The 57,671-nt window shown below is 61.7% G+C and carries 44 protein-coding genes and 1 tRNA gene (2 of these 45 only partly in view); 30 read left to right on the top strand and 15 right to left on the bottom strand.

Going from position 1 to position 57,671, the window contains the following annotated elements; genetic code table 11:
- The 4 genes in view from ACWBU6_RS02420 to ACWBU6_RS02435 are tightly spaced (at most 37 nt apart) and all read left to right on the top strand, a layout consistent with a single transcriptional unit that may run on beyond the window.
- Positions 1-241 carry the 3' portion of an amino acid deaminase gene (locus ACWBU6_RS02420; RefSeq protein ID WP_452647289.1) on the top strand. Its footprint begins 1,058 nt before the window's first position, so only the last 241 of its 1,299 coding nucleotides appear in the window; the start codon falls outside the window, past its left edge; the stop codon is at positions 239-241.
- A 37-nt stretch (positions 242-278) separates the two neighbouring features.
- On the top strand, positions 279-1,238 hold the full coding sequence (gene pip, locus ACWBU6_RS02425; RefSeq protein ID WP_452647290.1) for a prolyl aminopeptidase: 960 nt from the start codon (positions 279-281) through the stop codon (positions 1,236-1,238).
- Positions 1,238-1,690, top strand: a complete 453-nt coding sequence (locus ACWBU6_RS02430; RefSeq protein WP_452647291.1) for a DUF2721 domain-containing protein — start codon at positions 1,238-1,240, stop codon at positions 1,688-1,690. Before pip ends, ACWBU6_RS02430 begins: the two co-directional genes overlap by 1 nt.
- Positions 1,691-1,698: 8 nt before the next feature.
- Positions 1,699-2,151, top strand: coding sequence for a hypothetical protein (locus ACWBU6_RS02435; RefSeq protein ID WP_452647292.1), 453 nt, complete (start codon positions 1,699-1,701; stop codon positions 2,149-2,151).
- A 9-nt stretch (positions 2,152-2,160) separates the two neighbouring features.
- Here the strand turns inward: ACWBU6_RS02435 and ACWBU6_RS02440 are convergent, their stop codons facing one another.
- On the bottom strand, positions 2,161-2,790 hold the full coding sequence (locus tag ACWBU6_RS02440; RefSeq protein ID WP_452647293.1) for an SRPBCC family protein: 630 nt from the start codon (positions 2,788-2,790) through the stop codon (positions 2,161-2,163).
- A gap of 94 nt (positions 2,791-2,884) precedes the next feature.
- On the opposite strand from ACWBU6_RS02440, the gene ACWBU6_RS02445 reads away from it, so the two are divergent.
- A complete protein-coding gene (locus tag ACWBU6_RS02445) occupies positions 2,885-4,918 on the top strand; it encodes an oxidoreductase (RefSeq protein ID WP_452647294.1) in 2,034 nt (677 codons plus the stop codon).
- A 15-nt stretch (positions 4,919-4,933) separates the two neighbouring features.
- Here the strand turns inward: ACWBU6_RS02445 and ybaL are convergent, their stop codons facing one another.
- Complete coding sequence (gene ybaL, locus ACWBU6_RS02450) at positions 4,934-6,649, bottom strand: YbaL family putative K(+) efflux transporter (RefSeq protein WP_452647295.1); 1,716 nt, start codon at positions 6,647-6,649, stop codon at positions 4,934-4,936.
- 117 nt (positions 6,650-6,766) lie between these two features.
- Between ybaL and ACWBU6_RS02455 the strand changes: the two genes are divergently transcribed.
- On the top strand, positions 6,767-9,877 hold the full coding sequence (locus ACWBU6_RS02455) for a COG1470 family protein (protein WP_452647296.1): 3,111 nt from the start codon (positions 6,767-6,769) through the stop codon (positions 9,875-9,877).
- 91 nt (positions 9,878-9,968) lie between these two features.
- Here the strand turns inward: ACWBU6_RS02455 and ACWBU6_RS02460 are convergent, their stop codons facing one another.
- The 3 genes from ACWBU6_RS02460 to ACWBU6_RS02470 form a co-directional block, all read right to left on the bottom strand.
- Complete coding sequence (locus ACWBU6_RS02460) at positions 9,969-11,156, bottom strand: IS4 family transposase (protein WP_452644803.1); 1,188 nt, start codon at positions 11,154-11,156, stop codon at positions 9,969-9,971.
- 155 nt (positions 11,157-11,311) lie between these two features.
- Positions 11,312-12,433 carry a beta-ketoacyl-ACP synthase III gene (locus ACWBU6_RS02465; protein WP_452647297.1) on the bottom strand — a complete coding sequence of 374 codons (1,122 nt, stop codon included), beginning with the start codon at positions 12,431-12,433 and terminating at the stop codon, positions 11,312-11,314.
- Between the two features lie 112 nt (positions 12,434-12,545).
- A complete protein-coding gene (locus ACWBU6_RS02470; protein WP_452647298.1) occupies positions 12,546-13,976 on the bottom strand; it encodes a S41 family peptidase in 1,431 nt (476 codons plus the stop codon).
- 287 nt (positions 13,977-14,263) lie between these two features.
- Here ACWBU6_RS02470 and ACWBU6_RS02475 point away from each other — a divergent pair, with 287 nt between their 5' ends.
- The 5 genes from ACWBU6_RS02475 to ACWBU6_RS02495 all read left to right on the top strand — a co-directional run bounded on the left by ACWBU6_RS02475 (position 14,264) and on the right by ACWBU6_RS02495 (position 23,395).
- Positions 14,264-14,815: a hypothetical protein gene (locus tag ACWBU6_RS02475; RefSeq protein ID WP_452647299.1), complete on the top strand. Its 552-nt coding sequence runs from the start codon at positions 14,264-14,266 to the stop codon at positions 14,813-14,815.
- 105 nt (positions 14,816-14,920) lie between these two features.
- The gene (locus tag ACWBU6_RS02480) at positions 14,921-17,098 is read left to right on the top strand and encodes a TonB-dependent receptor plug domain-containing protein (protein WP_452647300.1); all 2,178 of its coding nucleotides are present in this window, start codon (positions 14,921-14,923) and stop codon (positions 17,096-17,098) included.
- A 52-nt stretch (positions 17,099-17,150) separates the two neighbouring features.
- Positions 17,151-19,157 (top strand): M13 family metallopeptidase, encoded by a 2,007-nt coding sequence (locus ACWBU6_RS02485; protein ID WP_452649516.1) that lies wholly within the window; start codon positions 17,151-17,153, stop codon positions 19,155-19,157.
- A gap of 117 nt (positions 19,158-19,274) precedes the next feature.
- Entirely contained in the window at positions 19,275-21,302 is a 2,028-nt protein-coding gene (locus ACWBU6_RS02490; RefSeq protein WP_452647301.1) for a M13 family metallopeptidase, read from the top strand.
- 83 nt (positions 21,303-21,385) lie between these two features.
- Positions 21,386-23,395 carry a M13 family metallopeptidase gene (locus tag ACWBU6_RS02495; protein WP_452647302.1) on the top strand — a complete coding sequence of 670 codons (2,010 nt, stop codon included), beginning with the start codon at positions 21,386-21,388 and terminating at the stop codon, positions 23,393-23,395.
- Between the two features lie 117 nt (positions 23,396-23,512).
- On the opposite strand, the gene ACWBU6_RS02500 is transcribed toward ACWBU6_RS02495, so the two are convergent.
- Positions 23,513-24,055, bottom strand: a complete 543-nt coding sequence (locus ACWBU6_RS02500; RefSeq protein WP_452647303.1) for a c-type cytochrome — start codon at positions 24,053-24,055, stop codon at positions 23,513-23,515.
- 153 nt (positions 24,056-24,208) lie between these two features.
- On the opposite strand from ACWBU6_RS02500, the gene ACWBU6_RS02505 reads away from it, so the two are divergent.
- Positions 24,209-24,284: transfer RNA gene (locus ACWBU6_RS02505), tRNA-Arg, on the top strand.
- A 223-nt stretch (positions 24,285-24,507) separates the two neighbouring features.
- Here the strand turns inward: ACWBU6_RS02505 and ACWBU6_RS02510 are convergent.
- Together ACWBU6_RS02510 and ACWBU6_RS02515 are read right to left on the bottom strand one after the other, a co-directional pair.
- Entirely contained in the window at positions 24,508-24,954 is a 447-nt protein-coding gene (locus ACWBU6_RS02510; protein WP_452647304.1) for a hypothetical protein, read from the bottom strand.
- A 53-nt stretch (positions 24,955-25,007) separates the two neighbouring features.
- Positions 25,008-25,658: a hypothetical protein gene (locus ACWBU6_RS02515; RefSeq protein WP_452647305.1), complete on the bottom strand. Its 651-nt coding sequence runs from the start codon at positions 25,656-25,658 to the stop codon at positions 25,008-25,010.
- A gap of 642 nt (positions 25,659-26,300) precedes the next feature.
- On the opposite strand from ACWBU6_RS02515, the gene ACWBU6_RS02520 reads away from it, so the two are divergent.
- The 7 genes from ACWBU6_RS02520 (at position 26,301) to ACWBU6_RS02550 (ending at position 34,827) form a co-directional block, all read left to right on the top strand.
- Positions 26,301-27,407 (top strand): AAA family ATPase, encoded by a 1,107-nt coding sequence (locus ACWBU6_RS02520; RefSeq protein ID WP_452647306.1) that lies wholly within the window; start codon positions 26,301-26,303, stop codon positions 27,405-27,407.
- 14 nt (positions 27,408-27,421) lie between these two features.
- On the top strand, positions 27,422-29,665 hold the full coding sequence (locus ACWBU6_RS02525) for a S8 family peptidase (protein ID WP_452647307.1): 2,244 nt from the start codon (positions 27,422-27,424) through the stop codon (positions 29,663-29,665).
- Positions 29,666-29,994: 329 nt separating this feature from the next.
- The gene (gene istA / locus ACWBU6_RS02530) at positions 29,995-31,506 is read left to right on the top strand and encodes an IS21 family transposase (RefSeq protein WP_452644063.1); all 1,512 of its coding nucleotides are present in this window, start codon (positions 29,995-29,997) and stop codon (positions 31,504-31,506) included.
- Positions 31,499-32,293: an IS21-like element helper ATPase IstB gene (istB, locus tag ACWBU6_RS02535; RefSeq protein ID WP_452644064.1), complete on the top strand. Its 795-nt coding sequence runs from the start codon at positions 31,499-31,501 to the stop codon at positions 32,291-32,293. The genes istA and istB overlap by 8 nt, the downstream gene beginning before the upstream one ends.
- 216 nt (positions 32,294-32,509) lie before the next feature.
- A complete protein-coding gene (locus ACWBU6_RS02540) occupies positions 32,510-33,028 on the top strand; it encodes a PAAR domain-containing protein (RefSeq protein ID WP_452647308.1) in 519 nt (172 codons plus the stop codon).
- Positions 33,025-33,732 carry a VRR-NUC domain-containing protein gene (locus ACWBU6_RS02545; RefSeq protein WP_452647309.1) on the top strand — a complete coding sequence of 236 codons (708 nt, stop codon included), beginning with the start codon at positions 33,025-33,027 and terminating at the stop codon, positions 33,730-33,732. Before ACWBU6_RS02540 ends, ACWBU6_RS02545 begins: the two co-directional genes overlap by 4 nt.
- 9 nt (positions 33,733-33,741) lie before the next feature.
- Positions 33,742-34,827, top strand: coding sequence for a type VI immunity family protein (locus ACWBU6_RS02550; protein ID WP_452647310.1), 1,086 nt, complete (start codon positions 33,742-33,744; stop codon positions 34,825-34,827).
- Positions 34,828-34,963: 136 nt separating this feature from the next.
- Here ACWBU6_RS02550 and ACWBU6_RS02555 read toward each other — a convergent pair whose 3' ends face one another.
- Both ACWBU6_RS02555 and ACWBU6_RS02560 read right to left on the bottom strand, forming a co-directional pair.
- Positions 34,964-35,476, bottom strand: a complete 513-nt coding sequence (locus ACWBU6_RS02555; protein WP_452647311.1) for a cold-shock protein — start codon at positions 35,474-35,476, stop codon at positions 34,964-34,966.
- A 167-nt stretch (positions 35,477-35,643) separates the two neighbouring features.
- A complete protein-coding gene (locus ACWBU6_RS02560) occupies positions 35,644-35,973 on the bottom strand; it encodes a hypothetical protein (protein ID WP_452647312.1) in 330 nt (109 codons plus the stop codon).
- Between the two features lie 667 nt (positions 35,974-36,640).
- On the opposite strand from ACWBU6_RS02560, the gene ACWBU6_RS02565 reads away from it, so the two are divergent.
- Together ACWBU6_RS02565 and ACWBU6_RS02570 are read left to right on the top strand one after the other, a co-directional pair.
- The gene (locus ACWBU6_RS02565) at positions 36,641-37,630 is read left to right on the top strand and encodes an acyltransferase family protein (protein ID WP_452647313.1); all 990 of its coding nucleotides are present in this window, start codon (positions 36,641-36,643) and stop codon (positions 37,628-37,630) included.
- 69 nt (positions 37,631-37,699) lie between these two features.
- Entirely contained in the window at positions 37,700-38,683 is a 984-nt protein-coding gene (locus ACWBU6_RS02570; RefSeq protein WP_452647314.1) for an acyltransferase family protein, read from the top strand.
- Here the strand turns inward: ACWBU6_RS02570 and ACWBU6_RS02575 are convergent.
- Both ACWBU6_RS02575 and ACWBU6_RS02580 read right to left on the bottom strand, forming a co-directional pair.
- On the bottom strand, positions 38,680-39,603 hold the full coding sequence (locus tag ACWBU6_RS02575) for an AAC(3) family N-acetyltransferase (protein WP_452647315.1): 924 nt from the start codon (positions 39,601-39,603) through the stop codon (positions 38,680-38,682). The two genes, ACWBU6_RS02570 and ACWBU6_RS02575, sit on opposite strands and share 4 nt — an antisense overlap.
- Positions 39,596-40,789 carry a hypothetical protein gene (locus ACWBU6_RS02580; protein WP_452647316.1) on the bottom strand — a complete coding sequence of 398 codons (1,194 nt, stop codon included), beginning with the start codon at positions 40,787-40,789 and terminating at the stop codon, positions 39,596-39,598. Before ACWBU6_RS02580 ends, ACWBU6_RS02575 begins: the two co-directional genes overlap by 8 nt.
- Positions 40,790-40,986: 197 nt before the next feature.
- On the opposite strand from ACWBU6_RS02580, the gene ACWBU6_RS02585 reads away from it, so the two are divergent.
- The 9 genes from ACWBU6_RS02585 to prsR all read left to right on the top strand — a co-directional run bounded on the left by ACWBU6_RS02585 (position 40,987) and on the right by prsR (position 53,888).
- Positions 40,987-41,886, top strand: a complete 900-nt coding sequence (locus ACWBU6_RS02585; RefSeq protein ID WP_452647317.1) for a TIGR02466 family protein — start codon at positions 40,987-40,989, stop codon at positions 41,884-41,886.
- Between the two features lie 10 nt (positions 41,887-41,896).
- A complete protein-coding gene (locus ACWBU6_RS02590; RefSeq protein WP_452647318.1) occupies positions 41,897-43,015 on the top strand; it encodes an acyltransferase family protein in 1,119 nt (372 codons plus the stop codon).
- On the top strand, positions 43,012-44,454 hold the full coding sequence (locus ACWBU6_RS02595; RefSeq protein WP_452647319.1) for a lipopolysaccharide biosynthesis protein: 1,443 nt from the start codon (positions 43,012-43,014) through the stop codon (positions 44,452-44,454). The genes ACWBU6_RS02590 and ACWBU6_RS02595 overlap by 4 nt, the downstream gene beginning before the upstream one ends.
- A 195-nt stretch (positions 44,455-44,649) precedes the next feature.
- Complete coding sequence (locus ACWBU6_RS02600; RefSeq protein ID WP_452647320.1) at positions 44,650-46,290, top strand: methyl-accepting chemotaxis protein; 1,641 nt, start codon at positions 44,650-44,652, stop codon at positions 46,288-46,290.
- A 326-nt stretch (positions 46,291-46,616) separates the two neighbouring features.
- A complete protein-coding gene (locus ACWBU6_RS02605; RefSeq protein ID WP_452647321.1) occupies positions 46,617-47,906 on the top strand; it encodes a nucleotide sugar dehydrogenase in 1,290 nt (429 codons plus the stop codon).
- Between the two features lie 33 nt (positions 47,907-47,939).
- Positions 47,940-48,977, top strand: a complete 1,038-nt coding sequence (locus ACWBU6_RS02610; RefSeq protein WP_452647322.1) for an SDR family oxidoreductase — start codon at positions 47,940-47,942, stop codon at positions 48,975-48,977.
- 73 nt (positions 48,978-49,050) lie between these two features.
- Positions 49,051-50,454 carry a TIGR03013 family XrtA/PEP-CTERM system glycosyltransferase gene (locus ACWBU6_RS02615; RefSeq protein WP_452647323.1) on the top strand — a complete coding sequence of 468 codons (1,404 nt, stop codon included), beginning with the start codon at positions 49,051-49,053 and terminating at the stop codon, positions 50,452-50,454.
- A 15-nt stretch (positions 50,455-50,469) separates the two neighbouring features.
- Positions 50,470-52,506, top strand: coding sequence for an XrtA/PEP-CTERM system histidine kinase PrsK (gene prsK / locus ACWBU6_RS02620; RefSeq protein ID WP_452647324.1), 2,037 nt, complete (start codon positions 50,470-50,472; stop codon positions 52,504-52,506).
- Between the two features lie 17 nt (positions 52,507-52,523).
- Entirely contained in the window at positions 52,524-53,888 is a 1,365-nt protein-coding gene (gene prsR, locus ACWBU6_RS02625) for a PEP-CTERM-box response regulator transcription factor (protein ID WP_452647325.1), read from the top strand.
- A gap of 21 nt (positions 53,889-53,909) precedes the next feature.
- Here the strand turns inward: prsR and ACWBU6_RS02630 are convergent, their stop codons facing one another.
- The 3 genes in view from ACWBU6_RS02630 to ACWBU6_RS02640 are tightly spaced (each overlapping or abutting the next) and all read right to left on the bottom strand, a layout consistent with a single transcriptional unit that may run on beyond the window.
- Positions 53,910-56,333: a hypothetical protein gene (locus ACWBU6_RS02630; protein WP_452647326.1), complete on the bottom strand. Its 2,424-nt coding sequence runs from the start codon at positions 56,331-56,333 to the stop codon at positions 53,910-53,912.
- A complete protein-coding gene (locus ACWBU6_RS02635) occupies positions 56,330-57,100 on the bottom strand; it encodes a tetratricopeptide repeat protein (protein WP_452647327.1) in 771 nt (256 codons plus the stop codon). The genes ACWBU6_RS02630 and ACWBU6_RS02635 overlap by 4 nt, the downstream gene beginning before the upstream one ends.
- Positions 57,097-57,671: the end of a glycosyltransferase gene (locus ACWBU6_RS02640; protein ID WP_452647328.1), read on the bottom strand. It continues 712 nt past the right edge of the window; the window shows 575 of its 1,287 coding nt (coding positions 713-1,287); the start codon falls outside the window, past its right edge; it ends in the stop codon at positions 57,097-57,099. The genes ACWBU6_RS02635 and ACWBU6_RS02640 overlap by 4 nt, the downstream gene beginning before the upstream one ends.

A 57,671-nucleotide genomic window follows, 5' to 3' on the forward strand; every position in this document is an offset into this window, starting at 1 on the left:
CGCGCATCGGCCAAGCGGCGGGGGCCAGCGGCTGGAACTGCCTGAGGGCGCCGTGATCGACAAGATGAATGACCAGCACGCCTACCTGCGCTGGCCGGAGGGCGTCGAAGCCGGCCTGCAAGTGGGCGACCTGGTCGGCTGCGGCATCTCCCACCCCTGCACCACCTTCGACAAATGGCCCCTGATGCTGGTTGTGGATGACACGTACAACGTCCTGCAAGCCATCAATACCTTCTTCTGAGCGGTTACAATCTTGGCTTCACGCACAGAGGATAGCCATGCCCGACGCCCTGCCACACCTGTTCCCGCCAATCCAGCCCCGCAACAGCGGCATGCTGGCTGTCGATGACATCCATACAATTTATTGGGAAGAGGTGGGCAACCCGAACGGTATCCCGGTCGTCTTCTTCCATGGCGGCCCGGGCGCCGGCATGTCGCCGCAGCACCGCCGCTTCTTTAATCCAGAGCACTACCGGGTCATCCTGTTCGACCAGCGCGGCGCCGGCAAGTCGACCCCGCTGGGCGAAGTGCGCAACAACACCACCCAGCTCCTGATCCAGGACATCGAGCGCCTGCGCATCCTGTTCGACATCGAAAAATGGCTGGTCTTTGGCGGCTCCTGGGGTTCCACCCTGGCGCTTGCGTACGGCCAGGCCCACCCGGAACGCTGCTTGGGCTTCGTCCTGCGCGGCATCTTCCTCTGCACACAGAAGGAGATCGACTGGTTCCTGCAAGGCTCCGAATGGTTCCACCCGGAGGTGTACGATGAGTTCATCGCCCCCATCCCGGCCGAGGAACGCGGCAACCTGCTGCAAGCCTACGTCAAGCGCATCATGGACCCGAACCCGGATGTGCACTGGCCTGCCGTGCGCGCCTGGAGCAAGTTCGAAGGCCGTCGCGTTTTCCTCCTGCCGCAGCCGGACGAACCGCCATCGGACACCCTTGACCTGGGTGTCGGCCGCATGGAATCGCACTATATGGCGAACCTGGGCTTCTTCAGCGACGGCCAGCTCCTGGCCAACGTTCCGCGCATCGCCCACCTGCCGGCCGTGATCGTCCAGGGCCGTTATGACGTGATCTGCCCGCCGGTTTCGGCCTGGCGACTGCAGCAGGCCTGGGGCGCCAACGCAGTGATGAAGATGATTCCTGATGCCGGCCATGGCGCCATGGAGCAGGGCGTCAGCCGCGCCCTGGTCAACGCCACCGAACAATTCCGCCAGCAAGGACGCTTTGCATAATGAATCTCCAACTCGGCGACATCGCCCACATCATCCAGCTCGCGATTGCCCCGGTGTTCATGCTGTCGACGGTCTGCACCAACCTGCTGGTGCTGCTGAACCGCCTGGCGCGCATCATCGACCGTTCGCGCGTGCTCGAAGAGCGGCTGGACGTCGCCTATAACGACACCTACATCAATGAGCTGGACGTGCTATACCGGCGATCGCACCTGATCAATGTTGCGATCGCGCTGAGCACCGCTTGCGGCCTGTTTGTTTGCCTGGTAGTGGCCCTGCTATTTGTGGGGGACGCCACCAACGTAGCGCTGGACAAATACATCGCCGGCCTGTTCATCGCAGCGATGATCTGCCTGATCGGCAATTTCGGCTACCTGCTGCGCGAAATCTTCATCGCCTCGACATTTATGCGTGCCCACCGCCACGTGCGGCACATCGAAAGAAATTCACACTAAGAATCATCATGCACGACTACAAACGCCCACCTACGCTGCACCGCTACGGCCCGCGCAGCGAACTTGAACAAGCCCTGAAAGAGGGCCAGTTCGTGCTGCGCCCTGTGGGCAGCTTCCTGACCCTGAGCTTCTCGCAAGCCTGGAACCGCGACCTGTTCGACCATTTCGGCGCCGACAGCTGCCTGGTAATCCACAACACCGAGGAATTCGGTGAACGTATCCACCGCGCCGTACAGCGTACCCTGCCGAATTGGGCCGGCATCGATGGCGCCGTCGAGTACGGCGGCCGCGCCGCCCTGGGCGCCGCGTTTACCAAGACGCGTGAAGATGCGATGGAGAAAGAATGGCAATTCGCCTGGCGCTCCATGCAGACGGCGTCCACCATGAATCCGGTGGTGATCCGCATCGGCAGCCTTGAGAATTTTGCGGAAGTACGCGACCGCGACCACTACACGGCTTAAGGCCGCAGCTTAAGGAACGCTGGGCACTCCGCCCAGGCCGCGTGCCAGTTCGGACTGCTTAGGCAGCGCCGGCTGGCGCTCCAGGTGGGCCAGCACCGCATTCATCATGCGCTCGATATCGCCGCGGATGATGTTGGTGCCCAAAAGTCCCGGCACGTAGAAATTCGGCATCAGGCGCCCGCTGTAGACCACGCGGGTGCCGCCGGTTTCCGGAATGGGAATCAATTCCCAGCGCGCTTCGTAATGTTTCATGTCCCCGGAGACCAGGGCGATGTCGATCGACGACATCGGCTGCTCCGTTGCCCGTACGACAAGATGGATGGAACGCGACATGAACAGGAAGCGGGCCGTGCCAAATTGTTCAATGATGACTTCATTGCCATTCCGCGAAAGCACCCGGCACGACGCCATGTCGGGCACGAATTCCTCCATGCGGTCGTAAGTGGTGAGGGTGCGCCAGACTGTTGGCAGCGAAGCATGAACAGTGCCGCTGGCATTCACTTCGTAGAGTTGTTGCGCGTCTGTCTTCACCCGGCTGACGGACACTTCCAGCTTCGGAACTTCCAAACGGGCCGCCTGTCCCGCGCCAAAGGCAGGCGCGGTAAAACCGAGGAACAGTACTAATAACAGTCGCTTCATGCTACCAGCGTAAGGTAACTGGTGGCAGAATACAAGCGCCGCGCGCTTCCATCGTTAGACGGCGCACAGAACCCCCGCCAGACCGCCATAGACCATGAATTTCCCTCACCTCCTCTCGCCCCTCGACCTGGGTTTTACCACCTTGCGCAACCGCGTCATCATGGGTTCCATGCACACCGGGCTGGAAGACCGCTTCTTCAATTATGACAAGCTGGCCGCCTTCTACCGCGAACGCGCCAGGGGTGGCGTGGGCATGATCGTCACCGGCGGCATCTCGCCGAACCGCCAAGGCTGGCTGCTGCCTTTCGGCGGCACTATGAACTTCTTCGGTGACGTGTTCAACCACCGCAAGCTGACCGGCGCCGTGCACGAAGAGGGCGGCAAGATCCTGATGCAGATCCTGCACGCGGGACGCTATGGCTACCAGCCGTTTGCCGTGTCCGCCTCCGACAAGAAATCCCCGATCTCGCCCTTCAAGCCGAAGGCGTTGACGGAAAGCGGCATCGAATCGACCATCAAGGCCTACGTGCGCGCCGCCAGGCTGGCGCAAAAGGCCGGCTACGACGGCGTCGAGGTGATGGGCAGCGAAGGCTACCTGCTGAACCAGTTCCTGTGCGCCCGCACCAACCTGCGCACCGACCGCTGGGGCGGCAGCATCGAAAACCGCATGCGCCTGCCGGTGGAAATCGTACGCCGCATGCGCGAAGCCGTCGGCCGCGACTTCATCATCATGTACCGCCATTCGCTGCTGGACCTGGTGGACGGCGGCAATACCTGGGAAGAGGTGGTGACTGTCGCCAAGGCCTTGCAGCAGGCCGGCGTCACCATCCTGAACACCGGCATCGGCTGGCATGAAGCCCGCGTGCCGACCATCGTCACCTCGGTGCCGCGCGCCGCCTTTGCCGAAGTGGCAGGGCGCCTGCGCAAGGAGGTGACCATTCCCGTCGTGGCTTCGAACCGTATCAACATGCCGGCGGAAGCGGAAGACATCATCCGCCGCGGCGATGCCGACATGGTGTCGATGGCGCGCCCCTTCCTCGCTGACGCCGAGTTCGTCAACAAGGCGGCAGCCGGACGCGCCGACGAAATCAATACTTGCATCGGATGCAACCAGGCCTGCCTCGACCATACTTTCCAGAACAAGCGCGCAAGCTGCCTGGTCAACCCGCGCGCCTGCCACGAAACGGAGCTGGTGTACAAACCCGCTGCAGCCCGCCGCAAGGTGGCGGTGGTGGGTGCCGGCCCCGCAGGCCTGTCGGCAGCGACCGTAGCGGCGGAATGCGGCCACGATGTCACCCTGTTCGACTCCAGCGACCGCATTGGCGGCCAGTTCAATATCGCCAGGCAGATTCCGGGCAAGGAAGAATTCAACGAGACCCTGCGCTACTTTGGCCGCAAGATCGAGTTGACCGGCGTCAAACTGCAACTGAACCACCGCGTCACGCGCGAAGAACTGCTGGCGGGCGGCTATGACGACGTGATCGTCGCCACCGGCATCCGCGTGCGCAAGCCGAAGATCGACGGCATCGACCACCCGAAAGTGCTGTCCTACCTTGATGTGCTGCGCGACAAGAAGCCGGTCGGCAAGCGCGTGGCCATCATTGGCGCGGGCGGCATCGGCTTCGACGTCGGCGAATACCTGCTGCACAACCCGGAACACTCGCTGCCGCTGGCAAAAGAACACTGGACGGCCGAATGGGGCGTCGACCTGCACGCCAAGACCGGCGGCGGCCTGGTTCCCGCTAAGGCGGCGGAACCGGTGCGCCAGCTTTACCTGCTGCAGCGCAAAACCAGCAAGCTGGGCGCCGGCCTGGGCAAGACCTCGGGCTGGGTGCACCGTGCGGTGCTGGCGCGCAATGGCGTAGTGATGATTCCCGGCGTGCAGTACAAGCTGATCGACGACCATGGCCTGCACATCCAGGTTGGCGAAGAAGAACGCCTGCTGGCAGTGGATAACGTGGTGATCTGCGCCGGCCAGGAGAGCCTGACCGAACTGATGCCGCCGGAAGGCGAAGCCGCCGCAGCAGGCACCCCACGCTTCCACAAAATCGGCGGCGCCGCACTGGCGGCCGAACTCGACGCCAAGCGCGCCATCAAAGAAGGCGCTGAACTGGCCGCGCGCCTGTAAATGGCAACCTTGGGGTCAGACCCCAAGGTTGCCAATTTCCTTGCCGATGTGGGCGGCCATGGACTTGGCCAGCTCCTGCTCGCCGATGAAGATGACGCCGGCGCGTTCGCTGCGCAGCAGGGCCGCCTCTTCCTCGCTGTGCGTGCGCACGGCAATCCTGATATCCGGATTCAGCGCGCGCGCTGTCTCGATCATGGCGCGCACGTGGAAGGTATCCGGCGTTGCCACCACCAGCATGCGCGCCTTGTGGATATGGGCCTGGATCAGCACTGAGGGCTCGCCGGCATTGCCCGCCACGGCGGCGATGCCATCTTGGCGCAACTTGTCGACCAGCTCGCGGTTCTGCTCCGCCACCACATAATTAATTCCCTGCGCCGCCAGGGCCTCCGCAATATTGCGCCCCACTCGGCCATAGCCCACCAGCACCACCTGGCCCTCCAGCTTGGATTGCGCGGTTGTCGTCGGCAACTCCGCCAGCGGGTCGGCGCTGCGGGCGTATTGCGCCGCCAGCGCCTTGTTCTTGCCCATCATGCGCTCCAGCGGGGCGGCCAGCATGAACATCAGCGGGTTGAGCGCGATCGACAGGATGGCGCCCGCCAGGATCAGGCTCTGGCCCTCATGCGGCAGCAGACCGAGCGAAATGCCCAGTGCCGCCAGGATGAAGGAAAACTCGCCGATCTGTGCCAGGCTGGCCGACACCATAAGCGCGGTACTGGCAGGGTAGCGCAGCAGCACCACCAGCACGAAAGCGGCAATCGATTTGCCGAACAGGATGATCGCCACAACAGCCAGCACGCGCAACGGCTGTTCGACCAGGATCGCCGGCTCGAACAGCATGCCGACCGAGACGAAGAACAGCACCGCGAAGGCATCACGTAGAGGCAGTGACTCATGCGCAGCGCGGTGGCTCAGCTCCGACTCGCGCAGCACCATGCCGGCGAAGAAGGCGCCCAGCGCGAAGGAGATGCCGAACAATATGGTCGCGGCATATGCAATGCCGACTGCGGCGGCGATCACGCACAGCGTGAACAGCTCGCGCGAATTGGTGCGCGCCACCTGCCACAGGATCCAGGGGAACAGCTTGCGGCCCACCAGAAGCATGAAGCCGACGAATAGCGCCACTTGGCCCAGTGTGACGGCCAGTGCCTTGAGTATGCCGCCTTCGGCCGCGCCGCGGCCGTGGGCAGCATCGCCTGCATTACCGCCCAAGGCGCCTGCCAATGCAGGCAACAATACCAGCACAAGGACAGTCACCAGGTCTTCGACCACCAGCCACCCGACAGCGATGCGGCCATTGAAGGAATCCAGCGTGCCGCGCTCCTCCAGCGCCCGCAGCAGCACCACCGTGCTCGCCACCGACAGTGCCAGGCCGAACACCAGGCCGCCGCCTAGGCTCCAGCCCCACCAATGCGCCAGCGCCATGCCCATGCCGGTCGCCGCCGCGATCTGCAGGATGGCGCCGGGCAGGGCCACCTTGCGTACTTCCCACAGGTCATCCAGTGAGAAATGCAGGCCGACGCCGAACATCATCAGCATCACGCCGATTTCAGCCAGTTGGCCGGCGATGGCGCTGTCGGCGACAAAGCCAGGGGTAGCAGGGCCAATCAGGATGCCGGCTGCGAGATAGCCGACAAGTGCGGGGAGTTTGAGGCGAACGGCGATGAAGCCGAACACGAGGCCGAAGCCAAGGGCTGCGGCGATAGTGGTAATCAGGCTGACGTCATGGGGCATGCGGGCTCTCCTTTCCCAAGGAGTATAACTGCGTGCCCTGAATCCGATTCGACCTGACCTGCGTATGTAGTCCTGTCGCCAGCGCGCGACCTTGTTCACTGTCAAAGGAGAAGGATCATGGCTATCGATATCAATGCAGTCGCAGGCGAACCGGCGGCAGAAGCCGGGCGCATCATTATCAACCTGCCGCCCACCGTGCTGGTGACGGCGCCCAATGGCGGCGAAGTATTCCAGCCTGGCCAACCGGTGTTGATCCGCTGGGACAGTTTCGACGCCGACGGCAGCGTACTGCGGCACGATGTGCGCTTTTCAGCCGATGGCGGCCTGACCTTCAGCAATATCGTGACCGGCCTGTTCGGTGAAGTCCAGAGCTATAGCTGGACTGTGCCGGCGGCCCCCACCGGCCAGGGCCGCATCGAAGTAGTTGCCTACGATGAGCTTGGGCGTAGCGGACGCGACCGCAGCAACGCCAACTTCACCATTGGCGGCAGCGCCGGTGCCAGCATTTCCTCGCTGCAGCCTGCCACCTTGCGTGCGGGCGAAGCGACGCAGCTTACCGTGGCCGGAAGCGGCCTGGCGCTCGACGCGACGGCCTACCAGGTAGTGACGTCCGCCGGCTTCAGCGTGCCCGGCGTGCTGGTGCTGGGCGCTTCCGGTTCCAGCACCAGTGTGTCCTTGTTGGTCGACGTAGCGGCCGGTACGGTAGCCGGCAACTATCAGCTGCGCATGCAAAGTCCGGGTGGGCCCGTGATGGCGCCGCTGGCGATCAGTGCGCAGGCAGCACAGCCAGCGCTGGCGGTCACGCCGGCCAACCAAAGCGTAACCGCAGGCGGAAACGCCAGTTTCCAGGTCAATATTTCGCCACCCGTGAGCGGCAGCGTCAGCCTGGCCGTCGGTGGCCTTCCCGCGGGCGCCACTGCCACATTCACGCCGAATCCGACTGGCAGCAATGCCGCCACGCTGAACATCGCGACCGCGCTCGACACCACGCAAGGGACGCGCCAGTTGACCGTCAGTGCCAGTGCGCCAGGGGGGCAAATCGCCCCGGCAACCATCGGCCTCACCGTGCAAGCGGGCGTAGTGCCAAGCTGCACGCTGGCGGCCGATCCGGCCGCCGTGACTGTGCCGCGCGGCCAGTCCGCCAGCAGCAATATCACTGTGGTGCGCAGCAACTTCGGCGCAGCGGTGCAGCTGGCGCTGAGCGGCTTGCCGCCCGGCGTCAGCGCCACCTTCAGCCCCAACCCGGTCCTGGGCAACAGCACCACGCTCACCTTGCAGGCCGCAGCCGACGCCCAGGCTGGCATGGCCGCGCTGCGGGTGGACGGCTTTGCCACCGGCATCAGCATTGCCGGCATCAACCTGTCCCTGACTGTCGCGGCGGGGAGCGCGCAGCCGGTACCGGGCATTCCCATCCCGGCGGGCCAGACGCTGCTGGCGACGCGGTTCGCGACACGGCGCAATCCGGCCACCGGCCAGCTGCAGCAGCAAGCGGGCGTGCTGACCCAAGGCATCACGGCCAATGGCATGCGCTTCAGCCTGTTACGCACCTTCGTTGAGGGCAGCGATGCCCCGGTCCTGCAAATCCAGCGCATGGGCGCGAACCGGTATACGGACTTCCGCTTCGTCGACTTCGCCGGCAACGGTGATGCCTACCTGGCCTGCGCCTCGGAGAAGAGCCAGGACGACGATAGCGCCGACCTGGTCTCGCAAGTGCAGATCCGGGAACCGCAGCAAGGGGCGGTCGTGCAGGGCGTGGTCCTGGCCACCACCGTACGGCCGTTCGGCTCGACCCAGGTCAGCACCATCAACCCCGACTTTGGCGGCATGGCGACGCTGCGCATCGGCAGCCAGGAGTACATGGCCGTGATCCCGCAAAACAGTTTCGCCACTATCGGCCAGGTGGTCACCTCGACCACGCTATACTTTTTCCGCTTTGCAAACGGCAGCGTGCAGCGGGCCGACTTCACCCTCGGCGAACAGCCGGGCGGCGCTACAGTGCAGCGCGCAATGCTGGCGGCCGGCACGCTGGGGGGCACCGGTGCCAAGAGTTTCCTCGTGTTCTCCAAAAACCTGCTGCTGGTCATGGATCCGGTGAGCGGCCAGCGGGTCGCGCAACGCACGGTGGATGTGGACTTGAATAATCCCGATGCCACCGACGTGCCCAACCCACCTGGCAACACCGTGCAATCCACGCCAGGCGGACGCCGCTATGGCCAGTTCCGCCTGGCCGACATCCGCGGAGGCGCCGGGCAGGAGATCCTGATCGCAGCGCACAGCCTGCCCAAGCCGAACAACAGCTTCCCGGAGGGACTGCACGGCATGTACACCACGCTGCCCACTATCCAGCCCGGCTCCGCCGGCTTCATCCAGCCGATCTGGGGACCGTTTGGGGCCGCCGGCAACAGCGAACGGCGCTACCGCTTCTTCCGCGACGCGACCAAGAAACCGGACGACCGCTCGCCCGAACTGAAACGCCTGACGTTCGCGAATGGCGCGCTGCTGCTGGGAGGCACCCCGCCGGCCGGCATTGAAGACCTGGGCGACGGCCCGGTATCGATGGTGGTGAGCGATGCGCCGCCGACAGCGGTGCCGGCCGCCACGCCCGCCATCCAGCTGCTCGACGCGGTGACCGGCGCCAACAAACTGAATGCCCCCTTTGCCGGCGCGGTGGCCCTGGATGTGCTGAAATCCGCGAACGGCCCGGCTCGCATCATTGCCTGGGGCGGGCTGGCGGCGCAGCAACCGTACGCCAATGGAAGGCTGCAAGTCTTGCGTTATGACCAGTTCGCCCGCGCCCTGCTGCCCATGACGCTCGCCAATGGCGTTCCGGGCGAGTTTGAACAGGGCCGCCAGCCGGTGCTGCTCAGCTTCCGGACACTGGACCGCCTGCCGGAAGACCTGGGTGTCTCCAGCGACCGCTTGGCGCTGTTCATGGCCACGCCGCGGATTGGCGCAACACGCACCTTCCTCGCCAGCCGCAATGGCGAGCCGGGAGTACTGGATGCGTACGATATCGACACCCTGGAACGGGTACCGGCCGGCAGCCGGCTGGAGTTGGGGCAGGGTAGCCAGTTGCTGGCCATAGTCGACGGCCTGCCGCTGGTGGCCAACGAAGACATCCTGCCCGGTTCTGCTTTTGTGGTGCAGGAAACCGCAGCCGACGGCAGCCAGGTAATCCGCTTCAAGCGCGTTACCCCGGACGGCCGCCTGGTCGCCGCCCGCCTGTAGGAAGCAAATGAAAAGTCGGGGTCAGCTCCGGCAATCGGACATTGCGCGCAGCGCAATGTCCGATTGCCGGAGCTGACCCTGACCCTTCCCCTCATATTTTGCAGACACGCACCATCGATATCAGTTCGATAAGTGCGTGTTTGATATCTGTCAGGTGGATCGAAGGCGGTTGGGCCTCATTAATCCAATGCATCGCCAATGACAGAATTGACAGAGTGCTGGCAGCCTTCGCGCGACTGCCGTAAGCGACACTGAAACCTGTTTTGCGAGCGGCGAGTCCGATAAGCCAGAGTGCGTAGGTGAGCAATGTCCCCAGCAAGAGCAAAATAGCCAAGCGCCGCAATGTGTGGGTCTGACTAAGGCGTAATCCCATTCCCCACTGCGCGTTCTTGAGGTCGCGGAAGGTTTGTTCGATCTGCATGCGGCCAGCGTAAATGTTGGCGATTTGCTCGGCATTGAGTGAGGCGAGCTTGGGTGAAACGGCGAGCAACCATGGCTCGCGTTGTCCCCGACTATTCTTCTTGCTGTGGCAGCTGCGTGCCGGCTTGCCTATCTTGGTCAATCGGCGCCGCCCCTTTGGGTGGCGTTTCAGCAGCACAAGCCGGCACAGGACAGGATTAGCGCGCGTGTAAAAGTATTGGCCCAGGTCGCGCGCATGGGCGCTGGCCTGCGCATAGAGCGTCTTGCAGCCAACCCAGCCAGGACTGTCGTGCCAGCGCACCATGTCGCGATTGCGGATCCTCCCCACCCAGGCAAATCCGAGCTGGTTTAACAGCTTGAACCAACTGGCGCGAAAGCCGGCATCGGTGATGATGATGGCCCGGCTGCCCGGTGGAAGTATGCTGCGCAACGATTGTAGAAAGTGTTGATGCACAATCGGTGAGCCAAGCTTGGCGCAGGGGTGGGTTTCCTCATAGAGGGTGAACGCACGCCCTTTGACGATGGCTGCTGCCCGAAGCAACTGAATGCTGCTATCGTCTCGTACCGCCGACCAGTCCACAGCAATCTGCACACCAGGCTGGCGGATCACACGGCGAGCCAGCGCACGGTACACGGCATGCTTTTCCTGCGCCAGATGGGGATTACTCAACAGCCGATCACAGCATTTGATGCGATGGCGCAACTGCGTCGCCGAAGCCAGCTTCTTCCCCATGCGCACCAGACTTAGGCCACCATGCAACGCCGCTGTCGCCACCTTGGCCAAGCATGTCCGCCGCTTGGCATGCATGTTCGGACATTCCTGATCCAATAACCCCTGTATGATTGCATGTGCATGCATGGCTTATTCCTTTCCCTCGCAGTTTGGACGCTACGAATGAAAGGGGTGACACAGCCATGCATGCGCCGTTTTTGGGATTGAAAGTTAACAGCTTCCTTCAACGTTTACAACAAAAATATGAGGGGAAGGGTCAGGAGCTGACCCCGACTTTTATCTTAGGCTTTACGGACGACGACGGAGCCGATCGAGTAGCCAGCGCCGAAGCTGCAAATCACGCCATACGCGCCGGACGGCAGGTCGTCCTGGTGCTTGTGGAAGGCGATGATCGAGCCGGCCGACGAGGTGTTGGCGTAAGTGTCGAGGATCACCGGCGCTTCCATCGGCTCGGCGTCGCGGCCGAGGATGGTACGCGAGATCAGCTGGTTCATGCTCAGGTTGGCCTGGTGCAGCCAGAAGCGGCTCATCTGTTCGACCTTCAGGCCGGAGCGGTCGATCGATTCCTTGATCATCTGCGCTGCCATCGGGCACACGTCCTTGAATACCTTGCGACCTTGCTGCTTGAACAGCTTGTCCGGCGCGCCGATGCCGCTTTCGTCAAAGCGGTTCATGAAGCCGAAGTTGTTGCGGATGTTGTTGGAGAAGCTGGTTTTGAGCTTGGTGTCCAGGATATCCCACTGGTGTTTCGATACAGCGCCTTCCTTGGCTTCCACGATGATCGCGGTGCAGGCATCGCCGAAGATGAAGTGGCTGTCGCGGTCGCGGTAGTCGAGGTGGCCGGAAGTGATTTCCGGATTCAGGATCAGCACCGCGCGCGCCTGGCCGCTCTGCACCGCGCCCACGGCGGTCTGGATGCCGAAAGTGGCCGACGAGCACGCCACGTTCATGTCAAAGCCGAAGCCGTCGATGCCCAGCGCCTGCTGCACTTCCACGGCCATGGCCGGGTAGGCGCGCTGCATGTTCGAGCAAGCCACCAGCACCATGTCGATGTCGGCCGGCGTGCGGCCGGCGCGGTCCAGCGCCTGGCGCGCGGCGGCCACGCAGATCTCAGCCTGCAGCGACAGTTCCTCGTTGCTGCGCTCCGGAATGCGCGGGGTCATGCGCTTCGGGTCCAGGATGCCGCTCTTTTCCATCACGTAGCGCGATTTGATGCCGGACGCCTTTTCGATGAAGGCGGCGCTGGATGGTTCCAGCGCCGCCACAGTGCCGGCCGCGATGGCGGCGGCGTTTTCCGCGTTGAACAGTTCGACGTAGGCGTTGAAGGCGGTGACCAGCTCTTCGTTGCTGATCGAGTTCGCTGGAGTAAAGAGGCCGGTTCCGCTGATGACGGCTTGTTTCATGATCAATATTTCTTTCTTAGAATGGGTCAGGTGACCGGTAAGATGGCCGATTTTACCGCATCTGCAACGAAAAACGGCGCCCCTGGGGGCGCCGCCTTAATCTTTGCTAGCTTTATTTCTTGGGTGGCGGGTCCAGCTTGACCAGCTTGGATTCCGCCTTGGCCAGCTGCACCGGCATGCCTTGCAGGTGGTTCAGCGCCTGCTTGAGCTGGAAGTCGTCGCCGCTGCCATATTCCAGCGGCTTGCGCTTCTTCTCTGCGGCCAGGATGCGAATCTGCTCTTCCAGCTCGTCGCGCTCGCCCTTGGCCGCTTCCTGCTCACGGTCGTTGCTCAGGTGCTTGGCCAGGTCGGCCTCGCGCATGCGCAAGCTGTTCAGGCCGTCGCCGTCCTCGTTCTCGTCCACCGCCAGGTCGGGCGATATGCCCTTGGCCTGGATCGAGCGGCCATGCGGCGTGTAGTAGCGCGCGGTGGTCAGCTTGACGGCGGTATCGGCGGTCAGCTGGCGAATGGTCTGGACCGAGCCCTTGCCAAAGGTTTGCGAACCGATAATGGTGGCGCGCTTGTAATCCTGCAGGGCGCCGGCCACGATTTCGGAGGCCGAGGCGGAGCCGGTATTCACCAGCACGGCCATTGGAACGCGCTTGACCGCTTCCGGCAGCTTGGCCAGCGGGTCGCCATCGCCGCGCAGCGAGTAGTACTCGGCGCGGCCGTAGAAAATCTGCTTGGAATCCGGCAGCTGGCCGTTGGTCGAAACGATCGGGGTGTCCTTCGGCAGGAAGGCTGCCGCCACGCCGATCGCCCCTTGCAGCACGCCGCCCGGGTCGTTGCGCAGGTCCAGTACCAGGCCTTTCAGGTGCGGATCCTGGCGGTACAGTTCGGTGATCTTGGCCGCCAGGTCATCCACCGTCGGTTCCTGGAATTGCGAAATGCGCACCCAAGCATAGCCCGGCGACACCATCTTGGCCTTCACGCTTTTCTGGTGGATTTCTTCACGGTTCAGGGTGAATTCCAGCGGCTGCGGCTCGTCCTTGCGCATGATGGTCAGCATCACCTTGGTGCCCGGCTCGCCGCGCATCTTCTTCACGGACTCATCCAGGCTCAGGCCCTTCAGCGACGTGGTATCGAGGCGGGTGATCATGTCGCCCGGCTTGATGCCGGCGCGGTAGGCCGGCGAATCCTCGATCGGGGCCACGATCTTGATATAGCCTTCGTCGCCCTGGGCGATCTCGATGCCGAGGCCGACGAACTTGCCCTGCGAGCCTTCACGCAGCTCGGCATAGGCTTTCTTGTCCAGGTAGGCGGAGTGGGGGTCGAGCGAGGCGACCATGCCGGCAATGGCTTCGGTCAGCAGCTTCTTGTCTTCTACCGCTTCCACATAATCCGATTTGATCAGGCCGTACACATCGGCAAGCTGCTTGAGTTCATCCAGCGGCAAGACGGGGTCGACCTGCCTTTGTGCCATCGCGGAAAACTGCAGCGATACCGCTACTCCCGCAACTACGCCGAGGCCAATCAGGCCAGCGTTCTTGAGTTTCTTGCCCATGCGTCACCTGTTCCAAATACAGCGGTTAACTCGTCCGCCATCGGATTTCAGTATAAACCTGATTTCCAGCAATCGTAGCTGCCAGCATGGAATAAATCCCTTTAAAAGCCACGATAAATTCATAACTTTGTAGGTGTTTACCAATGTGTTTACCGGAGTAAGTAATTGTAAGAAAGGCAGATCGGCCAGCGTACCCGCCCTACACTGGGTTCGCTATTTCTCTCTACCCTAAAGTGGTTTATGCCTGCGGCACCCCCGCGGGCATCTTTTTTTTCCGGAGTATGAATATGAAACTGATACGCACCGCCCGTGCGGCCTGGCTGGTATTGGCCATGGCTGTCGCGCCAGCCTTTGCCCTACCGGTGATGGACCTGCGCGCCGAAGACCTGGTGCCCATGGCCTCCGAATTCCGCAAGTCCCTCAACCTGAACGCCAACCAGCAAATCTTGTGGGCCAAAGTGGAGAGCCAGAGCAAAGCATTGCTGCGCGAGCGCAAGGCGCGCCGCGAGCGCCTGCAGGAAGCGACCCGCCAGGGCTTGCAGGCGCAGAATGTCGAATTGCGCGACTTGCAGGCTGGGCTGGAGGCGGAGCAGGCGGCGACCGCGGCCGAAGAGCGCCAGTTGCGCGAGTGGTGGCTGGGCATTAACGATGCGCTGGACGATACGCAGCGCCAGGCCGCGGCAAAGTTTCTTGTCGATCAACTGATTCGTATGGTAGATGGGCCCGACGGAGGCCGGGGGGCGAGGCCGTCGGGCGAGGAGGGCGGCCCACGCGGCGGCCACGGCGGACGCGCAGGCATGGGTGGACCCGGTGGCGCCGGCGGCGGCCGCGGCATGTAAGTATCGTAAAGTAACATTGGCGGCGGGCCTGTGCCAGCCGCCGGGGTGGGGCTTACAATGCCAGCGCGGCGCCAACCGGCCCGCTGCGCGCAACATTGTCCATTCATGAAGAAGCTGATCCCTTTCGCCCTGCTGTCCCTGGGCGCGGCCTCCGGCGCCGCCGCCCAGCAGGAACCCGCCAAGCCCGCCGATCACACCATTCCCCAGGTAACCATCAGCGGCGGCCGCCAGGACGACATGACCGAGCGCCGCAACTCCACGGCAGGCAAGCAAGTCATCGGCCGTGAAGAGCTGGACCGCAATGGCGACAGCAATATCGGAGAAGTGCTGAAGCGCCTGCCCGGCATTACCCTCGGCGGCCGCGCCGGACGTGGCGGCGAAGTGCGCATGCGCGGCCTTGGCAGCGGCTATACCCAGGTGCTGGTGAACGGCGAGCGTCCGCCGGCCGGATTTTCGATGGAATCGCTGGCGCCCGACCAGGTCGAGCGCATCGAGGTAATGCGTGGCCCGGTCGCGGAACACAGCACACGCGCCATCGCCGGCACCATCAACATCGTGCTGCGCGACGGCTACCAGATGCGCGACATCCAGGTGAAGGCAAGCGACCGCATCGAGCAGGGGCGCCATTCGCCGGAACTGTCGGTGACCGTGCCGGGCAAGTCGGGCGCGCTGGCGTATACCCTGTCGGCCTCCGTCAACTACAACCGCCAGCACGACAGCACCAGCACCCACAACACGGAAGTCGACGCCGGCGGCGGCCTGGCGCGGGAACAGTTCCTCGAGGGCGAAAGCGCCGGCAGCAGCAAGGGCCTGCACCTGACGCCGCGCTTCTCCTACAAGTTCGAGAACGGCGATACGCTGAACTTCCAGACCTTCCTGATGCACCAGCAGTCGCACAGCGCAGCGCAAACGACGCTGTCGCAGCCGGTCGGCAGCGAGCCGCCCGAGTACAACCTGGCGCAGCAAACCAATGACGGCGACGTCACCTTCCTGCGCGGTTTCGGCAACTGGGTGCACCGCCTGCAGGGTGCCGGCAAGCTCGATGTGAAATTCGGCTTGGGCCTCGGCAAGCGTGGCAGCGATTCGCTGCGCTACCAGTACGATACGCAGGGCACGCTGCTGGACCGCTTCACCGATAGCGACAATACGCGCGACAAGAGCCTTAACACCGGCGGCAAGTACACCACACCGATCGGCGCCGGCCATTTGCTGGCCGCCGGCTGGGACCTGGAAGCGAGCCGCCGCGAGCAGGTGCGCGTATCGCTGGACAAGAACGGCAACGCGCAATTCGCCGACTCCGGCGACAACCTGGCCGCCGACACCCGCCGCGTCGCCCTGTTTGCGCAGGATGAATGGGACATCACGCCGCAATGGTCGGCCTATGTCGGCGCGCGCTGGGAAGGCATACGCACCACGGCGGACCGCAGCAGCGGCACCGCCAGCAACACCAGCAAGGTATTCAGCCCGCTGCTGCACGCGGTGTGGAAAATCCCCGGCTTCGAAAAGGACCAGCTGCGCGCCAGCCTGACCAGAAGCTACAAGACGCCCAATGTGCAGGACCTGATCGCGGCGCCATCCCTGTCGCGCCTGAACAGCGCCACCAGTCCCGACCGCAGCGGCAACCCGAACCTGAGGCCGGAGCTGGCCACCGGCCTCGATCTCGCCTATGAGCACTACCTGGGCCGCAGCGGCATCGTCAGCGTCAGCGGTTTCGTGCGCAATATCGACAACCTGATTCGGCGCGACCTGACGCAGCAGCAAACCGAGCTTGGCCTGCGCTGGGTCTCCTCGCCGGCCAATATCGGCCGGGCCCGCACCAGCGGCATCGAACTGGAAGCCAAGTTCGCCTTGTCGGAGTTGATGGACAACGCGCCGCAGGTCGACTTGCGCAGCAATTACAGCCGCTTCTGGTCCAGGGTCGACGGCATTCCCGGCCCCGACAACCGCCTTGACCAGCAGGCGAAGCAGACGGCCAACCTGGGCGTGGACTACCGCCTGAAAGACATCCCACTCACGCTTGGCGCCAGCTACAACTGGACGCCCGCCATCCGCACCCGGACCAGCGACAAGCAGGTAGTGGAAACCAGCCGCAAACGCGTGCTGGACATGTATGCGCTGTGGCGTTTCGACGGCTGCACGCAAATCCGAATCAGCGCCAACAACCTCTTGGCGGATGATGCTACCGGGTACAACCTGGTCAACGCAAACGGGCTCGCAATACAAGGAGCCACGCTGAACCCCACCTATACCCAGTGGAGCGTTCGACTTGAAACCAAATTCTAAAGGGACAAAGAGAGTGAAACGACATATCCTGAGCACCATTACCCTGAGCCTGATGGCGGCATTCGCCTATGCAGGCGGCCACGAGGGCCACGACCACAAGCCGGCTCCGACTTCCGGCATCGACACGCATTACATCGACAAGAGCGTGCGTGCCCAGGACGACTTCTTCCAGCACCTGAACGGCGAATGGCTGCGCACCACGGAGATCCCGGCGGACAAGTCGAGCTGGGGTTCCTTTGCCAAGCTGCGCGACGACACCCTGTTCCAACTGCGCGACCTGATTCAGGGCCTGCAGGGCCAGCAAGGCCTGAAAGGCGACGACGCCAAGATCGCCGCGCTCTACGCATCCTTCATGAACGAGGCCAAGCTGGAAAAGCTGGGCGTCAAGCCGCTGGCCGGCGAGTTGTCCAGGATCCGCGGCCTGAAAGACAAGAAGGGCATTCCTGCACTGGTCGCCCACTTCAACAAGAGCGGCATCCCTGCACCGTACGGTATTTATGTCGGCCAGGACGCGCGCAATTCGACGCAGTACGCCGCCCACTTGGGCCAGTCCGGCCTGGGCCTGCCTGACCGCGAGTACTACCTGAAGAAAGAAGACGCCAAGATGGCCGACGCGCTGGCCAAGTACGAACTGCACGTGGCCAAGGTGCTCGGCCTGGCCGGCAACAAGGACGGCGCCGCAAAAGCCAAGGCCATCGTCGCACTGGAAACCGAACTGGCGAAAGTGCAGTGGTCGCGCGTCGACAACCGCGACCCGGTCAAGCGCTACAACAAGATGGAAATCAGCAAGCTGGCCGAAGCCGCGCCAGGCTACGACTGGAAGGCAGCCCTGGGTGCTGCCGGCATCGCCGCCAAGACCGACAGCGTGATCGTGGCCCAGCCAAGCTATATGACCGAATTCGCCAAGCTGGTGGACAGCACGCCGCTGGAAACCTGGAAGTCCTACTTCGAATGGCACCTGCTGCGCGATGCCTCGCCTTACCTGTCGAAGGACTTCGACCAGGCCAACTTCGCGTTCTACGGCACGGTGCTGACCGGCGTGACCGAGCAGCAGCCACGCTGGAAGCGCGGCGTGGGCGTGGTGGAAGGCGCGATCGGCGAAGGCATGGGCAAGCTGTACGTGGCCAGTTACTTCCCGGCTGAACGCAAGGCGCGCATGGAAGAACTGGTGAAGAACCTGCTGGTGGCCTACAAGCAGAGCATCGACAGCATCGACTGGATGGGCCCTGAAACCAAGAAGCAGGCGCAGGACAAACTGGCCAAGTTCACCCCGAAAATCGGCTACCCGAACAAATGGCGCGACTACAGCAAGCTGCAGTTCAAGGAAGGTGACCTGATCGGCAATATGGACCGTGCTGCCGAATTCGCCTACAACCGCAACCTGGACAAGCTGGGCAAGCCGATCGACAAGGAAGAATGGGGCATGACTCCACAGACGATCAATGCCTACTATCGTCCAACCGCCAACGAGATCGTGTTCCCGGCCGCCATCCTGCAGCCGCCGTTCTTCGACATGAAGGCCGACGACGCCGTGAACTACGGCGCCATCGGCGCCGTGATCGGCCACGAGATCTCGCACGGCTTCGACGATTCCGGCTCGCAGTACGACGGCGACGGCAACCTGCGCGACTGGTGGACCGCGGAAGACCGCGCAGCCTTCAAGGTCAAGGCGGACGCCATGGTCAAGCAGTACAGCTCCTACGAGCCGGTGCCTGGCTATAACATCAACGGCAAGCTGACCCTGGGCGAAAACATCGCCGACAACTCGGGGCTGGCGATTGCCTACAAGGCGTACAAGATCTCCCTGGGCGGCAAGACTTCGCCGGTGATCGACGGCCTGACCGGCGAGCAGCGCGTGTTCATGGGCTTCGGCCAGGTATGGCGCACCAAGATGCGCGAGCAGCAGGCCATCGTGCAGATCAAGACCGACCCGCACTCTGCCGGCCGCTTCCGCGCCAACGGCACCGTGGTTAACCAGCCCGCCTTCTACGAAGCCTTCGGCGTGAAGGAAGGCGACAAGATGTTCGTCAAGCCGGAAGACCGCATCATCATCTGGTAAAACCCTCAACCATCCGGTTTTGGAAAAAAGCCACGCCCAAGCGTGGCTTTTCTTTCAACGTTTCCCTCCAACGTGCTAGAGTCGCGCGATACCGTCAATCTACCTGGGAGGGTAACCTTGAAACGCAAGATCCTGAGCGCCGTCATCATCGGCCTCTTCGCAGCCAATGCCGCTATCGCGGCCGGCAAGCCTGCACAAAAATCCGGCATTGAAACCGCCAACATGGACAAAGCCGTCCGTGCCCAGGACGACTTCTACCAGCACCAGAATGGCACCTGGCTGAAGAACACCGAGATCCCGGCCGAGCGCTCCACCTGGGGCACCTTCGTCCAGCTGTCCGACACCGTGCAGGCGCAACTGCGCACCCTGATCGAAGAAGCCGCAGCCAAAGGCGGCAACGCCGACGCCAAGCGCGTAGGCGACATGTACGCCGCCATGATGGACGAAGCCCGCGCCGAGCAACTGGGCCTGACCCCGCTGGCCGGCGAGCGCGCCCGCATCGCAGCCCTGAACGACAAGAAGCAGCTGGCCGCCCAGTTCGCGCACTTCTCGCGCATGGGCGTAAGCAGCCCGTTCGACGTCGGCATTCACCAGGACAACAAGGACTCGACCCGCTACGTGGCCGACCTGGCCCAATCCGGCCTGTCGATGCCTGATCGCGACTACTACCTGAAAAAAGACGATGCCAAGCTGGCCGACACCCTGGCCAAGTTTGAAGCCCACGTTGCCAGGATGATGGCCCTGGCCGGCGACAAGAATGCCGCCGCCACCGCCAAAGCCGTGGTCAACGTCGAAACCCGCATCGCACAGATCCAGTGGACCAAGGTCGAGCTGCGCGACCCGGTCAAGGCCTATAACAAATTCGAGATCGCCAAGCTGAAAGAGCTGATGCCCGGCTTCGACTTCGACACCTGGCTGGAAGGCGTGCATATCAAAGGCAAGGTGAAGGATGTGATCGTCAGCCAGCCGACCTACCTGCAGGCACTGGACAAGGTCATCGCCGAAGTGCCGATGGAAGACTGGAAGGCCTATATGGACTACCGTCTGCTGGCAACCCTCTCGCCGGAGCTGTCCAAAGCCTTCGTTGACGAGAACTTCTCGTTCTACGGCACCACCCTGAGCGGCGCCACCGAGCTGCGCCCACGCTGGAAGCGCGCCGTGTCCCTGACCGAAAGCGCGATGGGCGAGGCGGTCGGCAAGCTGTATGTGGCCAAGCACTTCCCGGCGGAGGCCAAGGAACGCATGGAGCTCCTGGTGAAAAACCTGAAGCTAGCCTTCAAGCAAAGCATCGACACCCTGGAGTGGATGAGCCCTGCGACCCGCAAGGAAGCCCACGCCAAGCTGGCCAAGTTCACCACCAAGATCGGCTACCCGAACAAATGGCGCGACTACAGCGCGCTGGTGATCAAGCGCGACGACCTGGTTGGCAACGTGATCCGCGCCAGCCAGTTCGAACACGAACGTAACGTGAACAAACTGGGCAAGCCGATCGACCGCGAAGAATGGCTCATGCCACCGCAGCAGATCAACGCCTACTACAACCCGGAGATGAACGAGATCGTATTCCCGGCCGCCATCCTGCAGCCGCCATTCTTCGACATGAAGGCTGACGACGCGGTCAACTATGGTGGCATCGGTGCCGTGATCGGCCATGAAATCTCGCACGGCTTCGACGACCAGGGTTCGCAGTTCGACGGCGACGGCAACCTGCGCAACTGGTGGACCGAAGAGGACGGCAAGCGCTTCAAGGAGCGCACCGGCATCCTGGTCCAGCAGTACGGCGAATTCGAAGCGCTGCCAGGCTACAAGGTCAATGGCGAGCTGACGCTGGGCGAGAACATCGGCGACAACTCCGGCTTGGCCGTGGCCTACAAGGCCTACAAGCTGTCGCTCAAAGGCAAGAAGGCGCCAGTGATCGACGGCTTCACCGGCGACCAGCGCTTCTACATGGGCTGGGCCCAGGTATGGCGCACCAAGTATCGCGATGCCGCGCTGATCTCGCGCATCAAGGCCGACCCGCATTCGCCAGGTCCGTTCCGCACCAACGGCACGTTGCGCAACCAGCCGGGCTTCTACGAAGCCTTCGGCGTGAAAGACGGCGACAAGCTGTACCTCGCACCAAAAGAGCGCGCAATCATCTGGTAAAAAGCGCCCCGCGCCCCCGTGTATCAGGTGTCAGACCCTGCGGGTCTGACACCGGTTTACCGGTTTTTGGAAGGACCCCGAAAATGAAAAAGCACCTCCTCGCCGCCGCCGCCGCGCTATTGGCCACAATGGCCACCGCCGCCGAAAAGTCCGGCATCGAACTGCAATACATCGACCCCGCCATCCGCGCCCAGGACGATTTCTTCAAGCACCTGAACGGCAAATGGCTCGCCACAGCCGAAATCCCGGCCGAAATGTCCAGCTGGGGCGTATTCGAAAAACTGTTCGAAGATATCCAGCCGCAACTGCGCAAAATCATCGAAGACTCCGCGCAAAACGCAGACACCGCCGACAAGAAACGCATCGGCGATTTCTACGCCTCCTTCATGGACGAAGCGCGGCTGGAGCAACTTGGCGTAGCACCAATCCAGCCCGAACTGGCCCGTATCGCCGCGCTGACCGACAAGAAGCAACTGCCGGCCCTGTTCGCGTACCACAACCGCCACAACTTCGCGGCGCCAATGGACTTGGCCATCCACCAGGACAACAAGGACTCCACCAAATACGTGGTGGACTTCGTGCAGTCCGGCCTCGGTATGCCAGACCGCGACTACTACCTGAAAAAAGACGACGCCAAGATGGCCGAAACGCTGGCCAAATACCAGGCCACGGTCGAGAAAATGCTGGCGCTGGCCGGCGACGCCAATGCTGCCGCCAACGCCAAAGCCATCGTCGCCTTCGAAACCAGAATCGCACAGCTGCATTGGGACAAGGTCGAGCTGCGCGACCCGGTCAAAGCCTACAACAAAGTGCCAGTCGCCAAGCTGCGCGAACTGATGCCGGGTTATGACTGGAACGCCTACCTGAAGGGCCTGGGCATCGCCGGCAAAGTCGATTACGTGATCGTCAGCCAGCCAAGCTACCTGAAAGCGCTGGACAAGCTGCTGGCTGAAACCCCGCTCGACACACTCAAGCCTTACTTCGCCTGGAACGTCATTCGCGCCAACGCGCCATTCCTGCCCAGTGCTTTTGTGGAAGCTAACTTTGAGTTCTACGGCAAGCAATTGGGTGGCGCCACCGAAATGCGCCCACGCTGGAAGCGCGGCGTCTCCGCCACGGAAGACGCGCTGGGCGAAAGCATTGGCAAAGTGTATGTCGAGCAGCACTTCCCGGCGGCCAACAAGGCCCGCATGGAAGAACTGGTAAAGAACCTGCTGGTGGCCTACAAGGACAGCATCGACAAGCTTCCCTGGATGAGCGCAAAGACCAAGAAAGAAGCGCAAACCAAGCTGGCCAAGTTCACGCCGAAAATCGGCTACCCGAACAAATGGCGCGACTACAGCGCGCTGACCATCGACCGTAATGACCTGATAGGCAACGTGAATCGCGCCACCGAGTTCGCGGTACAGAAAGAGCTGGACAAGCTGGGCAAGCCAATCGACCGCGACGAATGGGGCATGACGCCGCAAACCGTCAACGCCTACTACAACCCGGAGCTGAACGAGATCGTATTCCCGGCCGCCATCCTGCAGCCGCCGTTCTTCGATGCCAACGCCGACGACGCCGTGAACTACGGTGCTATTGGCGCCGTGATCGGCCACGAAATCTCGCACGGCTTCGACGACCAGGGCGCCCAGTACGACGGCGACGGCAACTTGCGCGACTGGTGGAGCAAGCGTGATCACGCCAACTTCAAGGCCAAGACGCAGATGCTGGTCAGGCAGTACGGCGCCTTCAGCCCCGTCAAAGGCTACAAGGTAAATGGTGAGCTGACTCTGGGAGAGAACATTGCCGATAACTCGGGCTTGGCAATCGCGTACAAGGCCTACAAGCTGTCGCTGGGCGGCAAGCCCGCACCGGTGATCGACGGCTTTACCGGTGAACAGCGCTTCTACCAGGGCTGGGCGCAAGCATGGCGCGCCAAGTCGCGTGAAGCGGCGCTGATCCGCCAAGTCACCACCGACCCGCACTCGCCGGAAGAATTCCGCGCCAACGGCACCCTGCGCAACCAGCCCGGCTTCTACGACGCGTTTGGCGTGAAAAAGGGCGACAAGATGTACCTCGCACCGAAAGACCGCGTAATCATCTGGTAAGCCGTCCGCCGCATATACGGGGGCACTGACCCTGCGGGTCAGACCCCGGTTTGCGGTTTAAACAGGCAAAAAAAAACCGCTCCAATCCGAGCGGTTTTTTTATACCTGGCGAGAAGCTCAGCCCTTATTAGGCTCCGCAGCCGGCGCCTCAGCAGCCGGAGCAGCCTGCTTGACTTCAGGCTCCTTGAACTTGCCACCGGACTGATTCACCATAAACACAACAGCGCGCGCCACTTCCACATCATCCAGGTCCGGATTGCCGCCCTTGGCAGGCATTGCCTTCAAACCTTCGACAGCATGCTTCACGACAGTGTCGTAACCCTGAGCAATACGAGCACCCCAGGCGCCGTTATCGCCGACTTTAGGAGCACCAGCAGCGCCGGAGGTATGGCAAGCCGCGCAGGTCGCGGCGTAAACCGCTTCGCCGGTCTGCAGTACTTTAGGAGCGTTCACGTCTTTCAGGGTGAAGCCATTATCCGCAACAGGCTTCAGGCGGGCAGCGATAGCTTCCTCACTTTGGCTTTCCGAACCCGCGCCAGTCAGTTTTTCCTGGGTCACAAACTGCACCAGCAAAACAATGCCAATGATGGTAACAGCGAAGAAACCTACAACGGCAGCGACCAGCTGCTTAGGCGTTCTGATAGCGGATTCGTGGCTCATGATTTCCTTAGGACAGTTTTTCAAAAAGCTGCTAGAGGGTTATCTTTTTGGCATTTTTTATGCCGCGCCCTCGTCAAACCTGCGATTATAGTCGGAAACCCCTAGCTATGGAATGGAATTCCGGCTATCCTTCGTGTCTCTTCAGTATCACCTGCGGCTGTAGCTCAGTGGATAGAGTATCGGCCTCCGAAGCCGAGGGTCGTGGGTTCGATCCCCGCCAGCCGCGCCATATAAATCAATCGGATAGGTATCCCCTTACTCTGCGGTTTCTCCGCTGGGTTACATCGGGGTTACATGAATCTGATTTCAACAGACGCTGGGACTATTTCGCAGTTGCGAAATTCCCCCAGGTTTGATGTATAATTTCGAGCAGAGGTGCAGGGGCGCAGGACAGAATTACGTTACCCTGGACTGCATCTCCGTAGTTATTCGGCCATCCTTGATGGCCGTTTTCATTTTTGGATCGTGTTCGGTTTGCGGTCGCCTTTAGGGATTACCGAGAATAGCTCGGCTTTTGGGCGCTTGGCATACAGCTCAAGTACCGCAAGATCTTGGACGCTGCCCCCGTATGCATCGTTGCGTCGTGTCTCATTGAGCAAGCCAGTCATTTTGGGGTGAGCTACCGCAATTGAGTGCTCTGCCAGTGCGCCGGAAACCATTTGCAGCATGTCATCAATCGTGTACCCGTCGCGGCTTCGGCTTTCATAAAAGTGCCTTCCCAGGAACAGAATCTCGGGATCTTCCAACGGCGGCTTACCTTCTTTTTCGCGCAGTGCATTTATCTCAGCATGTTGCTGCGCTGTTAAGAATCCAACGGATATTACCCTTGGACGCTCTCCTTCTTTGAGCAATTCTAGATTTGCTCGTACTAGATCGAGCGCATTCGGAGACAGTGGCATAGTTGTTTTTGTTTTAATGAATAAGGCGGAGTAAGGCTAGCTGCTATGCCACGTTAGTCACCAGACTGCGAAGTTGTTTGTGCGGCGGGCGTGGGCGATGTAGCTGGAGTCGAATCCGGTGTTGCTGGTGGGCTGGGAGTCGTCGCCGCACTGGCTGCTGCGGCCGTAGCCCAAAACTGCCGTAACTCGTCTAGCTCCCCCATGGCACCAACTTCTGCCAGGCGATCAAGGAAGCGCGAATACAATCCTGTCTGGATCTTTCCAGCCACTTTCAGGTTTTCCATTGCCGCATTGGGGTTGGTGAGCAATACGTAATGAAAGTCACCACTCGGCCCCGGTTCAGCACGGATGAAAAGCAGATCACGCAATACCTTCATGCGCCTGCGCCAAGTATCCACGGCCCGTATCCCAACAAAGCCAGCTTCACTTGCAAAGGTGGCAGGGTTCTCGATCACCAACATCGGGTGATCTGGTGACCGCGCCCAAAGGCAGAAGAGTGCGTGTCCAGCAGGTTGTCCTTTGCTCTGCTCATCAATTGCTTGCATAACCAAGGGCATGGTTCGAGGCATGGTTGTGAAGCCGTCATTCTTCTTGCGCGTCCAGAGCCACGCATCAGGCATGCCAGGGAAATGCAAATCCATTTGTTGCTGAGCGCGCTCAGCCATTTTTACGCGCCGTGCTGACGCCTGTTTTCCATTTGCCATAATGTCTACTTTCCGTTGTGCATTGGGATGGCGTCAGTGTCCACTTCTATACGAAATGGAGCAACCAGTATTGGCGCGCGCGTAACCCTATCATTAGGGCCTATCGAAACGAATTTTCAACAGGCCAAGATTTCGTAAAATCATACGATACAATGTAATGTATTGCGCGATTCCGCACATAAAATTTAAATTATGTGTTAAAAAACAATAATTTATAGCGTCGCTGTGTGCTCCGAGTGCTCGGAGTGCTCCGCGTACTCCATGTGCTCCGAGTGCTCAAGGGGATATATAAGGGGGCGCCGCAGCGCCCCCGGGGGAATGGTAATCGCCCCGCAAATGACAAGAAGTATTGTGAATGCCCGCTTCGGGGCCACTAGCTGCTCCGCTCCGCGAGCGTGGCTCCGCTGCACAAGTTGAGTAGTGCCTGACGTGCCGATCCTTAACTTCGCCGCCCTTTGTGGTCCCACCTTTCTTCCCAAAGCCGCAGTCCTCCGCCTACTTTGCTCACATTGCTTCGCGGAATTGTGTAAATACTGATTGTTTACACAGGTCTTTTATTGTAGTATGTGGACTAAAATTTAGGTGGTGCGAAAAAAATGTTCCACATTTTTTCCCGCATGGATAGAATGCATGGAGAGAGATATGGACAATAATTACATCGATGCAGAAAGTTTGGTCCACTTCGCGCGATTGGCGCTGGAGGGTAACCATTCGGACGTCGTCGCCTATGTGCGAAAAATAGCGAGACGGGTCGCTCGGTTCGATCCTGCTGTCGGCGATCAACTCGCAACCATGGCGCAGAGTTCAAATGCTCCTCGTACAGCAATGTTGAGGGGAAGCGAAGTTGAACGTCTTCCTGTGGACATGGATTCCAGGTTGCAGCTTGCGCGACTGGAGGACGGGGTCAGTTTGGACGTAGAACCGATCTGGCAGGGCGCAGTAAAGGAGCGGCTCCAGCAAGTTCTCGTCGAGCGTTCAAAGTTCAAGGAACTCGCGCTGGCAAATTTGGCGCCGACTAGGAGCATGCTATTTACTGGTTTGCCAGGAGTGGGCAAGTCTTTAGCTGCGAAATGGCTGGCAAAATCGTTGGGCCTCCCATTGCTCACGGTTGACCTGGCGGCAGTAATGAGCAGTTTCTTGGGCCGAACAGGGAACAACATTCGCAATGTGCTCGACTACGCTAAATCCGTTGACTGTGTCCTATTCTTGGATGAGCTGGATGCGCTCGCCAAGAGGCGCGACGATGCAACTGAAGTTGGCGAACTCAAGCGATTGGTGACGGTGCTATTGCAGGAGATAGATTCTTGGCCAGCGCATGGCTTGATGCTGGCCGCGACGAACCATCCGGACTTACTTGACCCTGCCGTATGGCGTCGCTTTGACATGATCGTTGAGTTTCCATTGCCGAATAGCGAAAGCATTCGCACTGCGCTTGCCAGCTGGATCGGCGACGACAGTGAAGTGCCTGAGGCAATTCTAGATGCCGTGCCAGTTGTACTTTCAGGTGTCTCGTTCAGTGACCTTAAACGCATTATTTCGCAGCTTAAAAGAAACGAAATTGTTGCAGGCGTACCGTTGGCAGAAGGGTTGGGTGCACTGATCGGACAACGCATAGATGCATTGCCTAAGGCGGAAAAGTTCCGTGTGGCACAGAATTTGTTGAATGCGGGAATGAGTCAGCGAACGGTAAACTCGTTGACCGGGCTTAGCAGAGACACTATTAGAAAGCACTGTGAGGTAGTTTCTTAATCGAAGGAGCCAAAATGGCGGAGCGGAAGAATTTCCTACTTGGATATGGCGAGCGATTGACGGCGAAGATTCCAGCTCCCCGTAGTGGTGGCCCGAAGTCGCATCCATACACTTTCGCGGAGGCGCGTGAACGTCTCAAGCCGAAACTTGATCATCTAGTTCAAGAAATCGGGAAGCTACCGGCTGATGCTTGTCCAAACGAACAGGTTGTGGCCGTTCTCACGCTGCACCCGTCTTACATGGCGAAGTCTTACTTCCCTGACGAGCTGCTAAGCGCAGTAGGGCTGCGTCACGTCGGTAGCCGCCGTCGCACGGTGCGTCCGGAAAAATGGGGAAAGAAACGTCACAAAGAAAACGCGCTCACAACAGAACTGTTCGTTTCGGGACCGCGCCGATATTTTGCCGACTGGGCAAACTATCTTTCCAGCTGGTCTGAGCAAACAAGGGGAGCAGACGAACTGATCGAGTTGGAAGACGTCTATTTGATGGCGCCAGAAGACCGCGTAAAGCCAGTTGCAAGCACCAGCGAGCTGCCCCTTTTCGAGATTGTGCTGCATGCCAATGCATTGCCTGAGTCACAGTTCATTATTTCCGGCTTTGCAAACTACCTTCACAAACTGGGAATCAAAGCTGATATGGACCGCCGTATTCATGTTGGCGGGCTGTGCTTTATCCCGGTACGGACTTCAGAAGCCAAGCTGAATCAATTGGCGAAGTTCTCATTCCTGCGTGTCGCGCGCGAGATGCCAAAACTTCGGGTTGTCGAGAACTCCGTGGGTGTATCAACAGACAGTCATAATGCGCCGTTGTTAGGACTCTCTGATAGTTCTGTACTTGATCCAAACGTCCGCGTGGCGATTTTTGATGGCGGATTGCCACCTAATTCGGTTTTATCTACCTGGGTCACCAGCAAGGAGCCGCGTGGTATCGGTAAGGCCGTTCCACACTATCTGAAGCACGGTCAGCACGTCACGTCAGCCTTGTTGTTTGGGCATCTAGGAGACGGGAAGTTGGTTACGAAGCCACCATGCCGCGTAGACCATTGGCGAGTGCTTGACGAGCAATCTGGTGTCAATGACCCGCACGTGCAGCTCTTTGATGTGATTCAACGCATCCATAATGTGCTTTCGACGAATAAGTATGACTTCATAAATCTGAGTCTTGGTCCTGACATGGCCATCGAAGATGATGATGTGCACGTCTGGACAGCGGTTCTCGACAGCTACCTTGCAACAGGGGAGACACTGGCTACGATTGCTGTCGGAAATAATGGGGAGGGCGATCCCGCATCGGGTCTTGCACGCATCCAGCCACCATCAGATTGCGTGAACGCTATGGGGGTTGGCGCGTGCGATTCGGTAACTGGAAAGTGGGGACGTGCGCCTTATAGCGCGATGGGACCCGGGCGCAATCCAGGCGTAATCAAACCTGACGCGGTGTGTTTTGGAGGGGTCGATGATAAGCCGTTCGTCGTCTTGAACGAGTCGGGTACGCTTGAAGGGACGACTGGGACTAGCTTCTCCTCGCCTGCAGCACTGCGCCTAGGGGTAAGTATGCGTGCTGTCTTGGGAACGCCAATTTCGCCGCTCGCTGCTAAGGCCTTACTTGTTCATCACTGTGAACGCATTAAGCATCATCCACATCAGGAAGTTGGGTGGGGGCGGATTCCAGAAAGTATCGAAGACCTCATTACATGCGACGATAATACTGCCCACATTATCTACCAGGGGTATCTTGAGCCATCTAAGTATCTCCGTGCATCGATTCCAGTGCCGGCGGGCGCACTCGCCGGAAAGTTAAACTTGAAAGCGACTTTCTGCTTTGCGTCGGAAACCGATGCTCAAGACCCAGTGAACTACACACGAAGTGGACTTGAGGTCACATTTAGGCCACATGACACAGCAAAAACTGATCCGAACCAGCAGAATCCAGATACGGCTCCTTTCTTCAAGAGCGACATCTATCGGTTTGCGGACGAATTAGAGCTGCGCGACGATGTTGCAAAGTGGGAGACGACCTTGCATAAATCCATCAGCATTGACGGTGGAAAACTCAAAAATCCAATGTTTGACATTCACTACAATGCTCGGGAGGGCGGAGGTATTGCGAAGGCGCCTAACCCAATGCCCTATGCGTTGGTCGTAACAGTGCATGCGCCCGATATTCCGGACCTTTACGACAGCATTGTGCGTCGTTATAGGACGCAGTTGGAGATGCTGCAGCCTGTCATCCAGATTCCAATTCAAGTGCGGCGGTAAGCCTGGTCGGGGGAGGGCTTCCGAACAGGAAGCCGCCAACACTTCCCGCCACCATCCGGCACATCAATCTGGACACCGCCAGCACTACATCCTATGGAGCATACGCTGCGCAGTGGATCAGCGCATCCGCTAAAGCTGTGGCGAAGATCAGCTACCTCAACAGCGCCAACTATAGGGGTAACATGGTAACGGTTGCAGGTCGGCGTTGGCTTTGTGTTGCCGCCGACCGAAAATTGACCCACTTTGAGGGCTGATGCCGACTGAAAATTGACCCAGGTGTTCTACTACTCCCGCCTATTTTTTGGGCAGGAGATAATAAGGTGATCACCATGGAAATGTTAGGTAAAGTTCGACGGATGTACCTGCGCGACAAGCTGTCGCTGCACGAGATCGCGAAGCGCACGGGCCTGTCCCGCAACACGCTGCGCAAATGGCTACGCAAGCCGGAAGACGCGCCACCGCCGCGCTATCGGCGAGAATCGGCACCCACCAAGCTGAGCGAGTTCCACGCCACACTGGAGCAGGCGCTCAAAGCTGACACCCACCGCAACAAGCAGAACCGGCGTACCGGGAAAGCGCTGTTCGCCCAACTCAGGGCCGAAGGCTACGTCGGCAGTTACAGCCGGGTTACCGACTTCATCCGGGAATGGCGTGGCCGCGAAGGCAAGGCGGCAGAGGCTTTCGTCCCGCTCAGCTTCGAGCTGGGCGAAGCGTTTCAGTTCGACTGGAGCGAGGAAGGCATGGTGGTCGGCGGCATCTACCGGCGTCTGCAGGTGTCGCACATGAAGCTGTGCGCCAGCCGCGCCTTCTGGCTGGTGGCCTACCCCAGTCAGGGACACGAGATGCTCTTCGACGCCCACACCCGCTCGTTCACAGCGCTGGGCGGCGTGGCCCGGCGCGGCATCTACGACAACATGAAGACGGCGGTCGACAAGGTCCAGAAAGGCAAGGGCCGCGTGGTCAACACGCGCTTCACCGTCATGTGCGCGCACTACCTGTTTGAGCCCGATTTCTGCAACGTGGCCTCAGGCTGGGAAAAGGGCGTAGTGGAGAAGAACGTGCAGGATAGCCGGCGCCGGATCTGGATCGAAGCCCAAGACCGCCAGTTCGCTTCCCTCGCTGAATTGAACGCTTGGCTCGGAGAGCGCTGCCGGACGCTGTGGGGAGAATTGCAGCACCCGGAGTACGAGGCGCTGAGCGTGGCCGACATGCTGGAACAGGAGCAGGCCCACCTGATGCCCATGCCCACGCCGTTCGACGGCTACGTGGAAAAGGCGGCGCGGGTGTCGTCCACCTGCCTGGTCACCGTGCACCGCAACCGTTATTCAGTGCCGTGCGAGCTGGCCGGGCAGATGGTGAGCACAAGGCTGTACCCGACCCGCGTGTGCGTGGTGGCCGGCGATGCGCTGGTCGCCACCCATGAACGCATCGTCGATCGCAAGCAGGTGTGCTACGACTGGCAGCACTACATCCCGCTAGTGCAGCGCAAGCCCGGTGCGTTGCGCAACGGCGCCCCCTTTGCCGACATGCCCGCGCCGCTGCAGCGGCTGCGGCAAGGCTTGCTGCGCCACGCCGGCGGCGACCGGCTCATGGCGCAGGTGCTGGCGGCCGTGCCCGGCGCCGGCCTGCCGGCAGTGCTGGTGGCGGTGGAGCTGGTGATCGAGTCCGGCGTGCTCAGTGTCGAGCACGTCGAGAATGTGCTGGCCCGCCTGAGTGCCGCCCCGCCGCCGGCACATGCCGAGACCAGCCTGGTATTGAAGGAGGCGCCGGTAGCCAACACCAGCCGCTATGACAGCCTGCGCGAGACGGCTGGCAGCAGCGCGGAGGTGAACCATGCGTGACCTGATCAAGGAATTGAAGGGCCTGCGCCTGCACGGCATGGCCGACGCTTGGACCGATCTGGTGGCGCAAGGAGAGCACGCCGTGTCGTCGTCCAAATGGCTGATTGAGCACCTGCTGCGCGCCGAGCACACGGACCGCGCCATGCGTTCGGTGAACCATCAGATGAACGCCGCCAAATTCCCCGTGCACCGCGACTTGGCCGGCTTCGACTTCGCGGCATCCAGGGTCGATGAGGCCCTGGTGCGGCAACTGGCCACGCTGGCCTTCACCGATACGGCGCAGAACGCAGTGTTCATCGGTGGCCCCGGCACCGGCAAGACGCATTTGGCGACGGCCATCGCGGTGGCGGGCATTGCCTCAATGGGCAAGCGGGTGCGCTTCTACTCGACGGTCGATCTGGTCAATGCGTTGGAGCGCGAGAAGCGGGAAGGCAAGGCCGGTCGGCTGACACAGTCGTTGATGCGGATCGACCTGGTCATCCTCGACGAACTGGGGTATCTGCCGTTCAGCCAGGCCGGCGGCGCGCTGCTGTTCCACCTGCTCTCGAAGCTGTACGAACATACCAGCGTGGCCATCACGACGAATCTGAGCTTTGCTGAATGGTCCGCCGTGTTCGGCGACGCTAAGATGACCACGGCGCTGCTAGACCGGCTGACGCACCACTGCCACATCGTGGAGACTGGCAACGACTCCTACCGCTTCCAGCACAGCAGTATGGCGGCCAAGGGGCGGATCAAGGCGCGGGAGCAAAAACAGAAGGCCGGGAAGGCGGACTTTCCGGTGTAGCTTTGAAGACAGGATGTATAACGATATAAATCGTTTACTCCGTTAATTAACTATTGAACTGACTAAGGGGGGATTCACGGCGGGCTGCGCCCACCGCGAATCCCCCCTGTCTTTGGTACACTTATCCACAGACGCCGGCTCCCAAAGCAGCGTCCCGCCCTGGGTCAAAATTCAATCGGCAGGGTGGGTCAAAATTCAGTCGGCGCCAACAGCTCCATGGTTTCCGACACCAACGGGAAGGGCTGGGCGCGTGTGGGCGATATGGTTTCGTGCCCGCGCTGTAAGGGCGTGTTCCCCATCACCCAGGGCGACCAAAGTCTCGTCGATGAGGGTAAAGCAGTGGCCTACCATGGCTGCAAGACTGCTTGCGGTGCCACCCTCATTTCCGGCCAGGTCGTCACATCTACAAAACCCTCCGCCGGCTCTGCGCCAAAGTCAGAGAGCATAGCCACGACACCGGCCTTGTCACAAGGATTTGGCTTAATCGGTCCGACGGTCCTGAGCGCATACCAGGATGAAGCCGTTGCAGGGAGCGACAACCCCAAATTCCGCGGCAGGTTCCAAGTTGTGGACGCCGCGACTGGTGAACCTATTCGCGACCAGGCGGTGCGTTTGCGCTCCACCAGCGGCCAGTACATCACCGGAAGCACTGATGCTGATGGCTACACGCAATGGGTGGAACGCGACGCACAGGAATCGTTGGCATTCGATTTGATTCAGGACTCGGCTACATGACCACACCACCTCAACCGCCGCTCGCAACTGGGCCGACCAGCCCGCAAGGCTCAACGACCGTCGTAAAGCTCAATACTCCGCAGTTGGATACCGCCGACAAAAAGGTGCTTTGCAGTGCAGTATGTCATTGCAAGAACACGCCTGGAATTGGCAAGGACGGTCGGTCCTTGAAGCAAGTCTGCGTGTCCAACCAGTTGAAGGGACTCGACGAAACACTGCAACACCGAAGCCCATACAAGCCAGAGATTAGCTATGACATGACAAAGAGTCCGCCGGAACCCTTCATGGACAAGGAGGTCGAGACTAAAAGCCGCGACCTCTGGCCTGGTTGGACGAAGACCCTATGGCCAAAGGACCCGACTCGACCCGTGCCCTACAAACCAGGCAAAGGGTACGTTCGGCGACCAGATGTGGTCATCGTTAATGACCCGACGAAGCCCCCAACACAAGACAACATCAAGAAAGTCGTCGAGGTAAAATTTCCGCCAGACGAATATGGTAGTCAGCAGCGTGAAGCGTATGCAACCATCGCAGGCGACGAAAAGAAGTTGGTGACGCTGTCTCCGGATGACTGCGACTGTGACAAGTCAGAGCCAGACGGACCCAAAGTGCCTGTTGAAGACGCGGGGAAGGTCGGTGCAATCCTAGCCCTGCTTTACATGATTATGACTAAACGACCGCCTCCTCGTGGATTGGCCTACTAAGAATCGAATATGAGCGAATTGCCTTTTGACCCTATTCAGTTGATGCGCGAGCATCCCGAAGAGCTTGAATTCCCAGGCGGCCTTCTTACCAAGAAAGGCGCGCAATCTTATGTCGGAAGCGTGCCGGCCATTGCAGGTACGCTGTTCTTTGGCGATGCACATCTTCCAGAAGTTCGGGAGGCCATCTGCAAATGCTTTGATGAATTCAAGGACCTGGCTGGGAAGCATTTGACCTGGCTATTTCGCGAAGACCCTCCTGAAGGACGCAGTGCGAGTAAGCTAGCCTATGAGAATACAAAGCCAATGCGCACCATGATGGCCGCTTTGGAGCCGGATGATGCGGTTAGCTTCCACTATACGAGCGGCAAGCGAGTAAATGATGCCGGTCCATGGGAGTTTCAGGCATTCGGGCTTCAGGATTGGTGCGCGAAGGCCGGCGACCGGGGTTTGAGCGGATTGCGTTTCAGCTTCCCATTGCTATTTGTGGAAGATAACCCAAGAGCATTCCAGGCGATGTTCGTGAGTTTTGCGAAGCGCCTTCGCGCAGTTCACGGCTACGGTGGATATAGTCTGAATCTGTCGGCCATAAAATATGATGAGAACCAAGCATTCGAATCGGTCATCGCCTCCAAAATGCTCGGGTTCGACGCCGGAATTTTAGTAAGCGGGGCGGTAAAGGCACACACCGGCATCAAAACAGTGTCGTGGCTGACCGCCGTCAATTACCAGCTGCTTGAAAAAGTAGGGGGCATGGACACGCTTCGTTCGGAGTTGCCGATGGACTGGTTTGCGACTTACGACTATGGTGATGGCGTAGTGATTCAGAGCGGTCCGAAGCCGGAAGCTGCTCCACTTGACGAATCTGGCGCAAAACCGGCCCTACTTGTGCTTCCCAACATGCTGTTCAAGCCGATACGAGCCCCGCATTACCGCCTTCATTTCGCTTCTGCGGGAAGCGAATTCCGGCTCATCGGCCTGGCTGCAGAAGAATGGCTTCAGCGCTTTGATATCGATGATGGCAAGCTGCTTGAATACAAAGCCCAGTTGCTGAAAGAACCGAAGCTAACTAAAGAATCAGTACTGCCACCCGCGTGAGAGTGTCCTAATAGGGCACAGAAAAGGCGGCAGTTGGAATGCCGCGAAAGAAGTCGAATCGCATTCTACGTCCGACTTTGGATTCAAGCCACAGATAAGGGACACAAGGGAGGCAAGTTTAATCACAGCTTGGCCATCATTTTGCAGTCCGCACTCTCCAAAAATGATGGCAGTTCTTACATTGAAAACCTGTCTGAGTTCCAACTGTTGCGGTAGTAGAACCAACACCACCGCACTTGATGCATGGACTTGTAATTTCCTCCTGCTTTTTGTTCTCGGCAAGTATGCTTCCTACGCCAGCACCCAATACGCCTCCGATTGGCCCCCCAATCAGTAGGCCTATCGCACCAAAAATCCCTGCCCCAGTGAGGGTTTGCGCGACCGGCGTTTCGGCGGCTACTGCGCGAAACGTTGGTTTTCCATAGTACGGCGAATTTGGGCGCACGCTTTTTCGTGCGGTGATTTTCACATCGATTGCACTTTTTCGGCCGTCTTTTCCCGTTCCAATTTTGAACGAGGCTAAGTCCCCAGTATTTGGCGTATCGTCGCCGTTCAGTGCAGAAATATGAAAAAATATGTCGGATTCGCCAGGGACAACTATAAAACCGAAACCGCGATTGGCATTAAAGTACTTGATTGTGCCATTCATGAAATTTCAGTCCAGAACTAGTCGTTCGGCTTGGTCGTGCTTCTTTTGTCTTTCTTTGCAAAAAGCAATTTCCTTACAAACCAGCCGCGTAGTCGGAGAGTCCTCCATCAAACTCGATACATGTTGAACCTTCCCGCATTTCGAACATTTGGAATGCAATACGGTATTCATTTCTTAGATGCCCGGTTGCTCAGAATATAGAATTGTGCCGATTCAACGTTGTTGCTAACAACTTTAGCCAAGATTGCTTGCTTATCTATTGGCTGAACGCCGGCAGTCCATAGGTCGACGAAACGAACGCTCTCTTCCCTACAGCTATTTGCGGCGACTTTTGCAATGGTTTCAACGTTCGATACGCCGTCGTCCAATTGCACACTGTACTTATTCAGGCACTGCAAGGTTCGGGTATGGGCCTCTTTTGCAGCAGGGGACATTGCTTGAGCCATTGCATGCACCGCGGCTACGCTCAGAAAGACTCCGGTCAATATTTTTTTCATGGTGTTGTCACACTCGGAAATCGCAGGAAAACTTATGTAAAGGAAGCTGCAAGAATTATCTTGTGAAGTATATCGCATAATTTCTATGCAAACATGCTCTCCCACTGGTCGCTAACATTGGGTGCAGCGGGGGACATGCAAGAGCACCCGATGGCAGAAATGACCATTTTCGGTGACCATGCATATCAGAGCGAGCTGCTACAGTTAGACCAAAAGTCTGGCACGATATGCCAGCCGCAGATAATGCGGTATTACGCCGCATGCTGTGTGTTTGGAGCTATATTCTAGGAGGTCATCTTTCCGTGTTCGCGCTAGAAAATCTTGGGGAAAATCTTGGGGAAAATTTCCTCTGATTTTCTTCCCAAACCTTCCTCTCCTTGCCTAACACTGCCGGTATCGAATATGATGGGAATTCAAAGAGTTACGGTAAAACGAGCTACTTTTCCCAAACGCGAAAACGGCCTCCGAAGCCGAGGGTCGTGGGTTCGATCCCCGCCAGCCGCGCCACTCCCCCTCCTGTTTTCCCTGTCTGACACGGGAACAATCACTTCGCCGATTGCCATCGGCGCCGGACGGGCGTTGCATCCTTCCATCAAGCGCCATTTCGAAGTTGTATAACTTGCAATTCTGATGCAAAATAGGTACTCGACTTTCCGGGTGCAGCAATATGACGAACAAACCGAACCTTGACCTGCTGCGCGCGGTGGCGGTGCTGTTCGTGCTGTTCTCGCATGTACTGCGTATTGGTCAGCCCTCCCAATCGCCGGCCTTGTATGCGATGGGCCAGCTGGGCGTCATGATTTTCTTCGTGCACACCAGCCTGGTGCTCATGCAATCCCTTGAGCGGCAGCAGGCTAGTGGGTCTGCACTGTTCAAACGCTTTTATATCCAGCGCATCTGCCGCATCTACCCCTTGTCGATGACCCTGGTGCTCGGGATCTTCTTCCTGACGGACCAGCAGTGGACGTACTTCGAGCTGTTCACCAACCTGGCCCTGATCCAGAACCTGACCTATTCCAGGCTGATGAGTGACCCGCTGTGGTCGCTGCCCCTGGAAGTGCAGATGTACTTCATGCTGCCTTTCCTGTTCGTGTTTTTCCGCCACCGCCCGGTCAAATGGCTGCTGGCGTTCTGGGTGCTGTCGCTGCCGGTGGCAATGCTGCCGAACGTGCTGTCGCCGCGCCTGGGCGTGCTGTCATATCTGCCTTGCTTCCTCGGCGGCGTGATCGCCTGGCGCTTGCAGGGCAGGGAGCGCTTGCCCGCATGGGTGTGGCCGCTTGCCCTGGGCCTTGCCAGCCTGGCCTACATTCTGTTCGCCGATACGCGCACCAATTACTTTGCGCGCTGGTTGGTTTGCCTGGTTCTGGGGCTGGTCATCCCCTGGGTGCAACAACTCAGCGCTCCGCTCTTGAACTATGCCAGCAAGATCGTGGCCAAGTACAGCTATGGCATTTACCTGTTCAACTATCCGTTGATTGCCTTGTGTTTCGACACGCTGTCGGGCTTGCATCCTGCCCTGCAGTGGAGTTTGTTCTGGGTCTTGATGGTGGCACTGCCTTACCTGGGCTATCACCTGATCGAACACCCGATGATCAAGGTCGGTGCGGCATGGCGCGAGCGCAAGACTGTCGCCGCGAGCCAGCTCACCGGCGCATGATGCAGCGCAAAGCTTAGGCACCGTTCGTGGTGCAGACTGAAGATTCTGCACCACGCGACCGGAGCCACAATGCTCAAGCCGAATCTCGATTTCCTGCGTGCGGTGGCCGTGTTGCTGGTGCTGGCGGCGCATGTGGCAGGCTACACCATCCGCACCAATGCGGTTTCGTTCGCAATGGGCCAGCTGGGTGTGATGCTGTTCTTCGTGCATACCAGCCTGGTGCTGATGCAGTCGCTGGAGCGCCAGCAATTGGCCGGGGCTGCCCTGTTCCGCGCTTTCTACCTGCAGCGTGCCTGCCGCATCTATCCCCTGGCTGCCGTGATGCTGCTGGGGATTTACCTGTTCATGGACGAGCAATGGACGCCGTTTGAACTGCTTGCCAACCTCTTGCTGGTGCAAAACCTGGTGTATGCGCGCTATATGTCTTCGGTCCTGTGGACGCTATGCCTGGAAGTGCAGATGTACCTGCTGCTGCCGATGCTGTTCCTGCTGTTGCGGCGGCGGCCGCTGCGCTGGCCCTTGGCGCTGTGGGCGCTGTCGGTGCCGTTGGCCTTGCTGCAGCCGCTGGTCAGTGCCCGCCTTAATGTGTTGGAGTTCGCACCCTGTTTCCTGGCCGGCGTGCTGGCTTGGCGGCTGCAGGGAAGGGAGCGCTTGCCGGGCTGGCTGTGGCCGCTCTTGCTGGCATTGGCGAGCGCCGGCTTTGTCGCTTATGCGGAGCCGCGCGCCAACAACTATGGGCGCTGGCTCGTATGCCTGGCGGTGGGGCTGGCGATTCCCTGGCTGCGCGAGATGGCGGCGCCGCGCCTGAACCGCGCCAGCAACTTCATCGCCAAGTACAGCTATGGAATCTACCTGTTCCATCCGCCGCTGATGGGGCTGGCGTTTCGCACACTGGAGGCGCTTCATCCATTCTGGCAATGGAGCCTTTTCCTGTCGCTCTTGGTGGCGCTGACCGGTCTGGGCTACCACTGGGTTGAATTGCCGATGATACGGCTCGGCGCGCGCTGGAGTGCACGCCAGGCGGGCGGTGCGATGACTGCGCCGGCCGCCTAAGCCAGCGGCCGCGCCGCCAGTTGCTCGGGCGTGGAGTAGATGGTCAGGTTTTCGCCGGCCAAGTGCTGCAGGTGGTCGAAGAAGCCGCGGGCGGGAATCCACCACGATGGGGCTTCGCCCACCTGGCCGGCATGCAGCAGGCCGGCCCGCTTGAACTCCGCCATGAAATACGCGCGCAAATCTTCGCGCGAGCCATGGTCGATGCGCTGTTTTGCCAGCACCGGGTCGAACGGGCGCAGCGGCACTTCGCTGCGCTGGCCGGCCTGGTCGATGCATGGCAGGCGGAAGGTTTCTTCACCCCACACGGGGACCGGGAAGGCGTCGCCCATGGCGTCTTCCAGCACATGGTAAAAGGTGACCGGGCCCATCGAAATGCCCAGGCCCAGCACCTTGGCATTGTCCAGGCCGACGAAGCGCTGCCACGGCGAGCCTTCGCCGAAGACCGATGGCGCGCGGTGGTGGGCTTCGGTCAGGTAGGCTGCGTGACGGCCCCAGGCGGAAACCGAGTGCGTCGGGTGCACGCTGCGCGAGATCCCGCTGCTGGCCAGGAAGGCTTCCGGCAGGCGGCCCATATTGGTGCCGTGCCTGCGTACGTCGAACACATAGTCCTTCATCTCGCAGGTGCCGCGGATCGAGCCGCCCGGCATGTAATAGGTCGGCAGCACCAGCGTGCCCTCCGGGCCGACAGCCTCTTGCAGCGCCTGCACCACGGTGGCGGCGCCGCCTTCCACATAGCCCAGGCTTTTCAGCGAGGAGTGGATGAACACGGCATCGCCCTTGGCAATGCCGAGCCGGGCCAGCCCTGCTACCAGCTCTGCGTGGCTGATATGGCGTTGCGTCTGCTTGATCTCCCTGGCGCTGTTGCGCCTGCGCAGCTTTTCCAGCACGGCCTTGGCCAGGCGCTTGGCCTGACTAAGCATGGCGGGCTTTCAGCAGGTCCTGTTCCAGCAGGTTGGCGTCGATGCAGAATTTGACGGCCCAGTTGAGGAACTCGTAACGGCCGTAGTCGCCATTGACCGGGAACGAACCTTTGACGCCGCCGCGGGTTTCTTTCGGGCCCTCGACCTTGACGCTGCGCCGTACGTACTGGTTCAGGCGCTGGGCGGCGTCGAAGTAGCGCTGTTCGCCGGTGAGTTGGAACAGCAGGAACAGGCAATGGGCATTTTGTACCGAGCCGGTCAGGCAGGCGTATTCGACCGAAGGACGCCACTGGCTGTCCATGCGCCCGGGCAGGAAGCCGTCGGCGCCGACGACCCTGGCCAGGGCATCGCCGGTACGCACGGCGGCCGCCAGCAGTTCGGGGCGTTGCGACAGCAGGTAGCCTTCCAATACGCCGCGCAGCACGTAGCCGATGGTGTGGCTGAGCGGATGGATCGGGTCGTTCAGGCAGTTCGACGCAAACCAGCCATTGGGCTGCTGCTTGGTGAGCGCCCACGCCACTTGGCGCAGGCCGGCTGCGCCGTAACCGTGGCCGGGCGCCACGCGCTCGGCGGCAAACAGGCCCCAGGAGACATGGGTCTCATAGGCTTTTTCGCCGGGCTGGGCAAACGGCGTGGGATGTTTGCGCCAGCAGCCGTCGGCATCGAGCGAATCGCGCAGCCAGGCGGCAGCGCGGTGCATGGCGTCCAGGTATTTCTGCTCGCCGTATTCCTGGGCACCGGCAGCCAGGCCCAGCAGGATCTGCCCGGTGTTGAAGGTGACCGGCACGCGCGGGGTGGAATCGATGCGGCCGCCCTGGAAGCCGCCTTCCGGGAACTGGATGGCCACGAACCAGTCCAGCATGCGGCGCGCGCGCTGGTGCAGTTCCTCGCTTTGCTGGCGGCGCGCCAGTTCGATCACGGTCGGAATGATATAGCCGGTGGTTTCGGGATAGGAGGTGGCCCAGCCCTTGACCAGGCTGAAGTCGCGCGCCACGCCGCCGTCGGACGAGGCCGAATGGTCCTGGGCTGCGCGCAGCCAGTCGGTGCAGGCGGCAAGCACTGCTTCGATGCCCGGATCCTGCGCCGGCAAGCCGCGCTGGTCGGCATCGCGTTCGGACACGGCGCCCAGCGGCAGCGGAGCCTCCGGCGTGAATTTGTTCTTGATCGACCTCAGGAGCTGGAGCATTTTATTTCCGTTAAATGTTGTCAATTGACCATCAAGATGATGCCAGCCGGCCTGGCTGGTGTCAATTTCAGGATTGCTGGAAGAATGTCATTCAGCTAATATGCTGGACGTTTTGATAAGCGCGCTGTGGGGCGTTGGCGCTTGCGACCGCAAGCCAACTCCCTTATCCTGATTGCAATCTCTCTCCCTGGACCGTCATGAATCCCTCGTCCCCGCAGCAGGCGTCGCTGCATGGCGCCAAACTGGACCTGCTGTTCCCTTCGCCCGTCATGTATTTCGATTGGCCCGACAGTGAACAACTGAACCGGGAATTGCGCGATGTGGTGCTGGCGCGACGCACAACCAGTTGTGGCACCGTCAAGACCAACCGCGGCGGCTGGCAGTCCGACGCCGACCTGCAGGATTGGCAGGAAGCGCCGGCGCGCAGCCTGCTGCAGCGCATGACCGGCCTGGCGGCCGAATACGTGGCGCGCCAGACCGGGCGCGACGCCGCGGAATTCGCCACCGGCTGGAAGGTCCGGGCCTGGGCCAATGTCAACGAGCAGGGCCATTACAACCGGCGCCATGACCATCTCGGCGTGCATTCCTTCTTTTCCGGCGTGTACTACGTCAATGTCGGCGACATCGAAGCCGGCCAGGCCGCCGGCGGCCGCACCCGTTTCGAGGATTGCAGTTTCGTGGCGATCGATATCGACCGCAATGCGGACGCGTTGCGGCGCGACTACTTCATGACCCCGCGCAATGGCCGCATGCTGCTCTTTCCCGCCAGCCTGATGCATTCGGTGGAAACCTATGGCGGCAGCCAGCAGCGCATCACCATTGCCTTCAACCTGTACCACCCCAGCTTCACGGTGCCGCGCCTGGGCGAGCGCCTGCAGCAGGACGACTGGTGGATGACCAATTTCCGCGGCCTGGTGCTGCTCAAGCGCAAAATTCCGGAAAAGCTGTATGCGATGCGCCTGCTGCCACGCCAGCTGGCGGCACGCAAGGTCAGCAATCCGTTCTCGCTTAAAGCCTGGGGCCGCCATATCGAGGCGGCCATGCAGCACGCTACCGCGCTGGCCTCGGAACATTTCGAGGCCCGCCGCAATGGCTGAAAAGCAGGGCATGGCACGCAGCTTTTCGCTGTACCTCGACTTGCTGCGCCTGCTTGCGGCCCTGACGGTGATGCTGGCGCACGCGGCTAGCACCAAGACCCTGGCCATGCCGCTGCTGCCCAATTCGGTCGGCCACAATGCGGTCGTGGTGTTCTTCCTGCTGTCGGGTTATGTGATTGCCTTTGTCGCCGACGGCAAGGAAGGCACGGCGCGCGAATTCTGGATCAGCCGCCTGGCGCGCATCTATTCGGTGGCGCTGCCGGCCATGCTGCTGGCGCCGCTGGCCGACCAGGTCGGCCTGGCGCTCAACCCGCAGCATTATGCGGGCGGCCTGACCACCCACGACTATCCCGCGCTGCGCATGGCCGCCAGCCTGCTGTTTGCCAATGAGCTGTGGCTGGTGTCCATCATGCCGTTCTCCAATTCGGCATACTGGTCGCTGTGTTATGAAATGTCGTACTACCTGCTGTTCTCGCTGTGGTGCTTCGGCAGCGGCCGCCGCCGCTGGTTGTGGCTGGGCCTGGCCGCGCTGGCGATCGGCCCCAAGATCCTGCTGCTGGGGCCGGTATGGGCGCTGGGCGTGCTGGTCTATCGCTGGCAGGGCGGCTACCAGCTTTCCGCTGCCATGGGCTGGGCTTGCTGGATGGCGTCGCTGGCGGGCCTGGCGGGCTTCCAGTACTACGACCTCGGCGAGCAGCTGGCGCACTGGAGCGCCCAGCTGCTGGGCGCCGAACTGCACCGGCTGCTGCATTTTTCCAAGCATTTCCTGGGCGATTACGTGTTGGCGCTGCTGATCGCCCTCAATTTCCTGGGGTTCCGCCGGATTGCCGCGCGCTTTGACCCTGTGTTCAACGCTTGCGCGGCGGCGATCCGCAAGGCGGCCAGCTATACCTTTTCCATCTACCTGTTCCATTTGCCGCTGGTGCTGCTGTTTGAAATCCTGTTGGCCGGCATGGGCAAAGGCTATGCCTACCTGGCGGCCGTGCTGGCGGCAACCTTGCTGGCGGTGGTGCTGCTGGGCAGCGTGACCGAGCAGCAGAAGGACCGCTTGCGGCGCTGGCTGGCGCAGCTGATTCCGGCCGGCAAGCCGGCCAAGTTCGATTTCCCGGCGCGGAGCACCGTTAAATGAAAATGCATTCCGAGCTGGCGCGCGGCGTGAAATGGGTGGCGGGGGCCAAGCTGGCTTCCCAGGTGATCACCTGGGGCGTCACGATCTATGTGATGCGCCTGCTGGCGCCGTCCGATTACGGCTTGCTGGCCATGTGCACCGTCGTCCTGGGCTTGCTTGGCATGTTTGCCGAGGTGGGGCTGGGGCCGGCGCTGATCCAGCGCAAGGAAATCAGCGAACAGGATTTGCGGCAAGCGATGGGGGTGCTGTGGCTGGTCAACCTGGGCCTGTGCCTGCTGGCCAACGCGCTGGCGCCGCTGGTGGCCGCCTTTTACGGCGAGCCGCGCCTGCAGGCCTTGCTGCACGTGCTGTCGCTGCAATTCGTGCTGCTGCCGCTGGCCACCGTGCCCGATGTGCGCCTGCAGCGCCGCCTGGAATACAAGCAGCGTTCGCTGGTCGAGCTGACTGCGGCGCTGGCCGGTTCGCAAGTGACCCTGTTCATGGCGCTGTTCGGCGCCGGCGTCTGGTCGCTGGTGGCGGGCATGCTGGCCACCGTGGCCTGGCGCATTGCCGCGCTGAACTGGTGCGCGCCGGGCCAGCCGCGGCCGGACTGGTCACCCAGGGGCATGGGCAAGCTGCTGGGCTTTGGCGGCAGCCTGACCGCTACCCGCCTGCTGTGGTACAGCTTCACGCAAGCGGACGTGGCGATTGTCGGCCGCGTGCTGGGCGACCATGCGCTGGGCTGGTATTCGGTGGCGATGCACCTGGCCTCGCTGCCGGTGCAGCGCATGGCCGGCATCCTGAACCAGGTCCTGTTCCCCATCCTGTCGCGCAACCAGCATGATTTGCCGGCCATCCGCGCCGGCGTGCTGAAAATGCTCGGCTATATCGGCTTGCTATCCTTTCCCTTGCTGTGGGGCATGGCCAGCGTGGCGCCGGAGATCGTGGTCGTGGTGCTGGGCAAGGGCTGGGAGGGCGCCGTGCTGCCGCTGCAGGTGCTGTGCCTGGTGATGCCGTTCCGCACCCTGGCCCAGATGCTGCCGACCGTCACCGATGCCCTGGGCCAGCCGGGCATCAACTTCCGCAATGTGCTGCTGTCCTGCCTGGTGATGCCGCCCGCCTTCTATATCGGCACGCGCTGGGGCATCCAGGGCGTGGCTTATGCCTGGCTGCTGGCTTATCCGGTGGTCCTGTTCTTCAATATGCGCCGCATGCTGGCCGCCATCGGCATCAGCGCTCGGGCGGTGGCAGGGCGGGCCGGCCCGGCTGTGCTGTGCGCCGGCCTGATGTTCGGCGCCGTGAGCCTGGTGCGGGCGCCGCTGGCGGCGCAGCCGCGTGCCTGGGCGCTGGTGGCGGAAGTACTGACCGGCATGCTGGCTTATGCGGCGGTAAGCCTGCTCTTCAACCGCGCCATGGTCAGCGAGGTGCGCGGCATGCTCCGGCGCCAGGCGCCGGCTTGATTGCCAATTCGCAACACAAGGCCATTGAATTTTTCTATTGCAACTTTCCGTGAGTTTCCACTGCGCAGCATCTTCCTATACTTGAGCGCATGACATGGCAGGGGCGCCCGCTTGCGCCCCACCCCGGCCATGCGGACCCCAGCTCCCGGTTCGTGCCAGAACTCCCCCTGCAGATAGCCGACAAGGAGCACCGCCATGCGCCTCAACACCCCTGTCACCAGCCAGGAATTCATCCTGGAGGACGGCAAGACCATTGTCTCGACCACGGACCTCAAGGGCAAGATCACCTACGCCAACCCCTACTTCATCGAAGTCAGCGGCTTTACCGAAGATGAGCTGATCGGCGCGCCGCAAAACATCCTGCGCCACCCCGACATGCCGGTGGAAGCGTTTGCCGACCTGTGGGCCACCATCAAGGCCGGCATGCCCTGGAGCGGGATGGTCAAGAACCGCTGCAAGAATGGCGACCTCTACTGGGTGTATGCCAATGTCACGCCGGTGATCGAAGCCGGGCGCCCGGTCGGCTATATGTCGGTGCGCAGCAAGCCCAGCCGCGATCAGGTGGCGCAGGCTGACAAGCTGTACCGTGAGATCCGCGACGGCAACCCGCGCCGCCTGCGCCTCGAGCGCGGCCGCCTGCGCCTGCCGGGCTGGCGGCACTGGGCCGGCCGGCTGCGCGAGATGTCGCTGGCCAGGCTGATCGGCCTCGGCATGGGGGCGCTGACCGGCTTCCTGACCTTCCTCGCCATTTCCGGCGCCGCGAACCAGGCCCCGCTGTGGATGACGCTGGCCAATGCCGGCTTTATCGCGCTGGCGCTGTGCTTCTGGGGCGCGCTGCACCGCGCCATCGTGCAGCCGCTGCGCATGGCCACCGGCTTTGCACGCAAGATGGCGGGCGGCGACCTGACCGGCGCCCTCGAGATCGGCGCCGACAATGAAATGGGCCAGTTGCTGGCGGCCCTGCGCCAGACCAATGTCAACCTGCACAGCATCATCGGCGACGTGCGCAGCAACTTCGATGAAATCCAGACTGCCACCAGCGAGATCGCCAGCGGCAACCTCGACCTGTCGGGCCGTACCGAGTCGCAGGCCTCGAGCCTGCAGCAGACGGCGGCCAGCATGGAACAGCTCACCAGCAATGTGCAGCAGAGCGCAGCGAGCGTGCACAGCGCCAACGAGCTGGCCGGCCAGGCTTCCAGCGTGGCGGCGGAAGGCGGCGCCATCGTGTCGCAGGTGGTGCAGACCATGGACGATATCAGCCAGTCGTCGCGCAAGATCCTCGACATCATCGGCATGATCGACGGCATTGCGTTCCAGACCAATATCCTGGCCCTGAATGCGGCAGTGGAAGCGGCGCGGGCCGGCGAGCACGGCAAGGGCTTTGCCGTGGTGGCCACCGAGGTGCGCAGCCTGGCCCAGCGCTCGGCCACTGCCGCCAAGGAAGTCAAGCAACTGATCGACAGCTCGCTTGCCAAGGTCGATGCCGGCGCCCGGCTGACCAACAACGCCGGCGCCACCATGAGCGAAGTGATCGAATCGGTGGGCCGCGTCACCCGCGTCATGGATGAGATCCACCACGCCACCCAGGAGCAGAGCCGCGGCATCGGCCAGGTCAACCAGGCGGTGGTGCATATCGACGGCATCACACAGCAAAATGCCGCGCTGGTGGAGCAGGCTGCCGCGGCCGCCAGCAGCCTGGCGCGCCAGGCCGAATGGGTGGCGCAGGCGATGGCCGTGTTCAAGCTGAAGGAGATCGCGGCGCGCAGTGCGTTGCCGGCGCGCAGTGTGGCGCCCTTGGTCCCTGGCAGGCGCCCGGTCATCGCATTGTCGCAATAATCGTTTATCATTTCGACAATCTGGCGGCCTGCGGGCCGCCGCGTTGCTTTGTGGTGCAGGGCTTCCGAAAGGCTGTGACAGCTGTCCGGCTTCCGTGTAAAATTGACAAGCCGTATCAAATGGACAAGTTAATTGGCAAACATTCTATACATTGCTGTCGCATTTGGCCAACGGAAAGCCTGCTGAATTGTTACGCGCTTCATAGTGCCGGACGCATTTTTTTTGCTGCCCACCGGGCGGAAATTGTGAACCGTACATTGTCGTTGCCGGGCTTCTAGCATATATTCTTAGCATAATAGTAATTGGTAATTCTCACGGGAACCGATATGGATCACAACAAGGTTGTAGCAGTGGTAGGTTTGGGCTATGTGGGCCTGCCTCTGGCGGTAGAGTTTGGCAAGAAGCGCAAGACCATCGGCTTCGACCTGTCGCAGTCCAAGATTGAGAATTACCGCAAATTCTGCGATCCGACCGGCGAAGTGTCGGAGGCGGAACTGCGCGAAGCGACCCAGTTGCACGTCACCTATGACCCGGCCGCCCTGGCTGAGGCCGACTACATCGTGGTGGCGGTGCCGACCCCGGTCGACAATGCTCATTCACCGGACTTCAGTCCGCTGGTCGGCGCCTCGACCACGGTGGGCAAGTACATGAAAAGGGGCGCCATCGTCGTGTACGAATCGACGGTCTATCCCGGCGCCACCGAAGAAGTCTGCATCCCCGTGCTGGAAAAGCATTCCGGCATGAAATGGCCGCAAGATTTCAACGTCGGTTATTCGCCGGAGCGCATCAATCCGGGCGACAAGCAGCACCGCCTGACCACGATCCTGAAGGTGGTGTCCGGAGATAATCCAGCAACGCTCGAAGAGGTTGCTAAACTATATGAATCGATAGTGACTGCTGGGGTATACCGCGCTTCCAGCGTGAAAGTTGCGGAAGCGGCCAAGGTCATCGAAAATACCCAGCGCGACCTGAATATCGCGCTGATGAACGAGCTGGCAATCATCTTCGACAAGATCGGCATCGATACGCTGGAAGTGCTGCAGGCGGCAGGCACCAAGTGGAATTTCCTGCCTTTCCGCCCCGGCCTGGTTGGCGGCCACTGCATCGGCGTCGATCCCTACTACCTGACCCACAAGGCCGACATGATCGGCTACCACCCGCAAGTGATCCTGGCGGGGCGCCGCATCAATGACGGCATGGCCAAGTTCGTGGCCGAGAAAACCGTCAAGCAGATGATTGCGGCGGGCTGCCACATCAAGGGCGCGAAAGTGAATGTGCTGGGCCTGACCTTCAAGGAAAACTGCCCTGACCTGCGCAATTCGAAAGTGGCGGACGTGGTGTTTGAACTGAAGTCGTACGGCCTGGACGTGCATGTGCACGACCCGGTGGCCGATTCCGAGGAATCGGTGCACGAATACGGCATCCGCCTGGAAAGCTGGGACAGCCTGCCGCAAGCCGATGCGGTGGTGGCGGCCGTGTCGCACAAGGAGCTGCTGGCGCTGTCGCTGGGCGAGCTGTCGGCCAAGCTGAATCCGGGCGGCGTGTTCATCGATGTGAAATCGGCATTTAATATGGCAGGCCTGGAAGAAGCTGGCTACAGCGTCTGGCGCCTGTAAAAAAGAAGATTAGGGAAGCCTGGGAGGGCTGTTGTGGGCAAGTTTGACGACGTGCGGCTGCACCTGCGTGGCCAGCGATACCATTGGCTGGTGACGGGTGCTGCCGGATTTATCGGTTCCAACCTGGTGGAGGCGCTGCTCAGGCTCGGCCAGCAGGTCACGGGCCTGGATAATTTCGCCACCGGACACCAGCACAACCTGGACCAGGTGCGCGAAGCCGTCGGCTCCGCAGCCTGGGCCTCCTTCAGCTTCGTCCACGGCGACATCCGCGACCTGGCCACCTGCCAGCAAGCCTGCGCCGGCAAGGACTACATCCTGCACCAGGCCGCACTCGGCTCGGTCAGCCGCTCGATCGACGATCCGCTGCTGACCCACGGCACCAATGTGACCGGCTTCCTGCACATGCTGGTGGCGGCGCGCGACGCGAAAGTGAAGCGCTTCGTCTACGCGGCATCGAGCTCCACCTACGGCGACCATCCTGCCCTGCCGAAAGTGGAAGACACCATCGGCCGGCCGCTGTCGCCGTATGCCGTCACCAAGTATGCCGACGAGCTGTACGCCGACGTTTTCGCCCGCACCTATGGCATGGAAACCATCGGCCTGCGCTATTTCAATGTGTTCGGTCCGCGCCAGGATCCGGAAGGCGCCTATGCGGCGGTGATACCGCAGTGGGTGTCGGCCCTGATCCGCAACCGTCCCCTGTTCATCAACGGCGACGGCGAAACCAGCCGCGATTTCTGCTTCATCGACAACGTGGTGCAAGCCAACCTGCTGGCAGCCATGGCCGACAAGCCGGGTGCCGCCAACCAGGTGTACAACGTGGCGCTCAATGAGCGCACCAGTCTCAACCAACTGTACCTGATGATGCGCGAGCTGCTGCAGGAGCGCTTCCCGCACCTGCGCCAGCACCAGGCGCAATACCAGGGATTCCGGGCCGGCGACGTGCGCCATTCGCAGGCCGATATCAGCAAGGCGCGCGAGCTGTTGGGTTTTGATCCTTCGCACCGTATCGGTGAAGGGTTGAAGGAAGCCATGGATTGGTACGTCCGCCACCTGGCCCCGCAAGAATAATTAACGAGACATGGCCGCAAGGCTCCGCGCGCTTTCACGGCCAGCACGAGCAGTAAAGCGGGAGGGAATAAAAATGCTAAGAATTTCCAATCACTACATTTCCAAGGTTGTCTTCAGCCTGCTCTTCCTGGAGGTGTTGATCCTGATTGGCTCGTTCTACGCTGGCGCTGGTCTGCGTTTTTTCGACGGTGAGCAGTTCGCCATACCGAAGCTCGACCACTTCTTCATGTCGGCCTGCATTTTTGCGGCCGCGATCGTGTTCAGCATGTCCGCGCTGGGCATGTACCAGATCAATTTCCAGGAAGGCTTGCGCAATCCCTTCTTCCTGCAATTGATGCCTTCGTTTGCCATGGGCTTTTGCATCCTGACCCTGGTGTTCTACCTGGCGCCCGACCTGTATTTCGGGCGCGGCATCCTGGTGCTGGTGTTCCTGATCTCCGGCGCCGGCATCCTGCTGGCGCGCGCCATGTTCATGAAAACGTCGCGCACCCATTTCCTTGCCACCCGCATCATCTTCCTCGGCAGCGGCGCCATGGCCAAGGAATGCGGCGAACTGGCCACGCGCGAGACCAATTACCGCCGCTACGATGTGGCCGGCTATGTGGCGGTGCCGTCGGAAGAAATCTGCGTGCCGCAGAACCAGCTCCTGCGCCTGCCGGAAGGCGGTTCGCTGGTAGCGCTGGCAAACGCCCAGCGCGTATCGGAAATCGTGGTCTCGGTGCAGAACCGCCGCGGCGGCGCCTTCCCGATCAAGGAACTGCTCGAATGCAAGCTGTACGGCATCCAGGTCACCGACGCCGCCACCTTCTTCGAGCGCGAAACCTACCAGATCCGCGTCGAGTCGGTACAGCCATCCTGGCTGGTGTTCGGCGGCGGCTTCGACCAGAGCTTCATGCGCACCTTCATGAAGCGGTCGGTCGATGTGGTGGCCAGCCTGTCGCTGCTGGTGGTGTCGCTGCCGGTGATGATCCTCACCGCGATTGCCATCGTGATCGAGGACGGGGCGCCGATCTTCTACTCGCAGGAGCGGGTCGGCATGGATGGCCGCGTGTTCCGCGTCCTGAAATTCCGCAGCATGTTCAAGAACGCGGAAAAGAACGGCACGCCGCAATGGGCCTCGAAGAACGACCCGCGCATCACGCGCGTGGGCAATATCATCCGCAAGCTGCGCATCGACGAACTGCCGCAAATCCTCAATGTGCTGAAGGGCGAAATGTCCTTTGTCGGCCCGCGCCCCGAGCGTCCCTACTTCGTCGAGCAACTGACGGAGCGCGTGCCTTATTACAATGTGCGTCACAGTATCAAGCCGGGCATCACCGGCTGGGCCCAGGTGCGCTATGGCTATGGCGATACGGTGGAAGACGCGCTGCAGAAACTGCAGTACGACCTGTACTACGTCAAGAACAACAGCCTGCTGCTCGATGTGCTGGTCCTGATCGATACCATCAAGGTGGTCATGTTCAGGGGAGGCCGTTAAGGACATGGGGGCCTGATGCCGACCAGTATCACCGCCTTCAGTTACGCCAGCGCTGCGCTGGCGTTTCTGTTGTTTAGCGTGCTGGTCCTGACCGGCTGGCGCCAGCGCCCCGACCAGCGTCCGCACCAGCGCGTGCTGGCCACGGCGTCCCTGCTCACCGTGCTGTGGGGCGCCGTGATGGCCAGCGCCACGGTGGTGCCGTGGGCGCCGTGGGTGCTGCACGGCGCCGAATGGTTGCGCAATGCGGCCTGGACCGCCGTGCTGCTGGCCATGCTGGGCCTGTGGCAGCGCACTGCCCGCACCTGCCAGGCCAGTGTCGCCGTGTACGGCGCCATGCTGCTGGCCAGCCTGCTGGCGCAGCAGCTGCCGCCCGGCCTGGCCTTCCACCTGCTGGCCATCGGCCGCCTCGGCATGGCCGTGCTGGGCATGCTGCTGGTCGAGCAGCTCTACCGCGACCGCAGCGTGCAGGTGCGCTGGGCCATGAAATTCATCTGCCTCGGCCTGGGCGCGCTGTTTGCCTACGATTTTTACCTGTACAGCGATATGCTGCTGCTGCGCGAACTCGATCCCGAACTGTGGGCCGCGCGCGGCCTGGTCAATGCGCTGATTGTGCCGCTGCTGGCGGTGTCGCTGTTGCGCCGCGCTTCCTGGCCGGCCCAGCTGGCGGTATCGCGCCGTATCGCCTTCCACTCGGCAGCCCTGCTTGGTTCGGCCGTCTACCTGCTGGCCATGAGCATGGCGGCCTACTATCTGCGCTTTGTCGGCGGCTCGTGGGGCGGCCTGATGCAACTGGCCTTCCTGTTCGGCGCCACCTTCCTGCTGGCGGGCGTGCTGTTCTCGGGCTCCTTCCGCGCCTGGCTGAAAGTTTTCATCAGCAAGCATTTCTACCGCTACAACTACGACTACCGCGAAGAGTGGCTGGCGTTTACCCGCACCCTGTCGGCCACCGGTCCCAACCTGGGCGAGCGCACCATTTCGGCCCTGGCCGAGCTGGTGGAAAGCCAGGGCGGCGCGCTCTGGATCCGGCGCGAGCAGCGCTTCGAACCGCTGGCCTCCTGGCATGTGCAAGCCCAGCACGCGAGCGAGCCGGCCGATTCGGCATTTTGCCAATTGATGGAAAGTAAGCAGTGGCTGGTGGAAGTGGCCGCTCACACCGCGCATGATCCGGAAGTGCCGCTGCCGGCCTGGCTGAAGGCCTTTCCCAAGGCTTGGCTGGTGCTGCCGCTGCTGTTGCAGGGGCGGCTGGCCGGCTTCGTGGTGCTGATGGCATCGCGCAGCGAGGTCAAGCTCAACTGGGAAGTGCTGGACTTGCTGAAAATCGCCGGCACCCAGGCCGCTTCCTACCTGGCCCAGCAGGAAGCCGACAATGCCTTGATGCTGGCGCGCCAGTTCGATTCCTTCAACCGCCTGTCGACTTTCGTGGTGCACGACCTGAAGAACCTGGTGGCCCAGTTGTCGCTGATGACGGCCAATGCGGAAAAACACGCCGACAATCCCGAGTTCCAACGCGATATGATGGAAACCGTGACCCTGTCGGTGCAAAAAATGAAACTGATGCTGCAAAAGCTCAGCCGTACTGCGTCGCCCGAGCGCGCCACCCCGCAAGACCTGGGGCCTTTGCTGGCGCAGGCGGTGGCGCTGAAGGCGGCGTTCGAGCCCAAGCCCACGCTGCAGCTGGACGACGCCGGCCTGAAAGTGCTGGCCGAAGGCGAGCGCCTCGAGCGCGTGCTGGGCCACCTGATCCAGAACGCGATTGAAGCCACCCCGCGCGACGGCAAGGTGTGCGTGCGATTGGCGCGCGACGGCGAACGCGTGCTGGTGGAAGTGGCCGACACCGGCACCGGCATGAGCGAAGAGTTCATCCGCGAGCGCCTGTTCAAGCCGTTCGACTCGACCAAGTCGGCCGGCATGGGCATCGGCGCCTTTGAAAGCCGGGAATACATCCACCAACTGGGTGGAACGCTGCAGGTGCGCAGCGCGCCGGAGCAAGGCACCACATTCACGGTCAGCCTGCCGCTGTACCGCCAGCAAACCATCGAACAAGCCGCCTGAAGGCACAAGGACCTGTTGTGAGCCAGAGCAAACCCAAGCTGTTGATTATCGAAGACGACCCCGGCCTGCAAAAGCAGCTCAAATGGAGTTTCGACGACTATGACGTGGTGGTGGCGGGCGACCGCGAAGCGGCGCTGGCCCAGTTGCGCCGCCACGAGCCTGCCGTCTGCACCATGGACCTCGGCCTGCCGCCCGACCCGGATGGCGCCACCGAAGGCTTGGCCACGCTGCAGCAGATCCTGGCGCTGGCGCCGGACACCAAGGTCATCGTCCTGACCGGCAACCAGGACCGCTCGCACGCGGTGCAGGCGATCGCCATGGGCGCCTACGACTTCCACCAGAAGCCCTGCGAGCCGGAACTGCTGGCGCTGGTGATCAGGCGCGCCTTCTTCCTGCACGGTTTGCAGCAGGAAAACCGCCGCATGCAGCAAGGCAGCGCCGATTCGCCGCTGGCCGGCATCATCTCGCGCGACCCCGGCATGCTGAAGGTCTGCCGCCAGGTGGAGAAAGTGGCGCCCAGCTCGGCCACCACCATGGTGCTGGGCGAATCGGGCACCGGCAAGGAAGTCATCGCGCGCGCCCTGCACCAGGGCAGCCCGCGCGCCAAGGAACGCTTCATGGCCATCAACTGCGCCGCGATTCCGGAGACGCTGCTGGAATCGGAGCTGTTCGGCTACGAAAAGGGCGCCTTCACCGGCGCCGTCAAGCAGACCAAGGGCAAGGTGGAAGCGGCCAACGGCGGCACCTTCTTCCTCGACGAGGTGGGCGACCTGCCGATGCCGCTGCAAGCCAAGCTGCTGCGCTTCCTGCAGGAGCGCGTGATCGAGCGCGTCGGCGGCCACGAGGAAATCCCGGTCGACGTGCGCATCGTCTGCGCCACCCACCAGAACCTGAAAGAGCTGGTGAAGGCCGGCCGCTTCCGCGAAGACTTGTACTACCGCCTGTCGGAAATCGTGCTGACCATCCCGCCGCTGCGCGAGCGCGACGGCGACGCGGTGCTGCTGGCACAGCACTTCAAGAACCGTTTCTGCGCCCAGGAAGGCCGCGCCAACCTGCACTTCAGCCCGGACGCGCTGGCCCAGATCGCCCACCACGACTGGCCGGGCAATGTGCGGGAAATGGAAAACTGCATCAAGCGCGCCATCATCATGGCCGACGGCCCCGCCATCACGGCCGACGACCTGGGCCTGTCCGGCGCGCCGGTGGAAGAAGAACCGTTCAACCTGCGCCAGGTGCGCGACGAAGCCGAGTATCGCGCCATCGTGCGCGCGCTGGCCCGCGTCGAAGGCAATATCGTCAAGGCTTCCGAACTGCTGGGCGTATCGCGCCCGACCCTGTACGACCTGCTCGAGCGCCACGCCATCAAGGCTTCGACCTCCTGACTGCGGCGCCAGCCCCGCTTGCTACGTCACGGCATCGGTATCGAGATCGGCGCCGGCGGGCTGGCGGCGCACCTTGACGCGCTTGCGCGCCGCCTTCAGGCTGCCCGCCAGGGCAATCAGCAGGAACACGATCGTCAGGCGCGGCACGTCGGTGATGGAATCGAACAGCCCGACCATCATGCAGCCGGTCAGCGAAGCCAGGCATACCGCGGCGTAGCTGTCGCCCGCCAGGCCGCGCCCCGCCATGCGCCCGCCAACCGCCAGCAGCAGGAAGGCCGTCGCCACCAGGCCCACCCAGCCCAGCTCGAACACCTGGTTGATGGCGAAATTCTTGACGTGCCAGGGCATGTGGTTGCGGTCGCTGCTGAAGAACCAGAAATCGTTGGCGTCGGTGAAGCTGCCGTTGCGCAGCAGTTCACGGCCGGTTTCCAGTTCGACCAGGCTGACATTGTCGATTTCCAGCGGCGCCTTGTGCGAGCGGTTGTACAGCTCCAGCACCAGCGGCGCGCCCCACGCGCCGCGCGCGCTGCGCAGCGGCAGTTCGCCCGTGATGGTTTGCCAGCCATCGGCCAGCGTCAGCTTGCCGAATTTGGCGACGCTGCAATCGAGCGGATAGATCAGCCAGCGCAGGCACACCATCGCCACCGGCGAGGCATCGGCGCTCTTGCGGCGAATGTCGAGCTTGAGCTGGTAGCGCTTGCCCGGCTGCACGTCGACATGCTGCAGCATGCGCAGCACCTCGCCAAACCCTTTTGCATACTGGGCTGCGCCCAGGTGCAGGAAACGGTTGTTCGGCTCCTCGGCATAGCTGAAGGTGCCGGGCACCTCGCCGTGGGTGTTGCGCCAGGTGAAAGCCTCCGGGTAGCGGCCCAGGCCCTGGCCGAAGGCCACCGTCATGGCATCGTCGTCCATCATGCCGAGTGCTTCGCTCCAATGCGCCAGGCGCACGTTGATATCGTTGCCGACCGTGGCGAAGCGCGTGCCGGTGTGGTAACTGCTGGAAATCGGGATCAGGGCAGCAAACACGATGGCGCTGAAGAAGCTTACGGTCAGCGTGCCCCGCTCCAGCTTCCAGGGCGGCTGCGGCAGCAGGCGGCTGGCGCCCATGGCCAGGGCCAGCGCCACGGCCAGCGCAATGCCCGGCAGCGCATCGTTGCCGCCGTAATGGCGCGCCACCAGGGCCGCGGCCAGCGTCTGCGCCGGCAATGCGGCCGCCAGCAGCAGCACGCCCCACGGCCGTTGCGGCTGCGGCCCCAGTGCCAGCAGGACGGTGCCGCCGGCGGCGCACAGCAGCGGCAGGGCATAGGCGACATAGGCGCCCTTGGCGGTGGCGCCGGCCGGAGCAAACAAGCCGATGGCGCCGACCACCAGCAGCAACAGCAGGGCCAGCCCGCCGGCCGCCAGCGGTTTCGGTATGCGCGGCGCGGCGCCAGCCAGCAGCAGCGCCGTGGCCAGCATGCCCAGCGCCGCGCCCAGGCCGCGGTAACCGCCGAAGGCGAATACCTGGCTCAGCACCCAGTAGGTCAGGACCAGCATCAGCGCCGATGCCGCCATGCTGGGCCCGCTCAGCGTGCCGTTGCGCAAATGGTGGGCTGAACCGAGCACGGCAATGACGCCGCCGGCGGCGGCATAGGCCAGGTAGATATCGCGCGAGAAGGTGGTCAGGCCGGCAAACAGGCCCAGGGCCAGGGCCGCCAGGCCGCAAGCGAGGCGGCGCGGCGGCGGGTGGTTGACCAGCCACAGCGTGACGAAGGGGAAGGCCATCGCCAGGTAGGCGTCCAGCGCGGCGCCGCCCGTATGCATGGCGGAAAACGGCGCGGTGGGGCGGTAATCGCTGGAGAAATTGAACAGGCCGGGAAAGGCCAGGCGCTCCCACACCACGGCCAGGCTGCAGGCCACCAGGCCCAGGATCATGCCGGGCACCAGCAGGCGCTGCAGGTTGCTGCCCTGCTCGCCGGCGGTGGCGCGCAGCAGCGGCAGCAGCAGCAGCGGCCACAGCACGCCTTTCAGCACGCGCAAGCCGTTATAGGGACTGGTGTAGTTGGCGAAGGAATTGGCGTCGAGCGGGGCCAGCGGCGTCATGCCGCGCCAGGCGGCAATGGCGTAGCACAGGACGAACAAGCCCAGCGCGAAGCGCGCCGGGCCGGGCAGCCTGGTGGGTGCCGGCGTGCGGCCCAGGGCCCAGTAGCCGGCGGCGCAGGTGGCCAGCAGCAGCAGGTCCAGTTCTTCCAGGAAGAACCAGCCGGTCCAGGGGGCAAAGTCCAGTACCGGCAGCAGGGCCGGCACGGCCAGCAGCCAGGCGTGCGGGCGCCACAGCAGCACGGCCATGTAGCCGCCCAGCAGCACGGCCAGCAACAGCTTGGGCGCCGGATAGACGCCGGCCGCTGCCAGCAGCAGGCCAAAGCAGGCCAGCGCCGCGCCGCGCCGCCACAGCAGGCGCATCATGGCTTGGTGGCAGGGGCGGGCGCAGCCGGCTGGACGGCCGGGACAGGAGCGGCCGCTGCCGCAGAAGCTGCCGCGCCTGCCGCAGCGGCCGGCACCTCGCCTGCGGCCGCCGGCGCTTCCTGCTCCGCCTCGCTGGCCATTTCCGGCGGCGGTTCCACCCACTTGCCGGCCTTGACCAGCATCTGTTTCAGGGCCGGCAAGGGGAATTTCAGCGCATAAGCCTTTTGCGCGTAGGGCAGGGCCTGCTCGTACTTCTTCTGCTTGGCGTAGACCAGGCCCATGTTGTAATTGATGGCGGCATCGTCCGGCGACATCGCATGGGCCTTTTCCATCATGCTCAGTGCCTGGGCATCCTTGCCCTTCAGGAACTGGTAGCGCGCATACGCGAACCAGGTGGCGGGATCATCCGGAAAGATGCGCACGGCGCGCTCGAAATAGCATTCGATCAGCATGCGCGCCCCCGGCATCTTGCCGCTCGAATAGCGCGGCGCCAGGCGCACCACGGAATTCAGGGCGCGCGGATGGTTGGGCATCTTGGTCAGCGTATAGTCATACTCGGTGCCGAGATCGCCCTGCTTGCCGGTATAGCCGGCGATACCCATCTCGATATCCTGGGTAAAGTGGCGGCCCTCCAGCACGCTCATCATCTGCGGCGTGGCGGTCCGGTAATCCCATTCCTGGCCGGTCGGCTCGCCGCAGTAGTTGCGGGCGCTGGCGGGAATCGCGCTGGCGCACCAGGCGGCCAGCAGCAGCATGCGAGTCTTCATACTTCCTCCGTTGAGCTTGCCGTGGCGGGCAAGGCGCGAGATTGCGGCAGCAGGCTATCGAGCAAGCGTGCCAGTTCGGCAGTGCGGGCCTGGCGCGAGGCGGCGGCCACGGCCGCGGGCGTGGGCAATGGCGCCTGGCCGGCGCGCGCCAGCTGCAGGAAATGCAGCAAGCCCTGCTTGATGCCGGCGCTGTCGTCCAGCGGCGCGATGGTATCGACACCGGCCGCGCGCAAGGTGGCGGCGGTATCGCCGGCGGCGTCGGTCAGGGCCATGATCGGGCGGCGCGCGCGCAGGTATTCATACAGCTTGGCCGGGATCTGGTGGTTGCAATTGCTTGCCTGCAGTAACAGCAAGCCGTCTACCGTCAGCATTTCCGCCAGCGCAGCCTGGTAGGGCACCGGCGGCGCCAGGCTGACCAGGTCGGTAATGCCGTGTTGCGCCAGCAGGGCGCCAACGTAGTCATCGTGGGCGGTGGCGCGCAGCACGATGTGCAGCTGGCTGGCATCGAGCGCGCCGGCCGCCTTCAGCTCGGACAGGGCGCGGAACAGCGGTAGCGGGTCGCGCTCGGACG

It is taken from the genome of Pseudoduganella sp. HUAS MS19, assembly GCF_053615455.1.

Bases quoted from the DNA above. Each gene is read 5' to 3' on its own strand.
- ACWBU6_RS02555 (WP_452647311.1), bottom strand. From the start codon at position 35,476: ATGAATGGCACAATCAAGTACTTTAATGCCAATCGCGGTTTCGGTTTT.
- ACWBU6_RS02520 (WP_452647306.1), top strand. From the start codon at position 26,301: ATGGACAATAATTACATCGATGCAGAAAGTTTGGTCCACTTCGCGCGA.
- ACWBU6_RS02515 (WP_452647305.1), bottom strand. From the start codon at position 25,658: ATGGCAAATGGAAAACAGGCGTCAGCACGGCGCGTAAAAATGGCTGAG.
- ACWBU6_RS02440 (WP_452647293.1), bottom strand. From the start codon at position 2,790: ATGAAGCGACTGTTATTAGTACTGTTCCTCGGTTTTACCGCGCCTGCC.
- ACWBU6_RS02510 (WP_452647304.1), bottom strand. From the start codon at position 24,954: ATGCCACTGTCTCCGAATGCGCTCGATCTAGTACGAGCAAATCTAGAA.
- ACWBU6_RS02465 (WP_452647297.1), bottom strand. From the start codon at position 12,433: ATGAAACAAGCCGTCATCAGCGGAACCGGCCTCTTTACTCCAGCGAAC.
- ACWBU6_RS02595 (WP_452647319.1), top strand. From the start codon at position 43,012: ATGAAAATGCATTCCGAGCTGGCGCGCGGCGTGAAATGGGTGGCGGGG.
- istA (WP_452644063.1), top strand. From the start codon at position 29,995: ATGGAAATGTTAGGTAAAGTTCGACGGATGTACCTGCGCGACAAGCTG.
- ACWBU6_RS02635 (WP_452647327.1), bottom strand. From the start codon at position 57,100: ATGAAGACTCGCATGCTGCTGCTGGCCGCCTGGTGCGCCAGCGCGATT.
- prsK (WP_452647324.1), top strand. From the start codon at position 50,470: ATGCCGACCAGTATCACCGCCTTCAGTTACGCCAGCGCTGCGCTGGCG.
- ACWBU6_RS02480 (WP_452647300.1), top strand. From the start codon at position 14,921: ATGAAGAAGCTGATCCCTTTCGCCCTGCTGTCCCTGGGCGCGGCCTCC.
- ACWBU6_RS02605 (WP_452647321.1), top strand. From the start codon at position 46,617: ATGGATCACAACAAGGTTGTAGCAGTGGTAGGTTTGGGCTATGTGGGC.
- ACWBU6_RS02585 (WP_452647317.1), top strand. From the start codon at position 40,987: ATGAATCCCTCGTCCCCGCAGCAGGCGTCGCTGCATGGCGCCAAACTG.
- ACWBU6_RS02470 (WP_452647298.1), bottom strand. From the start codon at position 13,976: ATGGGCAAGAAACTCAAGAACGCTGGCCTGATTGGCCTCGGCGTAGTT.
- ACWBU6_RS02550 (WP_452647310.1), top strand. From the start codon at position 33,742: ATGAGCGAATTGCCTTTTGACCCTATTCAGTTGATGCGCGAGCATCCC.
- ACWBU6_RS02485 (WP_452649516.1), top strand. From the start codon at position 17,151: ATGGCGGCATTCGCCTATGCAGGCGGCCACGAGGGCCACGACCACAAG.
- ACWBU6_RS02590 (WP_452647318.1), top strand. From the start codon at position 41,897: ATGGCACGCAGCTTTTCGCTGTACCTCGACTTGCTGCGCCTGCTTGCG.
- ACWBU6_RS02455 (WP_452647296.1), top strand. From the start codon at position 6,767: ATGGCTATCGATATCAATGCAGTCGCAGGCGAACCGGCGGCAGAAGCC.
- ACWBU6_RS02475 (WP_452647299.1), top strand. From the start codon at position 14,264: ATGAAACTGATACGCACCGCCCGTGCGGCCTGGCTGGTATTGGCCATG.
- ACWBU6_RS02460 (WP_452644803.1), bottom strand. From the start codon at position 11,156: ATGCATGCACATGCAATCATACAGGGGTTATTGGATCAGGAATGTCCG.
- ACWBU6_RS02565 (WP_452647313.1), top strand. From the start codon at position 36,641: ATGACGAACAAACCGAACCTTGACCTGCTGCGCGCGGTGGCGGTGCTG.
- ACWBU6_RS02525 (WP_452647307.1), top strand. From the start codon at position 27,422: ATGGCGGAGCGGAAGAATTTCCTACTTGGATATGGCGAGCGATTGACG.
- pip (WP_452647290.1), top strand. From the start codon at position 279: ATGCCCGACGCCCTGCCACACCTGTTCCCGCCAATCCAGCCCCGCAAC.
- ACWBU6_RS02615 (WP_452647323.1), top strand. From the start codon at position 49,051: ATGCTAAGAATTTCCAATCACTACATTTCCAAGGTTGTCTTCAGCCTG.
- ACWBU6_RS02540 (WP_452647308.1), top strand. From the start codon at position 32,510: ATGGTTTCCGACACCAACGGGAAGGGCTGGGCGCGTGTGGGCGATATG.
- ACWBU6_RS02495 (WP_452647302.1), top strand. From the start codon at position 21,386: ATGAAAAAGCACCTCCTCGCCGCCGCCGCCGCGCTATTGGCCACAATG.
- ACWBU6_RS02445 (WP_452647294.1), top strand. From the start codon at position 2,885: ATGAATTTCCCTCACCTCCTCTCGCCCCTCGACCTGGGTTTTACCACC.
- istB (WP_452644064.1), top strand. From the start codon at position 31,499: ATGCGTGACCTGATCAAGGAATTGAAGGGCCTGCGCCTGCACGGCATG.
- ACWBU6_RS02500 (WP_452647303.1), bottom strand. From the start codon at position 24,055: ATGAGCCACGAATCCGCTATCAGAACGCCTAAGCAGCTGGTCGCTGCC.
- ACWBU6_RS02545 (WP_452647309.1), top strand. From the start codon at position 33,025: ATGACCACACCACCTCAACCGCCGCTCGCAACTGGGCCGACCAGCCCG.
- ACWBU6_RS02575 (WP_452647315.1), bottom strand. From the start codon at position 39,603: ATGCTTAGTCAGGCCAAGCGCCTGGCCAAGGCCGTGCTGGAAAAGCTG.
- ACWBU6_RS02560 (WP_452647312.1), bottom strand. From the start codon at position 35,973: ATGAAAAAAATATTGACCGGAGTCTTTCTGAGCGTAGCCGCGGTGCAT.
- ACWBU6_RS02570 (WP_452647314.1), top strand. From the start codon at position 37,700: ATGCTCAAGCCGAATCTCGATTTCCTGCGTGCGGTGGCCGTGTTGCTG.
- ACWBU6_RS02430 (WP_452647291.1), top strand. From the start codon at position 1,238: ATGAATCTCCAACTCGGCGACATCGCCCACATCATCCAGCTCGCGATT.
- ybaL (WP_452647295.1), bottom strand. From the start codon at position 6,649: ATGCCCCATGACGTCAGCCTGATTACCACTATCGCCGCAGCCCTTGGC.
- ACWBU6_RS02580 (WP_452647316.1), bottom strand. From the start codon at position 40,789: ATGCTCCAGCTCCTGAGGTCGATCAAGAACAAATTCACGCCGGAGGCT.
- ACWBU6_RS02600 (WP_452647320.1), top strand. From the start codon at position 44,650: ATGCGCCTCAACACCCCTGTCACCAGCCAGGAATTCATCCTGGAGGAC.
- ACWBU6_RS02435 (WP_452647292.1), top strand. From the start codon at position 1,699: ATGCACGACTACAAACGCCCACCTACGCTGCACCGCTACGGCCCGCGC.
- ACWBU6_RS02630 (WP_452647326.1), bottom strand. From the start codon at position 56,333: ATGATGCGCCTGCTGTGGCGGCGCGGCGCGGCGCTGGCCTGCTTTGGC.